This is a genomic window from Methylobacterium sp. Leaf100 (assembly GCF_001422845.1).
Lineage (GTDB): Bacteria > Pseudomonadota > Alphaproteobacteria > Rhizobiales > Beijerinckiaceae > Methylobacterium.
This window is the reverse complement of sequence record NZ_LMMW01000062.1, coordinates 1-55,388: the sequence shown is the minus strand read 5'-3', so window position 1 is coordinate 55,388 and position 55,388 is coordinate 1. Positions and strand designations below refer to the sequence as shown.

Genomic DNA, 55,388 nt, shown 5'->3' with positions numbered 1-55,388 from the left:
TCAACGATGGTTGAGATATTGACATCATGATGGACGAACGGCAAGCCGTCGCCGCCTTCGCGGCCCTTGGGCAGGAGCATCGCCTACGCATCGTGCGCCAGCTCGTCACCGCCGGCCCTGAAGGCATGGCGGCCGGCATGCTGGCCGAGGCGGTCGGCGTCTCGGGCACCAACCTGTCATTTCACCTGAAGGAGCTCAGCCATGCCGGGCTGGTCACCTCGCGGCGCGAGGGACGCTCGATCATCTACAGCGCCGCCTACCCGGACCTGTCCGAGCTCATCCAATTTCTGATGCGCGATTGCTGCCAAGGGCGACCCGAGGTCTGCGCCCCCGCCGTCGCCGCGCTCGCCGCCTGCTGCCTGCCCACCGGAGACACCGCTCATGCCTGACCGCGTCTACAACGTCCTGTTCCTCTGCACCGGTAACTCCGCTCGCTCGATCCTGGCGGAGGCCATGCTCAACAAGGAGGGCCAGGGTCGTTTCCGGGCCTTTTCCGCCGGCAGCCAGCCGAAGGCGGACGTGAACCCGCTCGCCGTTCAGGTTCTGCGCGAGACGGAGTACCCGACCGAGGGGCTGCGCTCGAAGTCGTGGGACGCGTTCGCCGGCCCCGACGCGCCGGTCATGGATTTCGTCTTCACGGTCTGTGACAACGCCGCCGGCGAGGCTTGCCCCTACTGGCCCGGCCAGCCGGTGACGGCGCACTGGGGCATCGAGGACCCTGCAGCCGTCGAAGGCAGCGACATGCAGCGCAAGGCGGCGTTCATCACCGCCCAACGCTACCTGAAGAACCGGATCGGAGCCTTCGTCGCTCTGCCGCTCGACAGCCTTAGTGGCGTGGCGCTCTCGTCCAAGGTGCGCGAGATCGGCCAGCGGGCCGGCGCCACCTCGCCCCGCCCGGAGGTCGCGTGATGGACGTCGTCATCTACCACAACCCGGATTGCGGCACGTCCCGCAACACCCTGGCCCTGATCCGCAACGCCGGCATCGAGCCGCATGTGGTCGAGTACCTCAAGACGCCACCGAACCGGATCCTGGTGCGCCAACTCGCCGACAGGGCTGGCGTCACCGTCCGCGCTCTGCTCCGCGAGAAGGTCACGCCCTACGCCGAACTCGGGCTCTCGGACCCGAGCCTGACGGACGACCAGCTTCTCGACGCCATCGCCGAGCACCCGATCCTGCTGAACCGCCCCCTGGTGGTGAGCCCGAAGGGCGTTGCCCTGTGCCGGCCCTCCGAGGCGGTCCTCGACCTCCTCCCGGCCCAGCAGGGCGAGTTCGTGAAGGAAGACGGCGAGCGCGTCGTCGACGAGCACGGGCGCCGCGTCGCCACCGCCTGATCCGCTCCACGTACACAAGAACAAGAAACGGTCCCGATGCTCGCCCTTGCCATCTTCGTGGTCACCCTCGTCTTCGTCATCTGGCAGCCGAAGGGGCTCGGCATCGGGTGGAGCGCCCTCATCGGGGCCGCCGTGGCGCTGGCCACCGGGGTCATCAGCCCCGGCGACATCCCGGTGGTCTGGCACATCGTCTGGGACGCGACCTTCACCTTCGTGGCGCTGATCATCATCTCGCTGCTCCTCGACGAAGCCGGCTTCTTCCATTGGGCGGCGCTCCACATCGCCCGCTGGGGCGGCGGCCGGGGACGCCTGCTCTTCCCGCTGCTCATCCTCCTGGGTGCAGCCATCGCGGCGGTGTTCGCCAATGACGGGGCGGCCCTCCTGCTCACCCCCATTGTGCTCGCCATCCTGCTCCGGCTGAACTTCAAGCCGGCGGCCGCGCTGGCCTTCATTGTTGCCTGCGGGTTCGTGGCAGACTCGACGAGCCTGCCGCTGGTGATCTCGAACCTCGTCAACATCGTCTCGGCGAACTTCTTCGACATCTCCTTTAGCCGCTACGCGGCCGTGATGGTGCCGGTGAACCTGGTCTCGTTGGCAGCGACCCTGGTGGTGCTGTGGCTGTTCTACCGGCGCGACCTTCCGGCCACGTACCCGGTAGCCGAGCTCGAAGCGCCGCGCCACGCGATCAAGGACCCGCTGGTCTTCCGGGCGGCCTTCCCGCTCCTCGGTCTGCTTCTGGTCGCCTACTTTGTGACCGCACCGTTCGGCGTGCCGGTCTCGGTGGTCACCTGTGCCGGCGCACTGATCCTCCTGGCGCTGGCCAACCGCAGCCGCGTCATCCCCATTCGCAAGGTCCTGACCGGCGCCCCCTGGCAGATCGTGCTGTTCAGCCTCGGCATGTACCTCGTGGTCTACGGCCTGAAGAATGCCGGGCTGACCGGCTACCTGGCGCAGGGGCTCGTATGGCTCTCGGGCTTTGGCCCGTTCGTCGCCACCATCGGGACCGGGTTCGCCGCCGCCATCCTGTCCTCGGTGATGAACAACATGCCGAGCGTGCTGGTGGGCGCGCTCTCAATCCAGCAGGCCCCGGACCTCTCGCCACTGACCCGGGAGCTCATGGTCTATGCCAACGTCATCGGCTGCGACCTCGGCCCGAAGTTCACGCCCATCGGGAGTTTGGCGACCCTGCTCTGGCTGCACGTCCTCGACATCAAGGGCCAGCGCATCACCTGGGGTCAGTACATGCGGGTCGGCCTCGTGATCACCCCTCCGGTGCTGCTCGTCACCCTGGCTGCCCTTGCAGTGTGGCTACCCGTTCTTGGGGCCCGGTAGCGGACCGATGACCCCGGTGCGCCGCTGGCCCGTGATCTCGGCCCTAGGCGTCGTCCAGATCCTGACCTGGGGCTCCTCGTTCTACCTGTTGTCGGTGCTGGCCACCCCGATGTCGAAGGACACGGGATGGCCCCTGGGTTGGGTCATCGGCGGCCTGTCCCTCGGCCTCCTCGTCGCGGGCTTGGTCTCGCCACGGGTCGGAGCGTTCATCGGGGAGCACGGCGGTAGGCCCGTTCTGGCCTTCGCGGCCGTGGTCCTTGCCTTGGGCCTCGGCGTCCTCGGCCTCGCGCCGAACCTGCCGACCTACCTGGTGGGCTGGCTCCTCGTCGGGCTCGGCATGGGCACCGGCCTGTACGATCCGGCCTTTGCCACGCTTGGTCGGCTCTACGGCGCCGAGGCAAGACCCGCCATCACGACCCTGACCCTGTGGGGCGGCTTCGCCAGCACGGTGTGCTGGCCGCTCTCGGCCTTCCTGATCGAACGGGTAGGCTGGCGCGGCACCTGCCTCGCCTATGCCGGGCTGCACCTGGCGGTCACGCTTCCCCTCGTCCTGCTCGTCATCCCGCACCCCCCTGCCCACGGGCCAGCACGTTCCGAGGGCCCGGTCTCGGCCGTCCGGCTCGATGCACGCGAGCGGCGTGCCTTCCTCCTCATGGCGGGGGTCCTGACCCTCGGCGGCACCGTAATGGCCATGGTCTCGGTGCACCTCATTACCCTTCTCCAGGCCCGTGGCGTGGCGCTGACCTCGGCCGTCGCATACGGCGCGCTGATCGGCCCGTCACAGGTGGGGGCGCGCATCGTCGAGATGGCCGGGAAGGGCCGGCATCACCCTCTATGGACCCTCACCGCGGCGATGGTCCTCGTCGCCATCGGGGTCGCGATGCTGGCGGCTGGTCTGCCCGTGGTGGGGCTGTCGCTGGTCCTCTACGGCGCCGGCAACGGGATCTATTCCATCGCCCGCGGGACGGTGCCCCTCGCGCTGTTCGGTCCCGAGCGCTACGCCCCGCTCGTTGGCCGGCTCGCCCGTCCGGGGCTGGTGGCGCAGGCGCTTGCGCCCTCCCTCGGGGCGGTCGTGCTGACGCAGGCGGGCGCCGATGCGACCTACGCCCTCTTGACCGTGCTCGCCCTCGCGAACGTCGCGCTCGCCGTATCCCTCTGGCGCGTCCGGTAGTCACCTCCCTTCCTCACCGCTCCGCGATGTGGCATCGTCCGTCCGTGACCTTCTGGCTCGCCCTTCGGCGGCTGCTTCCGCTCCTTGCGGTCCTCAGCCTCGCCCTTGCGCCGGTGACCGCATCCGCGGCCGCCGCGGGCATGCATGCGCCGATGGCCGCTCAGGGCCACGCCATGGCGATGCCCGACGAGGCCATGGACGACATGGCCGGGATGGCCATGGACGAGATGCCGTGCTGCCCCAAGGAGCGGCCGGACATGCCCGACTGCTCGAAGGGCTGCCCCCTGATGGCACTCTGCCTGGCGAAGGTCGCCACCGGCCTGCCCGGCGCCTTAGGGTTGCCGGGACGCGTCGCCGTCGTCGAGGGGACTGCGTGGGCCGTCACCGCCTCCTTCGACAGCGTCTCGCAAGGGCCACCCTCCGAGCCTCCCCGAGCCTGAACCCGATGCCGTCGGCGCCTGCGCCGGCACGGTGACGCGCGTCCGCGCGTGGCCATCCATCGCGTTCAGGAGACCCCACATCGTGACCAAGACATCGTTTTCGCGCGCCCTCACGGTTGCGCTGCTCGGCCTCGCCCTCACCGCCGCGGCCCGGGCCGACACCAAGGACTACGAGTTCCAGCTGGTGAAGGACGAAGCCAAGCAGGGCGAGGCCATCCTCGACGTCCGCCTCGTCGACAAGCGCACGTCCAAGCCCGTGCCGAACGCCGTCATCTTCGCCAAGCGCATCGATATGGCGCCCGACAGCATGGAGGAGATGACCTCCAAGATCGAGCAACTGCCCTCGCCGGAGCCGGGCCTCTACCGGTTCAAGGCGAAGCTGACGATGGCCGGCGGCTGGCGCCTCTCGCTCGGGGCCAAGGTCCAAGGCGAGACCGGCACCGTCGAGAACAAGCTGGTGTTCAAGGCCACCAAGTGAGCCGGACGGCATGGCTGGCCGGGACCCTCGCCGCGCTCGCGGCGGGGGGGCTGGGCTATGGCGCGGGGCATGAGGGCAGCCCCGTGCCGGCGCTCGTCCAGCAGGCGCGGACCGGGTTCGCCCATTGGCTGCCGGGTGCACGGCCGGCCTCCCCGATGCCCGCGCAGGCTCCGATCAAGGCGACGGGTTCGGTGGTCTACTACCGAGACCCGGACGGGAAGCCGGACTACGCCTCCGAACCCAAACAGACGGCGGACGGTCGCGACTACCGCGCCGTCCACGCCAGCGAGGACGTGCGCTTCGACGAACCCGAAGAGGCGGAAGCCATGCCTGACGCCGGCCACGGCGACATGGCCATGGCTCAGGCCAAGACGCCCGCGAGCGCCCGCAAGGTGCGCTTCTACCGCAACCCGATGGGCCTTCCGGACACTTCGCCGATTCCGAAAAAGGACTCGATGGGGATGGACTACCTCCCCGTCTACGAGGGCGAGGACACCGACGACGGCACCGTGACCCTCTCGCCCGGCAAGGTCCAGCGAACCGGCGTCCGGACGGAGGTCGCTGCACGGCGCGTCCTATCCATGCCGGTGCGGGCTCCTGGAACCATCGAGGAGGACGAGCGCCGGATCTCGGTCATCGCGATGCGCACCGACGCCTTCATTGAGAAGGTCGAGGCCGTCACCACCGGCGACCACGTCCACAAGGGCCAGCCGCTCATGCGCCTGTTCTCGCCCGAGATGAACGCGGCCGCCGCGCAGTACCTCACCGGCATCGGCTACGAGGGCGCCCGGCGCCGACTGGAGAACCTCGGCATCCCGCCCGAGGCCATCGACGAGATCGAGCGATCCCGAAAAGTGCCGGCGACCATCACGTGGTCGGCGCCACGCGACGGCGTCGTGGTCGAGCGCAACGTCTCCGACGGCATGCGCGCCAAGTCCGGCGACACCCTGTTCAAGCTCGTCGACCATACCCGGGTATGGGTGCTCGTCGACGTGACCGAACGCGACCTGGCGTCCGTGGCGGAGGGCCAAACGGCGACCGTGCGTGCCCGGACGTTTCCCGACCGGACCTTCACTGGCACGGTGACGCGGATCTATCCGCACCTCGCCATGGGGACCCGGACGGCCCGCCTGCGCATCGAGTTGCCGAACCTCAACGGCGACCTGCGGCCCGGGATGTACGGCGACGTCGAGATCGCGACCGGGAACGCCAAGCCCGTGGTCGCCGTCCCCGACGACGCCGTCATCGACACCGGAACCAGGCAGGTCGTCCTGCTCGACAAGGGCGAGGGCCGCTTCGAGCCGCGCCCGGTCAAGCTCGGTGCCCGCGGCGACGGCTACGTCGAAGTCCGGGAGGGCATCGCGGCAGGCGACCGGGTGGTGACCGCCGCCAACTTCCTCATCGACGCCGAGAGCAACCTCAAGGCGGCGCTGCAGGGTCTCTCCGAGCCGAAGGTAGAACCAGGTCCGCAGGCGGCGGCCGATGGGAGGGCGCCATGATCGCCCGGCTCATCGGCTGGTCGGCCCGGAATCTGGTTCTGGTGTTGATCGGGACGGTGTTCGCGGTGGGGGCCGGGCTCTACGCCCTGAGGACCCTGCCGCTCGACGCGATCCCGGACCTCTCGGACGTCCAGACCATCGTCTACACCGAGTACCCCGGGCAGGCGCCACAGGTCATCGAGGACCAGGTCACCTACCCGCTGACTACCGCCATGCTGACGGTGCCCCGGTCGAAGGTCGTGCGCGGCTTCTCGTTCTTCGGGGTCTCGTTCGTCTACGTCATCTTCGAGGACGGCACCGACCCATACTGGGCCCGGAGCCGGGTGCTCGAATACCTAAACACCGTGGCCAAGCGCCTGCCGGCGGGGGTGACCCCGACGCTGGGACCGGACGCGACCGGGGTCGGCTGGGTCTACCAGTACGTCGTGGTCGCCAAAGAGCGCACGCTGGCCGAGCTCCGCTCGCTCCAGGACTGGGTCGTGCGCTTCGGGGCCTCTCGTGCCGAAGGCGTGGCCGAGGTCGCAGGCGTCGGCGGCTTCGTCAAACAGTACAACGTGGTCGTCGACCCGAGCCGGTTGCGGGCGCAGGGCATCACCCTGGCGAAGCTCCGGGACGCGATCCGGGCGAGCAACGCCGACGTAGGCGGCCGCACCGTCGAGCTCTCCGAGTTCGAGTTCGTCGTCCGTGGCCGCGGGTACCTCAAGAGCATCGCCGACATCGAGAGCATCGTCCTGAAGACAGAGGCGGGCACGCCCCTGCGGGTGAAGGACGTCGCCCGGGTCGAGCTCGGTCCCGACGAGCGCCGCGGCATCACCGAGATGAACGGGGAGGGCGAGGTCGCCGGCGGCATCATCCTCCAGCGCTTCGGGGCCAACGCCCTCGACGTTATCGCGAGTGCCAAGGCGCGCCTCGCCGAGGTCGCCGCGAGCCTGCCCAAGGGCACCGAGATCCTGCCTGTCTACGACCGGTCGCACCTCATCGAGGCGGCCATCGAGACGCTCAAGGGGACCCTGATCGAGGAGAGCGCCATCGTCGCCCTCGTCTGCGTCGTGTTCCTGCTCCACGTCCGCAGTGCGCTGGTCGCGATCCTGATGCTGCCGGTCGGCATCCTAATGGCGTTCGCGGGCATGAAGGCGCTGGGCTTGGGCGCCAACATCATGAGCCTGGGCGGCATCGCCATCGCGGTCGGCGCCATGATCGACGCCGCCATCGTCATGATCGAGAACGCCCACAAGCACCTGGAGCGGGCGGACCCTGGCAAGCCCCGGGTCCAGGTCCTGATAGAGGCCGCCTCCGAGGTCGGTCCCTCGCTGTTCTTCTCGCTCCTCATCATCACGGTCAGCTTCCTGCCCATCTTCACCCTGGAAAGCCAGGAAGGGCGTCTGTTCGGGCCGCTGGCCTTCACCAAGACGTTCGCGATGGCGGCGGCGGCGGTGCTGTCGGTGACGCTGGTTCCGGCGCTGATGGTGCTGTTCGTGCGCGGCCGCATCGTGCCCGAGCACCGCAACCCGGTGAACCGGCTCCTGATCTGGTTCTACCGTCCCATCATCGCAGGGGTCCTGCGGGCGCGGGTGCTGACCATCCTGATCGCGCTGGGCGTTCTCGGCGCCTCGGTCTGGCCGGCCCTGCAACTCGGGTCCGAGTTCATGCCCGATCTCGACGAGGGCACCCTGATGTACATGCCGACCACCCTGCCGGGCATCTCGGTGACCAAGGCCGGCGAGCTTTTAGGGAGACAGGACACCATCCTGAAGAGCTTCCCGGAAGTCCTGTCCGTCTACGGCAAGGCCGGACGGGCCGCGACCGCGACGGACCCGGCGCCCTCCGAGATGTTCGAGACCATCGTCAACCTGAAGCCGAAGGCGGAGTGGCGCCCGGGCGTGACGCTGGCGAGCCTCAAAGCCGAGATGGATGCCGCGCTCCAGTTCCCCGGTGTCTCCAATGCCTGGACCCAGCCGATCCGCGCCCGCATCGACATGCTCGCCACCGGCATCCGGACCCCCGTCGGCATCAAGGTGCTCGGAACCGACCTCGCCGAGATGGAGAAGGTCGCCCGCCGGGTCGAGGCGGTGGTGAAGGCGGTGCCGGGCACGTCGAGCGCCTATGCCGAGCGCGTCCAGGGCGGGTACTTCCTCGACATCACGCCCGACCGGGAGGTTCTGGGCCGCTACGGCCTATCGGTCGGGGACGTGCAGGACGTGATCGCCATGGCGCTCGGCGGCGAGAGCGTCACCAACACGGTCGAGGGCCGCGAGCGCTACACCGTCAACGTGCGCTACCCGCGCGCCTTCCGGTCGAGCCCACAATCCATCGCGACCGAGGTGCAGGTGCCCATCGCGGGCGGAGGCACGGTCCCCTTGGGCGAAGTCGCCAAGGTGGCACTGACCCGGGGGCCGACCCAGATCCGGACCGAGAACGGGCAACTCGCGGTCTTCATCTACGTCGATGTCTCGGGACGGGACCTTGGCGGCTACGTGGCCGATGCACGGGCGGCTGTTACCGGCGAGGTGAGCCTGCCACCCGGGACCACCCTCCAGTGGAGCGGGCAGGTCGAGTACCTCGACCGCGCCACGGCCCGGCTCAAGATCGTGGTGCCCCTGACCCTCCTGACCGTGTTCCTGCTGCTCTACCTCAACTTTCGCCGGCTGACTGAAACCCTCATCGTGATGCTGTCGCTGCCCTTCGCACTGGTGGGCGGCGTCTGGCTGATGTGGTGGTTGGGCTTCAACCTATCGGTCGCCGTGGCCGTGGGCTTCATCGCGCTCGCCGGGGTCGCCGCCGAGACCGGGGTGATCATGCTGGTCTACCTCGACCATGCGCTGGCCGAGATCCGGACGGAGTGCGAGCGGGATGGGCGCGCCCTATCGCGAAATGACCTGAGGCGGGCGATCATGGTCGGCGCGGTCGAGCGGGTGCGGCCCAAGATGATGACCGTGGTCGCCATCATAGCCGGGCTGTTGCCCATCCTGTGGAGCACCGGCTCGGGCTCCGAGGTCATGCAGCGCATCGCGGTGCCGATGATCGGCGGCATGGTGTCGTCGACCGTCCTGACCCTCGTCGTGATCCCGGCGGTATACGGGCTGGTGAAGGGATGGGGACTGCCGAGATCCGACATGCAGCCGGAACCCGTCGAGGGGCACACGATGCCCTTGGCCGCGGAATGACAACGAGGACGAGACCATGCTGGTGGTCGACGACGAGCCGACGGTTAGGCATGTTGGTCTCCGACATTCTCGAAGACCTCGCCTAACCCGACATCGAGGGTCGCTCGCATCCGGTCGATGATCGAGGAGAGCCGGTAGGAGGCATGGGGCTCCGGCCAACCGATCCCGGGCTTACCTCCGAAGGGGCCCGGGGTGCTTCTCCGACGGCATCGTCTCGCGCACGTGGTGCCGGACCAAGGAGGGGCTGAACGGCTTCCCGATGAACGTCGCCCCATCGGGCAGGTCCCCGGGTTCAGGTCGCACATTGCCGGAGGCGACCACGATGGCGATGTGGGGCCACGTCACGGCCGTCCGCCGCGCCAGGTCGAAGCCGTTGTCCGGCCCGGGCATCTGCACGTCCGTGAACAGCAGCTGCACCTTGCCATGGTGCTCGTCGAGCACCCGCGTCGCCTGGGCGACGTCCATCGCCTCAAGAACCACGAAACCGGCATCCTCCAGGATGTCGGACACATCCATCAGGATGAGGGCGTCGTCGTCGACCACGAGGACATGGGGGGCATCGGCGGGGTCAGGCAGGGGCATGGATACCAAAGGCCGGCCTGGCCGGTAGGTTGCCGCATAACATAGGTTTCTTTTGCGCCATCGGAGCATGGTTGCCTAGCGCCGTTTCCGTAGGTCCCGTGGATGCGGGCCCCTAGTGGTTGAAATCTGACGCTTGGTACCCATTCGCGAGGTCAGCTTGGGGTGGGAAGCAGCTTGGCTGCTTTCAGTCGCGAGACGTTCTTAAGCGGACCTAGGATGACCCGCCGACTCCGGATGAACGGTCCAACCCATCGCATGGTCGAAGTTCGTTGAAGTCGGATGCCGACATCATCAGAGGCGATGCGACCGGCACGAAAGTGCTCTGCCTCGGGAGACAGCGTGATTCACGATTGCAAAGCCCCGGTCACGCGACATCTCGTGCTGGTCCGGCATGGCCAGAGCGTAGCCAACCGATCCGGCCTGTTCACGGGATTGCTGGACTCGCCCTTGACCGAGCAGGGCCGGATGGAAGCCGAGGCAGCCGGGCGGCGTTTGGCCGAGCGCAGCTGGCGCTTTTCCGCAGCCTTCACCTCGACGCTGACGCGGGCGATCGTGAGCGGCCGGCTTATTCTCGATGCGCTCGGGCAACCCGGATTGGTCCCCCAACGCTTCGCCGCGCTCGACGAGCGAGACTACGGCGACCTCAGCGGGCTCGACAAGATCGCCGCCGATGCGCGCTGGGGGGCGGAGCGGATCGAGACCTGGCGCCGCTCCTACGCCGAGGCGCCGCCGAACGGTGAGAGCCTGCGCGATACCGTCGCCCGCATCGTCCCATGCTACCTCCGAACCATCCAGCCGGCGGTTATGGGCGGAGACGTGCTCGTCGTCGCCCACGGCAATTGCCTGCGGGCGCTTGTCATGGCGCTTGAAGACCTGAGCCCCGCGGAGGTCGAGCACCTTGAACTCGCGACGGGCTCCGTCAGGATCTATGAGCTTGCTGCGGACACGACGATCAAGGCCCGCTGGATCGACGGGTGAATCCGCCTGTCGGCCCTCCACAATGGGTCTCCGCAAACTCTGAAGGGGTCCTGCTTTCATCTATTTCAGTGATGGCAAGCATCTAATCATTCCGTTGGAGTGAATGAACGGGCCCTGGGATCCTCCGGCATCACATCGGAGCCATCCATGTCCGCGCCCAGACTTTTCTCCCACCCTCGATCGATGCACGCCTTGGCCGGCACGAGAGCCATCCTTCCGGGACTGGGCCTCTGCATGGCGGTCACCGCCGCAGCGGTCGGCTTCGAGGCCGTCGAGGCGCATCTGTTCGGTCGCGCTTGGCTCGAAGCCCTGGTACTGGCGATCCTGCTCGGGAGCGCGATTCGCACCGCCTGGACCCCGTCGCAGCGTTTCTTTCCCGGCATCGCCTTCGGGGCCAAGACCGTGCTGGAGATCGCGGTCGTCCTGCTCGGGGCGTCGCTCAGCCTCGCGACGATCCTCGCCGCCGGACCGGGCCTGCTCTTCGGCATTGCGGGCGTCGTCGCGGTGGCGATCCTGTCGAGTTACGGCATCGGCCGAGCGCTCGGGCTGCATCCGCGCATGGCGATCCTCGTGGCCTGCGGGAACTCGATCTGCGGCAACTCGGCGATCGCGGCCACGGCACCGGTGATCGGCGCCGACGGCGAGGACGTCGCCGCCTCCATCGCCTTCACCGCGGTGCTGGGCGTGCTGGTGGTGCTCGGCCTACCGCTGCTGGTGCCGCTGCTCGGTCTGTCGCCGATGCAGTACGGCGTGCTCGCCGGCCTCACCGTCTACGCTGTTCCGCAAGTCCTCGCCGCCACCGCGCCGGTCGCGGCGCTCAGCGTCCAGGTCGGAACCCTGGTGAAGCTCGTCCGGGTGCTGATGCTAGGCCCGGTCGTCCTGATGCTCTCGCTCGGCGCAAGCCGGCTGCGCGAGGAGACCGACGAGGCCGCCCCCGGCGTCACCGCTGGCGACCGCCCTGCTCGCGCCGGCCTCGCGATCCACCGCTTGGTGCCGTGGTTCATCCTCGCCTTCCTGGCGCTCGCGGGCCTTCGCTCGGCCGGGCTGGTTCCGCAGGTCGCGCTCGCGCCGATGTCGGAGACCGCCAATCTGCTCACCGTGGTCTCGATGGCGGCGCTCGGCCTCGGGGTCGATGTGCGCAGCGTCGCCAAGGCCGGGGCGCGGGTGACCCTGGCGGTGGTCGCCTCGCTCGTCGCACTCGGCGCCGTCAGCCTCGGTCTGATCCGCGTGCTGGGCCTCGCTTGAACCGATCGGATGCGCCCGAGGCCCGGTCAGGCCCCGGCGAGGCAGGGCGAGACGAAGAGCTCCCCGCGATAGGCCCCGCGCAACGTGCGCACGGACACGATCAGCCAGAGTAGGGTCAGCAGGCCGACGAGGCCCGCTCCGAGCCAGGCGAACCCGCTGAGTGCCGTCACTTCGCCGATCCGCAGGGTGGCCAGGGCATAGACGCCGAGCGGGAAGATGTAGCCCCACCAGCCGAGGTTGAACGGAACGCCGGCGCGTAGGTAGCGCACGGTGACGGCGAGCGAGAGCAGAAACCACCAGGCGCCGTAGCCCCAGAGGATCAGCGCGCCGATCAGGCCCGTGATCCTGAGGATCTCGGGCGCGCCGGCAAAACCGCCTGCCGCGAGGATCGGGCCACCGGCCTGCCCCAGCACGAGCAGGCCGAGCGCCCCGGTTCCGAGCGGACCGAGGGAGAGCCAGCTCGATGCGGCCATCTCACGCGGTGGCAAGTTGTGCAGCGCCATGCGCAGCACCAGGATCGCCAGGATGCTCAGCGCCAGCGGGACCGAGACGCCCCAGAGCACGAAGCTCGTGACGATGACGGCGAGTTGTTGGCTCTCGCCGCTCAAGGCTGGAGCGAGCAGGCCACCGGAGACGGCGACGACCTCGGCTGTCACCACTGGCAGCAGCCATACGGCCGTCATCTGGTCGATGCGGTGCTCCTGACGGGTGAACATCAGGTAGGGGATCGCGACAGCACAGATCAGAGCGAGCGCCACGTCGAACCACCACAGTGGCAGTGCGATTCGGACGGTCTCTGCGCCGAGATAGGGCGGACCGAATATCAGCAGCCCGTTCAGCAGCGTCGCCAGTGCCATCGGGATCGCCCCGAAGAACATCGACACCGTCGAGTGTCCGAAGATCCGTCGGGCGCCATCGAAGTAGAAGATCCAGCGCGCGCCGTAGACTAGGCAGAAGGTGGCGAAAAGCACGACGGAGGCGAGCCAGAGCCCGAGCGGCACAGGGGCCAGCAGGGCATGCGTCTCCGGCAGACGGTCGAGGGCCAAGGCGACCACGCCAGTGCCCATCACCACGGTGAACCAGTTCGGCGTGAATTGTCGGATCACGTCCCGCGGATGCTGGAGGCGCGAGAGCGGCTTTAGGCCTGTGCTGATCGCCAGCAGACTGGATTCGGACACGGGGCGCTCTTGGGCTTCGGAGGGTCAACGCACCGGCTCTAGCACGACCCCGCATCGCGCGCCGCCGCGATAAACATCAACTCGCAAGCGGCGCTTAATCATCAAAACAATCGATTAAAACTAGCTAATCAAACCATTAGTATGAATGGTTGTCGGCCGCTACCTTCTTGTCATCACGAACCGACGTGACGACCCGACCAGAAGGATATCGACCATGACCCGTACGATCGCTGCCGTCGCCCTCGCCGCCTCCGCCCTCGTCGGCATGACGGGCCTCTCGCAGGCCCAGGGCCTCCGCGCTCCGCAGGTCCGCTTCATCACCAGCCCATCCGCACCGATCTACGGCGACGCCGATGGCGCCAACGCCAAGAACCCGGCACTCCCGGCCTACGCCCGTGGCCGCGGCCAGGAGACCGGCGGCCCGGCGCGGGAACTGATCGGTCGCTGACAGCGCCCCCTTGGCCGCCGGGCATCCGTCCGGCGGCACGTGAAGCCTTCGAACACCCGAATGACAGGGAGATCCATCATGACCCGACCCACCTTCGAGACCACTGACGAGGCCCGGCAGGGCGAGACCAGCGGTCATATGCGCTGGGTCCTGTTCTGGACGGTCGCCCTGACTGTCGCCGCCGTCGGCACCGCCTGGCTGACGATCATCTGATCCGGCCGCCCGCCATTGATCGGAGATCGGAAATCTTCGGATGATCGCAATCGGAGATCGTTCAGATCTCTAACGATCATTGGGTGGAATAATCATCTCGCTGTAGCATCTCGTTCACGGAGAGGACGCCTCTTTGCCGGGATGACATGGATCGACGACCCGAGTTTCCGGCGGCGAGACCGAACCGTCCCGACCGACGCCAATGCCGTCCGCCGACGGCGACACCGAGATCCAGCGACCGGCCGACGCGGCCCAACAAACGATTCCAGGGAGACATCATGCGCCATCTGCACGAACCGTTGAACCGCCGCCTCGTCCTGGGTGGCCTAGGGGTCGGCAGCCTCGCCGCCGCCATGCCGGCCTGGGCCGCGGGCTCGGTGAAGCTTCCGCTGCCCGGCGGCCCGGACGAGCGGGCGCTGACCACCGCCTTTCCGGGCAAGGCCGAGATGATCCTTCAACGCACCCATCCGCCGCTGCTGGAGACGCCGTTCTCGGTGTTCGACGAGGGCGTGTTCACCCCTAACGACCGCTTCTACGTCCGTTGGCACTGGGCCTCGATCCCGACCGAAGTCGATGCCGGCACCTTCCGTCTTAAGGTCCACGGCCACGTCGATAAGGAACTCTCGCTCTCGCTCGACGCCATCGCCGGCCTGCCGCGCTTCGAGATCGCCGCGGTGAACCAGTGCTCGGGCAATTCACGCGGGCTGTTCGAGCCGCGGGTGCCCGGCGCGCAATGGGCCAACGGCTCGATGGGCAACGCCCGCTGGACCGGGGTACGCCTCAAGGACGTGCTCGAACGCGCTGGGGTGAAGTCCGGCGCCGTGCAGGTGCGCTTCAACGGCCTCGACGAGCCCGTGGTCGACGACGCGCCGGACTTCAAGAAGTCGCTCGATCTCGACCACGCCAACAATGGTGAGGTGATGATCGCCTACGCGATGAACGGCGAGCAGCTCCCGCTGCTCAACGGTTTCCCGCTCCGCCTCGTGGTGCCGGGCTGGTATTCGACCTACTGGGTCAAGATGCTGTCCGACATCGAGGTGCTGGACAAGCCCGACGACGGGTACTGGATGAAGACCGCCTACCGCATCCCGGACGTGCCGGGCGCCAACATCAAGCCCGGCCAGACCGGCTTCAAGACGGTGCCGATCAACAGGATGGTGCCGCGCTCCTTCGTCACCAACCTGACCGACGGCGCCAAGGTGGCGGCCGGAACGCCGGTGGCCCTTCGCGGCATCGCTTTCGGCGGCGATTGCGGGGTAAAGGCGGTCGACTTCTCCGGAGACGGCGGGGCGACGTGGTTTCCGGCGCAACTCGGCGCGGACGAGGGCCCCTACAGCTTCCGCCGCTTCGACGGCAGCCTGCCGGCGCTGGCCGCCGGCACCCATGCGGTTAAGGTCCGCTGCACCAATACCAACGGCGTCGCCCAGGGCATGGACCAGGTCTGGAACGCCAACGGCTTCATGCAGAACGGCATAGAGACCGTGTCCTTCCAGGCCGCTTGAGGAGACCAGCCATGAACCCGATCCGCCCTGCGGCCCTCATCGCCGCGCTCGCCTTGTCTCCTCTGGTGGCGCTCGCCGCCCCGGCCCCCGAGCCGATGCGCTTCACCTCGCAATCCATTGCGATGCCGACCTCCGACCGGATCTTCCCCGACGGGCCGGGGGCCGAGGCCGTCAACAACAACTGCCTTGCCTGCCACTCGGCCGGGATGGTGCTGACCCAGCCCAAGCTCACCAAGGCGCAGTGGACCGAGACCGTGAACAAGATGGTTCACGTCTACAAGGCACCGGTCGATCAGGCCGACGTGCAGACCATCATCGATTACCTCACGGCGTTGAAGCCGACGCCCTGAACCCCCGATTCCCGAGGCCGCCGCGCTTTTTTCGCCGGCCTCGGGGAATAGACCGCGCCTTCCGGCGTCTCCTCAGGGCGATGCACGGCCGGCCCGGCCTTGCACGACGGATTTCCGATTTCGAACCAGCCCTCACGGCAGGCCCCGGCCGCCGAACGAGCGCGCATGCCCGAGAGACACGCTTCATGACCCATATCCGCACCAGCCTGCGCGCCCTCGTCGCCGGAGCCGCCTTGCTCCTCGCCCAGGGCCAGCCCGGGTTCGCCGCCGGTTTCGACGGGGCGATCAAGAACAACGCGCTGGCGCTGAACGCCGCCGGTACGGTCGCCGCTGTGTCGAACAGCGAAGAGAGCGCCGTCATCGTCTACGACGTCGCCAAGGGCACGGTGCTGCGCCGCCTCGACGGCTTCGTGACCCCGCGCAACATCGTGTTCGCGCCGGACGGCGCCCGCTTCTACGTCTCCGACAGCGGCACCGGCCGGATCACGGTCTACGAGACCGCCACCGGCAAGGAAGCCGGCGTTCTCGCCGCGGGCCCCGGCGCGTTCGGCACGGTGCTCTCGGCCGACGGGACCAAGCTCTACGTCAATAACGAGGCCGCGAGCACGCTGACCGTGTTCGACACCAGGACCATGCTCGCCGAGGCTGTGATCCCCGGCTTCGCGCAGCCGCGCCAGGGCGTGAAGTTGTCGCCGGACGGCAAGACCGTGTTCGTGACGAACTTCCTCGGCGACAAGATCACGTTGGTCGATACCGCCACCAACAAGATCACCGGCGAGATCGCCGGGTTCGACAAGCTGCGCGCCATCTCGATCACCAAGGACGGTAAGACGCTGTTTGCCGCCAACAGCGGCCGCAACACGATCGGCGTGGTCGATGTCGCCGCCCGTAAGGTCACGTCCGAGGTGGCGGTGGGCAAGGACCCCTACGGCGCCGCGCTGACCCCGGACGGGCGCTTCGTCTATTCGGGCAATCTCAAGGACAACTCCTTGTCGGTGATCGACACCGGCACCCTCAAGGTCGTCGCCACGGTGACCGGCCTGAACGAGCCGCGCCAGGCGATCGCGTTCTCGGCCGACAACGCCCACGCCTACGTCCTCAACCGCGACCTTAGCGTCGCCGTGGTGGACCGGGCGAAGAACGCGGTCATCTCGACCATGAAGCCCTGAGGCGTCGCGCGCCGGGTGCCTTCTCGGCTCCCGGCGCGTTCCCGATGTCGACACGTCACGAACGCAGGACAAAGACCCCATGCTCGGCCTGTTCCAGCGCAAGGACCGCCTCATCGTCCACGGAAAGGCGCCCTACAACGCCGAGCCGCCGCTCGATCGCCTGCGCGCGGCCTTCCTGACTGATCAGGCCGACTTCTACGTCCGCAGCCACGGTGACATCCCGGACCTCGACGCCGACAGCTACCGCCTGATTATCGACGGGATGGTCGCGACGTCGCTCGACCTCTCGCTCGCCGATCTCAAGGAACGCTTCGCGCCCGTCACCGTCACGGCGGTGATGCAATGCGCCGGCAACCGCCGGGCCGACATGCTGGCGGTGGCGCCGGTCTCCGGCGACCCGTGGGCGCCCGGCGCCATCGGCAACGCGGAATGGACCGGCGTGCGCCTCGCCGAGGTGCTGCGCGCGGCCGGCCTCGACGCGGGGGGCGCACGTCACGTCGCCTTCGAGAGCCACGACCGGATCGCCCATACGGACACGCGCTTCGGCGCCTCGATCCCGCTCGCCAAGGCTCTCGCCCCCGAGACGCTGCTCGCCTTCGCGATGAACGGCGAGCTTCTCGCCCCCGAGCACGGTCACCCGCTGCGTGTTGTGGTGCCGGGCTTTGCCGGCATCCGCAGCCCGAAATGGCTCGCCCGCATCACGGTGCAGGATCACCCCTCCAACAACCCGATGCAGGCCGACGACTACAAGCTGTTTCCGCCCGACGTGACCGCCGAGACCGCGGACCCCGCCCACGGCATCACCATCGAGGCGATGCCGCTCAACAGCGCGATCTGCGAGCCCGCCCGCGGCGCGGCGTTGAAGGCCGGCCGGCACGCGATCCGCGGCTACGCCATCGCCAGTGACCGCGCGGTCGCCCGCGTCGATGTCTCGACGGATGGCGGTCGCAGCTGGGCGCAGGCCCGGATCGACCGCGACGCCGACGCACCCTACGCCTGGACGTTCTGGGAGATCGAGCGCGAGCTGACGACCGGCGAGCACGAACTCGCGGTACGGGCCTGGGATTCCGCCGGCCAGACCCAGCCTGCGGCGCCGGACGACACCTGGAACTACAAGGGCTACCTCAGCGCCGCCTGGCACCGGGTGCGGGTAACGGTGGCCTGACCGTCACGCCCAGAGCAGGGCGGTGGCAGCGAGGCCCGAGATCGCGATGAGCAGGGCCGCAACCCCGACGGTGAGGATGCGCGGCATCATCGGGATCTCGGCATGAGCGAGTCGCGCCCGGATCGCTCGGTCCCGCCATGCGGCGCCGGCGAACGAGGCGAGCGCACAGGCGATCAGCGTGAGCGACAGCACCTTCAGTGGCCAGACCGCCAGCACCTCTCGCAGGAAGCGCTGCGCGGCCAGGCCGACGCCGAGGAAGGCGAGCCCGGTGCGAAGCCACGCCACGAAGGTGCGCTCGGCTGCCAGCACCGTGCGGTCCTCGGCGAGCCTGACCCGCGGGTCGTCGGGGGGAACGGGTTTCGCGGGCTCGCTCATTCGGCATCCGCCGTTGCGATCAAATCGAGCAGCGCGTCGGCGGCCCGGCTGCGGTAGCGCTCCTTGTGGCGCAGTACCCGGAACGGCCGGCTCGGCAGGGCGAACGCCGCCCGTACCAGGGTCCCGGCTCGAAGCGCTGCGGCGACCACGGTCTCGGACAGCACGGCGGCCCCGCCCCCGGCCTCGACGGCGGCGCGGACCGCCTCGTTCGAGGGCAATTCGAGTGTGACTTGGAGTTGAGCCGCAGCGAGGCCGGCCGCACCCAGCGCCGCCTCAAAGGCCGAGCGGGTTCCCGATCCCCCCTCGCGCAGCACCCAGTCGGCCCCGGCGAGGTCCTTGGGTTCAAGGGCGGTCGCTCCGGCGAAGGGATGGCCTGGGGCGACCACGAGGACGAGCTGGTCATGAGCAATGGTGGTGCTCGCGAGCGTCGGGTCGTCCAGCGCCCCCTCGACGAAGCCGAGTTCGGCCTGCCCGGCGCGGACCGCATCGGCAGCGTCGGTGGTGTTGCCCACCGCCAGCCGGATGGCGATCTCAGGGTAGGCCCGGCGGAAGGCGACAAGGTGGCGCGGCAGCCAGTCGCTGGCGATGGTCTGGCTGGCGTAGAGGGCCAGCGTCCCGCGTCGCATGCCGCTGAGGTCGGCGAGCACCAGCTCGGCGGCCTCGGCCCGGGCGAGCACCGCGCGGGCCTCGACGAGGAACACGCGTCCCGCCTCGGTCAGCTCGATCCCGCGGCCGACCCGATGGAACAGCTTGGTCGCGTGTCGTCCCTCGATATTGGCGATCGCCGTGCTGACCGCCGACTGCACGAGGTTCAGCGCCTCGGCAGCCCGGGTTACGTGCTGCCGCTCGGCCACCGCCACGAAGATGCGGAGTTGGTCGAGGGTCATGGTTGCCGCGGCGGAACCGGCAATCCACGGACCTGCGCGTCAACCGCCTGCGCGACGGTCAAAAGCCGCGCTTCGTCGGTGCGACCGGTGACGACGTAGGACATGCCGCCATCGACCCAGGAGAAGGCGGCGACGTCGCCCTCGCGGGCGAAGCGGAACACCGTGCGGCCATCCGCATCGCCTACGCGGCTGTAGAGCGTCAGCCGGGTGCCGTGATCGTCATCGTACATCAGCATCGCGGCGGATTCGGAACCCGCCGGCAGCAGCCGGCCCCCCATCAGGCGGAAGCCGTAGGCCGTGAGGTCGGGGGTGGTCACCGCCCGGCCGAGGCGCTTCGAGAGCCACGTCACGAGGTGTGGCTTCTCATCGGCGCGCACCTCCACTGGATGCACCGCCTCGACCACGTAGGTGCGGAAGGCCGCCACCGCGTCGTCGGTCGCCGGCTCGGTTCGCGCGAGCGTGACCGTGGGTACCTGCCGCGCGGCATGGCCGAACCAGCCGGCGGCACCGCCAACCGCGAGGCAGAGCACGGCCGCAGCCGCGACCGGAAGCCAGCGCCCGGTTATCGGGCGATGTCGCGAGCGGATGTTGGCCACCCGGAGCCGCGCCGGGATCGCCTCCTCGGCGATCGGCGCGAGGCGGGCACGCAAGCGCTCGCGCAGGGCGCGATCCGCCGAGACCTCGGCCGCCCGCGCGGGGTTTCCCCTGAGCCATGCCTCGACCAGTGCCTGCCGCTCCGGTTCGAGACGACCGTCGATCAGGCCGTGCAGGTCGTCCTCGCCGACCGGGCGTGGATCCCCGCTCATTTCACCCTCCTCAACAAGCCGGTTCGGCCCGTTTCCAGAAAACTTCGCATCCGCTCCCGGGCTCGGCTTAACCGCGACATCACCGTGCCCAGCGGTACTCCGAGCACCTGCGCCGCTTCCGCATAAGACAGATCCTCGACCGCGACGAGCAGTAGCACTGAGCGCTGCTCCTCGGGCAGGGCGTCGAGTCCGGTGAGCACGTCGCGTGCCCCCATAACGGCCTCGGGGTCGGCACCCGGATCGGGCACCTGCTCCAAAGCCTCAGCGCCGACATCGATGCCGCGCCGGCCCCGGCGTCGAACAGTGCCGAGGAACAGGTTGCGCTCGATCGTGAACAGCCAGGCTCGCAGGTCGCCGTCGCGGCGACGTCCGGACCAGCCGGACAACGCCCGCTCCAACGTGTCCTGGACGAGGTCATCCGCCGCTTCGCGGTCCCGCAACAGTGCGACTGCGTAGCGCCGCAACGCTGGGATCTGCGGTTCGATGAGGGCGGCGATCTCGTCCACGAGGCTTTACCGATCAGGGCTTGGCGATGTGCCATGCACCGTTGAGGAATCCGTCGCCGGTGATGTCGCCGGGCTTCGTATCCTTGGCGAAGGTGTAGAGCGGCTTGCCCTTGTAGGCCCACTGCATCGTGCCGTCGTCCCGCGTCACCATCGTCCAGTCGCCACTAGCAGCCGAGCCGGAGGCGGCCATCAGGGCCGGCCAGTTGGCGGCGCAGGGGCCGTTGCACATCGACTTGCCGCCCATGTCCTTGTCGAAGGTGTAGAGGGTCATGCTCTTGGCATCGACGAGCGCCGGCCCCTTGGCAGTCTCGGCCGTCATCGCAGGCGCAGCGGCCTGGGCGGCGGCGGCGGAGAAGGCGAAGGCCGCAAAGGCAGCGCGGATCAGCATGGTGTGCATGAGTGAGGTCTCCCGCGGTCGACCATGACCGCATCGGGAGAGATGCCGAACGGGCGCGTCTATTCCACTGACACACGAAAAAGATTGGTGACGTCAGCGTGACCGCCGACTCGTCCTCAACCACGGCATACGGCCGTCACCCAGGAGCAGTCAGAGGAATGATGCGGCGGCGTCACCACTCTGAAAGGCGGAGATCCGAGATCATGCCCTCGCACGGCGAGATCGACTGCAACGTCTGCTTTCGAGAGATACGTTGGCTTGCTCTTACGGCGTAGTTGGGTCGGAAGCGGACGGTATCAAGCGTCAGGTTTCGACCACTAGGCCTCGGGGTCGATATCCGACGTTTCAGGCCCTCCTCCACAGGGATCTCGGCGTGGATGCGACCATTGCGGGCAACAAAGGTGCGGGTTCTCCTTGGCTCGCCGCTCACCGCGGGGGAACGGGCGAGGATCCGAACGGGTTCTTCGGCTCTGCCGCATGAGGCGGTGAGTGTCCCGAGCCAGCAACCGTCAAGGGACCGATCCAGGAGTTCGGGCGCATGAACCAGTCCTCTCCGTCCGCCCGTGCCGGTATCATGGCGCGCCTCGGCAAGCGGGAGATCGGTCTGCCCGTGACGCTGTTTTGCGTCGCCGCCCTCATCCTCGGGTTTGGTCTCCTGGCCGACAAGGTCATGGAGGGCGGCACGATGGGGTTCGACACCCGCGTCGCCCACTTCTTCCGTCCACCCGGCGCGGCTGGTCCGATTGGACCGGATTGGCTGCACGAGATGGCCCGGGACGTGACCTCCCTGGGCAGCATGGTGGTCCTCTGCTTCCTCATCGCGGCTGTGGCAGGGTACCTGCTCCTGATCCGCAAGCAGGGGGCCGCGGTCCTGGTGGTGGGATCGATCCTGGGCGGGACGGTCATCAGCTTCGGGCTGAAACTCCTCTTCAACCGGCCCCGACCCGAGATCCCCGGCGGCATCCAGGTGTTCACCGCCAGCTTCCCTAGCAGCCACGCCATGCTCTCCGCCGTGACTTACCTGACACTCGGCGCCCTCATGACGCGCGTGGCGGCGGGCGCTCGCCTGAAGGCGTACTTCATGGGGCTGGCCGTCTTCCTCACGGTCGTCGTCGGGCTGAGCCGGGTCTATGTCGGGGTCCACTACGCGACCGACGTGCTGGCAGGCTGGTGCGTGGGGTCGGCCTGGGCGGTCCTGTGCTGGGTCGTGGCCCTCCAGCTTCAGCGACGCGGTCAAGTCGAGAAGCCCGACCATGTCGCGGGCGAGGCCGGCATCGAGGCATAGGACCCCATGCGCCGTTCTTCCTAAACGCATCCTCCGCCTGACTGAAGGGACGGACGCATCCCAGCATTCGTTCAATTAGCAGGACCGCATCGTCCATGCCTGCGGCCAGGCCGTTCGACCATTACGGGCACGACCGAAATGACGCCGTTAAGGGACCCGTAGGGCGGCCCGATCAAGCGGCGCTGGTGGTCTCGGCCCGCCCGGCTTGCCGACTGCCTCCCAAGCTATCAAGGCGGCCCCGAGGCTGATCCAGATATCGGCCATGTTGAAGGTGAACCAATGCACCTCCGCCGGGTGCAGGTCGAGGAAGTCCGTGACGCGGCCGTCCACCCATCGGTCGATGAGGTTTCCCAGTGCACCGCCGGTCATGATGGCGAAACCAACTCCTTCCGACGCTCCGGTCGCGCGGAATGCCAACCGGGCAACGTAGGCCGTCAGCATTCCCTGAAGCGCAAGAAGGACGACCAAGGACGTCGCGTCATGCGCCGGAAGCAGGCTGAAGCTGATGCCATGATTGAACGCGAGCCTGAGGTCGAGCATCGGCAGTACCGCGTGCACGGTTTCGTCGGAAAGCCTGTCGACCGCCAGCGCCTTGGTCCACAGGTCGGTGCCCGCCGCGGTCACAGCGATTACGACGAGGGCGCCGAACCCGGCCCTTTCCCGTATGAGACGCATCGGCTCAAGCCCGGAGCAGGCGAAGGGCGTTGGCCGTCACCAGGACGGTCGCCCCGGTATCCGCCAGGATGGCCGGCCATAGCCCAGTGATGCCTGCGAGCGTCGTCACCAGGAACACGGCCTTGAGCCCCAGCGAGATGGCCACGTTTTGGTGGATGTTGCCGAGCGTCGCCCGGGACAGCGCCACGAGGGCGGCCACGTCCGATACCCGGTCGTTGAGGATGGCCGCGTCAGCCGTCTCCAGTGCCGCGTCTGTGCCGCCGCCCATGGCAATGCCGACGCTGGCGGAGGCGAGCGCGGGGGCGTCGTTGATGCCGTCGCCGACCATAGCGACCGGGCCGACCTCCTTCAACGCGCCGATCTCGGCGAGCTTGTCGGCCGGCAGCAGGTCGGCCCGGACCGATAGTCCCAGGCCCTTGGCGATGGCCTCGCCGGTGCGCCGGTTGTCGCCGGTCAGCATCACGCATTCGACCCCAAGCCGGCGCAGGGCCGCGACGCCGGCGGCCGCATCCTGTCTGGGCTCGTCCCGGACCGCCACGACGCCGAGCGCCTCTCCGTCCCGAACCACGACGACGGCGGTCTTGCCGGCTTCCTCAAGGGCCTGCACCGTCGCTTCCGCTTCCGGCGAGAGGCTGGCCAGCGTCGCGGCGTGGCGCGGGGATGCCACCGCGACCGTGCGACCGGCGACCGTGGCCTGGACGGCCTTGCCGGGAACCGCACGGGCATCGCGTACGGGGCGCAGGGGGATGGCGTCGGCCTCCGTACGTTCGAGGATCGCACGAGCGATGGGGTGGCTCGATCCGGCCTCCACCGTCGCCGCGAGCCCGAGCAGGGTGCGATCCGTCATGTCCGGGGCAAATGGGAGGACGTCGGTGACCCTTGGACGCCCTGCCGTGAGCGTCCCCGTCTTGTCGAAGGCGACGGTGCGGACCCGGCCGATGGTCTCCAAAGCCGCGCCGCCCTTAACCAGGAGCCCGCGACGCGCCCCAGCGGCCAGCCCCGAGGCGATGGCAGCGGGGGTCGAGAGCACGAGGGCGCACGGACAGGCGATCAGTAGGAGCGCCAGCCCACGATAGATCCAGGTGCCCCAGTCGGCCCCTAGCAGGAGGGGTGGACCGAGGGCCGCCAGCGTGGCGAAGGCGAACGCCAGGGGGGTGTAGACGGCGCTGAAACGGTCGATGAACCGGGCGGTCGGAGACTTCGACGCCTGCGCTTCCTCCACCATGTGCAGGATGCGCGCGACGGTGTTGTCGGACGGCATCCGGGTCACCCTGACCTGCAGAGCGCCGTCCGCGTTGACGCTGCCGGCGTAGACCGCGTCCCCGATTTCCTTCGGTCGGGGCACGGACTCTCCCGTGATGGGGGACTCGTCGAGGCTAGACGAGCCGTCCGTGACCTCCCCGTCGGCGGGCACGCGGTCGCCGGGGCGGACCAGCACGGTCTGGCCGATCACCAGGGAAGCGGCCGGCACCTCGCGCACGACGCCGTCCTCCTCGATCAAACGCGCCGTCTTCGGCACCAGGCCCACGAGCGCCTTGATGCCGGCGCGGGATCGGCCGGCCGCGAAGCCTTCGAGCATCTCGCCGACGGTGAACAGCAGGACCACGACCGCGGCTTCCTCGGCGGCATGGATGGCCAGAGCTCCGACGGTCGCGACCGACATCAGCATCTCGATGGAGAACGGCGAGCCGTTGCGCGCGGCGGCGATGGCCCGGCGTCCGTAGAAGGCGAGCCCAAGGAGCGCGCCGGGCCAGTAGGCGTACTCACCGGCTAGGCCCGGTTGGACCTGATCGAGGAGGAAGCCGGCAGCGAACAGGCCGGCGATGGCCAGAGCCAGCAGGCCCTTGCGACTGCGCCAGACGGACGGCTCCGCCTCCTCGTCCTCAATGGCGGGGATGTCCGCTCCGGTGACGTGCGCACGGGCGAGGTCGGCGGCCGTGGGCAGGGTGGCGACGCCGTAGCCGAGACCAGTGATCCGCTCCTCCAGGTCCGCTCGGGGTGTGGCAGCCTCGTCGAGCACAAGGTCGAGGACCTGGGCCGTGTAGTTAACCCGCACGCCCCCGACGCCGGGCAGGCGCGTCACGGCCGTCTCGATCTTGGTCGCGCAGCTCGGGCAGTCCATGCCCTTAACGCGGTAGCGCAGTGCGGTACCGGCGGGGACCGCACCCATGGTTCCTGGCCCTGACATGGCAAGCTCCGTCGACCTGGGCCTCGTGCCGACGGGTCGGAGAACCTACATGCGCCCTGTAGCAACTACAGGGTCAAGGCCATGGCGCACACATCCTCCATGACCATCGGCGATTTGGCGGCGGCGACGAACACCAGCGTTGAGACAATCCGCTGGTACGAGAAGGTCAACCTTTTGCCGGCGCCGGCGCGGTCGGCGGGCAATTACCGCCTCTACGGTACCGAGCACCTGCGTCGTCTGGGCTTCATCAGACGTGGACGGGACCTTGGCTTCACGCTGGACCAGGTCAGGGAGCTTCTCGCTTTAGCCGACGACCGCAAGCGTTCCTGCACCGAAGTCGATACCATCGCCCGCGCGCACCTGGCGGAGGTCGAGCGCAAACTCTCCGACCTAACCCGGCTTGCCCACGAACTGCGCGACGTTATTGGTCAATGCGGATGCGGGTCGGTCGCCGACTGCCGCATCATCGAGGCGTTGTCCCCCCACGGGGAGCTGTCCTAAGGATGCCTGAGGTTCGTTGGGGTCAGGTGGAAATGCGGCTCCCCACCGATGTGGCAGAGGCAGTAAAGAAGGTACACGCAGGCCGGGACGCCCAGCATCACGAGCCAGAACGTATGCCGGGCCGCTTTACGGACATGCGTCCTGACGTGGCGTCTGCGACGCCCACCCTTAGCGCCCCAGTGAGCCGTGGCTCGACCTAACTTCTTACTCATCCGGCCCTCCTACTCGGCGGCCCGGAGGTGCGGTTGGACCGGCATGGGCCGATCCTTCCTTACGACGATCTTCCCTGCGAACTTGGCGTAGAGGGCCGGCAGGACGACGAGGGTCAGCAGGGTCGCCGAGATAAGGCCGCCGATGACGACGGTCGCCAGCGGACGCTGGATCTCGGCACCGGTCTCGGTCGCCAGCGCCATCGGCACGAACCCGAGGGACGCCACTAGGGCGGTCATTGCCACCGGACGAAGCCGGGTCATGGCGCCCTCCAGGATAGCCTCACGCTGCGGACGCCCATCGGCGATGAGCTGCTTGATGTAGGTCAGCATCACGAGGCCGTTGAGCACCGCCACCCCGGACAGGGCGATAAAGCCAACGGCCGCGGGCACCGAGAACGGCATGCCCCGCAGCCATAGGGCCGCGATGCCACCGGTGAGCGCCAGGGGCACGGCGCTGAACACCAGGAGAGCGTCCCGGGCCGAGTTCAGGGCCGAGAACAGCAGCAGGAAGATCAGGAAGAAGCAGACCGGCACCACCACCATCAGGCGCTGGCGCGCCGAGGCCAGGTTCTCAAACTGGCCACCCCAAGTGACGTAGTAGCCGGCCGGGAGCGAGACCCCAGACGCCACCTTGGCCTGGGCCTCGGCCACGAGCGAGCCGATGTCGCGGCCGCGCACGTTGGCAGTGACTACGACTCGGCGCCGGCCGTTCTCGCGCGAGATCTGGTTGGGGCCCTCTGTTACCGAGAAGCTGGCGACCTGCTTCAGCAGTACGGAGGATGCTCGACCGTTGAGCCCGGGAAGCAGCGGGATCGGGATGTTCTCTAGGGCCTCACGATCCTCTCGCACCTTGTCGTTCAGGCGCACCACGATGGGGAAGCGCCGGTCGCCCTCGAACACCATTCCGGCCTCGCGGCCGCCAATAGCCGCGCCGACGACCTCCTGGATGGCCGATGTGCTCAGGCCGAGGCGTGCGGCCTCGGTCTTGTTGATCTTGATTTCTAGGAACGGCAAGCCAGCAGTCTGCTCGACCTTGACGTCGTCGGCGCCCTCGGTCCCGCGCAGGATCGTAGCGACCTGGTTTGCGGCCTTGAGCATCGGCTCGAACTCCTCGCCGAACACCTTAACCGCAAGGTCGCCGCGGGTGCCGGCCAGCAGCTCATTGAAGCGAAGCTGGATCGGCTGGGAGAACTCGTAGACGTTGCCAGCGAGCGCCCCGAGGGCCTTTTCGATCTGCTCCTGCAACTCGGCCTTGGACAGGTCCGGGTCGGGCCATTCCTCCTGCGGCTTCAGGATGACGAAGGTGTCGGACGAGCTCGGCGGCATCGGGTCAGAGGCGACCTCCGCGGTGCCGGTCTTCGAGAAGACGTAGGCGACCTGGGGGAATCGGCTGATGGCCTGCTCCACCTTCAACTGCATCGCCTGCGACTGCGTCAGGGAGGTCGACGGGATGCGTTGGGCGTTTAGCGCGATGCTCTTCTCGTCAAGTTGCGGAATGAACTCCTGCCCCAGCCCCTTGAACAGGAAGCCGGCGCCGACAAGGAGTACGAGCGCGGCCGCGACGAACAGCATGGGCACGCGTAGGGCGGCCCCGAGGACCGGACGGTAGGCAGCCTTGATCGCCCGGACGAAGAGGTTGTCGGTCTCGGTGACCCGGCCAGTGATGACGATGGCGATCATCGCCGGCACGAAGGTGAGCGACAGGACGAAGGCCGCGACCAGAGCGATGATGACGGTGAGCGCCATCGGCTCGAACATCTTGCCCTCGACCCCGGTGAAAGTCAGGAGCGGCACGTAGACGAGGATGATGATGGCCTGCCCGTAGAGGCTCGGCTTGATCATCTCCTCGGCCGAGGCCCGTACGGTAGCGAGGCGCTCCTCCAGTTCGAGCTTGCGCCCGAGCTCCGCCTGTCTCTCGGCGAGGTGGCGCAGGGCGTTCTCGGTGATGATGACGGCCCCATCGACGATGAGGCCGAAGTCGAGGGCACCGAGGCTCATCAGGTTAGCGCTGATGCGGCCCTGGACCATGCCGGTCATGGTCATCAGCATCGCCACCGGGATGACCAGCGCCGTGACGATGGCTGCGCGGATGTTGCCCAGCAATAGGAACAGGACGACGACGACGAGGGCGGCGCCCTCGGCTAGGTTCTTCGCCACCGTCCGGATGGTGGCCTCGACGAGGACGGTGCGATTGAGGACCGTCTGGACCTCGATACCCGGCGGGAGCGTGCGCCGGATCTCGGTCATGCGTGCATCGACGGCGGCGGCCACGGTGCGGCTGTTCTCGCCGATGAGCATCAGTGCGGTGCCGATGACAACTTCCTGCCCGTCCTCGCTGCCCGAGCCGGTGCGCAGGTCGCGCCCGATACGGACCTCAGCGATGTCGGAGATACGCACCGGCACGCCGCCGCGCGTGGTCACGACGACCGAACCGATGTCCTCCATGGTCTCCAGGCGGCCAGCGGCGCGCACGACGTAGCCCTCGCCGTTGTCCTCCAGGTAGCGCGCACCCTGGTTGGCGTTGTTGGCTTCCAGCGCACGGCCGATGTCGGCGAATGACAGGTCGAGGGCGGTCAGCCTCATTGGATCGGGCTGGACATGGTACTGCTTCTCGAAGCCGCCGATGCCGTCGACGCCGGCCACGCCCCGCACGGTCTTCACCTGGGGACGGATGATCCAGTCCTGGACCGTGCGCAGATAGGCTGTGCGTTCGAGCTCTGTCCTCAGCCTCTGGCCCTCGGGGGTAAGATAGCTTTCGTCCGACTGCCAGCCGGGCTTACCGACGGGCGAGACCTTGCGCTCCCCGGGCTTCGCGTAGTGCACCGACCACATGTAGATCTCGCCGAGCCCGGTCGAGATTGGCCCCATGCGCGGCTCAACCCCGGACGGCATCGCCGCCTCAGCCTCCTGAAGGCGCTCAGCAACCTGTTGGCGGGCGAAGTAGATGTCCGTCGTCTCGGAGAAGACGGCAGTGACCTGGGAGAACCCGTTTCGTGAGAGCGAGCGGGTGTATTCCAGCCCCTTGATGCCCGCGAGTGCCGTCTCGACCTGATACGTGATGATTTTTTCGATATCGACCGGCGACAACGAGGGCGCCGTGGTGTTGATCTGGACTTGGTTGTTGGTGATGTCTGGCACCGCGTCGATGGGGAGCTTGGTCAGCGAGAACACACCGAACCCTGCCGCCAGCAGCGACAGAAGCACCACGAGCCAGCGCTGGTGGACAGAGAAGTCGAGGATCTTCGAGATCATGATGGCCGCCCTCAGTGCGCGTGGTCGGCTTCGGCCTTGCCGAGCTCGGCCTTCAGGACAAAGGAGTTGGCCACAGCGACCTCTTCCCCGGGATTGAGGCCGGTAAGGATCTCGAAGGCGTCATCGTCGGCCCTGCCGAGAGTCACGTCCCGGCGCTCGAAGCCCTCCGGGGTCCGCACGAAGGCGACCTTCTCGCCGCCGATGGTCTGGATGGCGGACTTGGGCAGCCGCACCTTGACCTTGTCCTGGGCGATCTCGACCTCGGTGGTGACGAAGGTGCCGGGCCGCCAGGCCATGTCCTTGTTCGGCAGGGCGACGATGACCCGAGCCGAGCGCGTCTCCGGGTTGAGGATGGGACTGACGAACACCACCTTGCCCTCGCCGCGGGCGGCGGCGTCGCCGACGATGGTCACCTTGGCACCCTCGCGGACCTTCGAGAGTTCGGTGGTCGGAACCGCGAGCTCGATCCACACCGAGGACAGGTCGGCGACCGTGTAGACGTCGGCCGGGTCGCCTTCCTTGCCCACGGCGGTGCCGACGTCGACCTTGCGCTCGACCACCCGCCCGGCGAGGGGTGACTTCAATTCGTAGCGGCGTAGGCTCGACAGGTTCGGCGTGGTCTCGTCCTTCCTGGCGGACGTCGCCACCTCGGCGGCGTTCAGGCCAAGGGCCGACAGCTTCTGGCGCGCGAGATCGACCCTGAGCGTCGCCTCCGAGTAGGCGGCCTTCGCGTTCAGGAATGCCGATTCCGCGGAGATCCGCTTGTCCCAGAGGGCCTGCTGGCGGTCGAAGTTCGTCTTCTCCAGGTCAGCCTTGACCGTCGCGGTGAGGAAGTCGCTCTTGGCCTCGGCGACCTCGCGGCTGTCGAGTACGGCCACGACCTCGCCCTTGGCGACCTCCTCGCCGAGGCGCTTGCGCATTTCGGACACGGTGCCGACGACCCGCACGGGAACGCGTGCGATCCGGTCGGCGTCCTGCGCGATGGTGCCGGGCACCAGCAAATGGCGCGAGAGAATCCCGCCCTCGACCATCGCCAGCTCGATGTCCTGCTCGGCGGCCTGCTCGGCCGTCATCTTGATCTTGCCCTCGCCCTCCTCGTCGTGGCCGTTCGCCTCGCCCTCGGCGTGCTTGTGGCCACCGGCTTCGGGCTTGGCCTCTCCCTCGGAGTGCTTGTGCTCGCCGGAAGGCTTGGGCTCGCCGTCGGCATGCTCGTGGCCATGGTCGCCGTGACCGTGCCCATCGTCGGCTGCGGGTGTCACCGGCCTGGTAACGGCCGCATTGGTTGGGGGCGTCGCCCGGGCGTTCGTGAGGCCGGCGGCCGCGAGGGCGCCCTGCACGACCTCGGACACACGGGGGAAGGCACCGCCGATGACGATGCCGATGGCCAGGAAAGCCACGGAAAGGAATGCACGCATGGGAATGGGCCGGGTTCCGACCGGGACGTCGCACGGCCGCTTAGGCGGCGGGAAACGGTCCCGTACTGGGTATTTCGCGAATTAGAGGCAGCCGTGACCCGTGTGGGGCCGGCCGGGACGCGCCACGGACGTGGCGGCGTCGCCTCAGGCGCGAGGCGGCCTGGGTTGGCGGTCGGGCGAGACCGATCCGATGGGTGTGGTCACGGTCGCGTAGGAGGCACGCCCCGTCCCGCGGGGCGGTAGGGCCGGCGTCCCGTCGACGCTGAGTGCCTGATGGCAGCCGCAGGTGGCATGGCAGGCGGGGCAGGCATCGGAGTGATCGACGGCGGCTGCCAGGGTTGGTGCGGACACGGACAGTTCGTGACCAACGGACCGGTGGGCCTCGGCGGAATGGATCGCGCCCGGGACGACGAGCGCCAGGACCAAGACGAGCGAGAGCACTCGCACGGTGGTCGCCCACCAGCCGCGCATCGTCTCGTAGGCCCTGATCCGAGGTCCCGTGGTCATGGTCGCCTTATGAACGATTCAGGGCCACCCGTACATGCCGGATGGCCCTTTGGCAGGGTCGAACCTTAATAGTCGTCGTGGTGATGGTGGTGGTGCCGGCGCTCGCCGTAGTACCGACGTTCCCCATAGCCTGAAACAGCCGTTCATGGAAGCGTGGATGAAGATATCCGGGACGCCGTGAAACAGGTTCACGAGATCCCGGATCGGCAGAACTCAGTGACGCTCGATGATCGTCGTGCGACGCTCGCCGCCGTGATGGTCATCGTGGTGGTCGTCATGGTGGTGATGCTCGCGCACGACCTCGCGGTGTTCATGGCGGTCCCCGTGATGCCCCTCGCCGTGGCGCTCACCATGACCGTCGCCATGGACCCTGACGCCGCCCGGGCCGACATCGATGTGCTGCGCAAGGGCCGCGACCGGCGAAAAGGCCAGGGTCACGATGGCGGCGATGGCTCCGAACTTGGTCTTCATGTTGAGGCTCCCTCTCTCGAATACTGCGCAGGAACGTACGGATCGAGAAAACCGATCCGAATGCTCCCGGTGAAATTCGGGAATATTTGGCAAGGGAGTTCGTGCGACGCGGGATCGTGTGCGCGAAACGACGATCCTGCAGGGCGGCACCCACGCGGGTTACGGCATGGAAGCGCAACAGCTCTTCGTGGTCGGGCGGAGACTGGAAGGACCACGGGAGGGGTGCCCGCCCCGGCACGAGGCCGAGGCGGGCGGTTCACGGCACCGAGGAGGGCACTACCGTACCGTGAAGCCGTCGGGCGGGAGCGGACCGGTCATCCCCCGCCAAGGGCGTAGCCTATGCCGACGGCAAGGAAGGCGAAGACGACCAGGAGGGGAAGCGTACGCATCGGTGCATCCTCCCGGCCTTCCGAGGTCAGCGTCGTCCGCTCACTTCTTGCCGTGGGAGTGACCGTGGGCGTGCCCATCCTTGTCGGAATGGACGGGCTTGCCGTCCTTGCCGACCTCGCGGGCCTCGCTCTCGCGCGGGTCGTCGCGATGGGCCGGGCCACCGGCCACGCCGCCGGTGTTCGGCACGGAGCGCTCGGGATTGTTCGCGTTCCCATGCCCGTCCTCGGCGGCGTAGGCGGGAGCCGAGAGGCCTGCTAGTAGGCCGAGGGTGAGAAGGGCGGCGATGGTACGCTTCATAATTCTGATCCCTGGGGTTCGGCAGCCGGTGCGGCCGCTTCGAGACCTGAGATAGCGACCCTGTTTTACACCCGGACGCCTGGTTCGTGACGAAGTGTGTCAGCGACCGGCGCGCGGCAGGGAGATCCGGACCCGAAGGCCGCCTCCCGACCGATTGGATAGGGCGATGCCGCCTCCCTCCGCCTCGACGATCCGGCGCGCGATGGTCAGGCCGAGGCCGGTGCCGCCGGTGTTGCGGTTCCGCGACGCTTCGAGGCGGGTGAACGGCTCGAAGGCGCGGGCGACCTCTTCAGGCGGGATGCCTGGACCATCGTCCTCGACGGTGAGCACCAGCTCTTCCGGCTCCACGTCGAGCGAAATAAAGGCGCGGGTCCCGTAACGCACGGCGTTGTCGACGACGTTGTCGAGCGCGCGTCGCAGCGCAACTGGGCGCACCGTCGCGAGTGCGCGGCCAGGGCCCGCATAGGCGACCTCGCGGCCAGCGTCCGAGGACGTGTCGGCGATGCTCATGAGGACGCTCGCGACGTTGGCAACCTGGCGCGGCTCCGGGTCCGCGTCGCCCCGAAGGTACGCCAGGGTCGAATCGACCATCGCCTGCATGTCGTCGAGGTCCGAGCCCATCGCCCGGATCTCGCCGCCCTCGGGCAGCCCGTCGAGGCGGAGGCGAAGCCGCGCGATGGGGGTGCGCAGGTCGTGGGAGACGGCCGCCAGGGCCTGGGTCCGTTCCGTCACCAGCCGATGGATGCGGTCCTGCATCGCGTTGAGGGCCCGGGCGATATCGCGGGTCTCGTCGGGGCCGGCTTCCCTCACGGGGACCACCTTTCCGTGCCCGATTTCGGCCGTAGCGCGGGTGAGGTCGCGCAACGGTCCCGCGATCCGGTGCATCAGAACGACGGCGGCGACACCGACGAGGATGGCCATCGCCGTCGCGAGGTAGGCCCACGATCCGAGCCGTGCGAGGCCGGGTGCATGGGCCGAGCGGAAGGTCAAAAAACTCCCGTCCGCCAGGGCGAGCGCACCGCCCAGGTCCTCCTGATGAAGGGCCTCGTGGCCACTGTCCATCGCGAGTGCGAGACCGGGTTCGAGGCTCGGCTCCGACGCGATCATCCGGGACCTGAGCGACCACATCGCCGGGTCGCCGGCCCTGTCAGGGAGCAGGGTCGAGGTCGGCGACCATCCCAGCTCGAAATGCGCGGACGACAGGGCCTTCGCCTCGGCGTCGCGTTCGGTCTGTGGGCGGCGGAGCACCGCCTCGCGCGCCAGGGTAAGCTGGTTGGCGACCTGCCGCGCGAACGCATCGTCCGCCGCGGCGGTCGCGGATTGCCGATAGAGAAGCAGTGCCCCGCCGTGGACGGCGAGGATGGCCAGGAGCAGGACTGCGACCGTTCGGGCTTCCAGGCTGCGGGCCAAGGGTGCCAGGCGTCTCAAGCGCGCTCAACCTTCGAGGCGAGCATGTAGCCGGCCCCGCGCACGGTCTTGATGACCGGAGGCAGGCCCTCGGGCGGTTCGAGCTTGCGCCGCAGGCGGCTCACCAGGGTGTCGACGCTGCGATCCGTGGGGGACCCGAGCCTGGCACGGGACAGTTCGAGGATCATCTCCCGGCCCAGCACGCGCCCCGGGTGTTCGAGGAAGACGAGGAGGAGGTCGTACTCGGCGCCGGAGAGGTCGACGGCCGCCCCCTCGGGATCGACGAGCGAGCGGCTGCGCATGTCGAGCCTCCAGCCTGAGAAGGAGAGCACCTCGGATACCGGGGACGAGGGCGACGAGGGTGCCATGGAGGCGCGGCGCAAGACGGCACGGACACGGGCCAGGAGCTCGGGCCGGCCGAAGGGCTTGGCCACGTAGTCGTCGGCCCCAAGTTCCAACCCAAGCACCCGGTCGGCCTCCTCGTTGCGGGCGCTGACCATGATCACCGGCACCGTGCTCCTCGCGCGCAACGCCCGGAGCAGGTCAAGGCCCGAGGCCCCGGGCAGCATCACGTCAAGCAGGACGAGGTCGACGCCACCGGCAGGCAGGAGGCGCCAGAATTCAATGGCGCTTCTGCAACCGGTGACACGATAGCCCGCCTCGCGGAGAAGGCGGGTGACCAGCAGACGCAGGCCGTCGTCATCCTCGACGAGGAGGACGTGTTCCGAACCATCGGAACCCGCGTTGCCCCCGTTTTCGTGGATCAACGATTCCTCCGTCCTGCAATGGGCGTCACCGTTCCGTCCGCGGGGGCATTCATACACCCGATGCCGGTCAAACGACGTGGGCGGGTGCGAGGATGCAGGCGGTGTCGCTGCTGGTCTCCACCTGCAGGGTGGTGTGGCCGATGCCGAACCGTTCCTTGATGCCGACGGCCGTTTTCATGAGGAACTCGTCGTCGGGCCGGCCGCCAGGCATTAGGAGATGGGCGGTAAGGCATGTCTCCGTGGTGCTCATCGCCCAGATATGCAGGTCGTGGAGTGACGCGACCCCCGGAAGTCCTTCGAGGTGGCTGCGGACGGCGTCGGGGTCGATGCCCGGCGGGACGGCGGCGAGGGATAGCGTGAGGCTGTCGCGCAGGAGGCCCCAGGTGCTCCAGACGATAATGAAGACGATGGCGAGGCTGACGACGGGATCGAGCCAGGTCCATCCGGTGTAGAGGATCACGAGGCCGGCAATGACCACCCCGGCCGAGACGGCGGCGTCGGCGACCATGTGCAGGAACGCGCCCTTGATATTGATGTCCCCCTTGGCACCAGAGGCGAACAGCCAGGCGGTGATGCCGTTCACCAGGATGCCGACCGCCGCGACGATCATCACGGTCTTGCCGGCGACCGGGGCGGGCTCGCCGAAGCGCTGGATCGCCTCCCAGGCGATGGCGCCAACGGCCACCAGCAGGAACACCGCGTTGAACAGGGCCGCCAGGATCGAGGAGCCCTTCATCCCGTAGGTGTACCGCGCGCTCGGGGCGCGCTTGGCCAGCACCGTCGCGATCCACGCCACGACGAGACCGAGCACGTCCGAGAGGTTGTGTCCGGCATCGGCCAGCAGGGCCATCGAGTTCGCCAGCACCCCATAAGTGGCCTCGATGGCGACGAAGCCCACATTGAGGGCGATGCCAATTGCGAACGCCTTCCCGAAGCTCGCCGGGGCGTGGGAATGCCCGGGATGGTCATGGGTCGCATGGGCCTCATGGTCATGCGACCCGTGGTCGTGACCGGCGTGTGCGTCGTTCGTCGTCATGGTCGTCCTGTAGCGGTCTTCGACATTCAACGGGTTTGACCGGGGCTCACTTGGCCGGTGCGGGGAGCGTCGCGACGGCGTCTCTCTGGTGCTCGGTCCAGGCCTGCTGAAGAATTTGGATTGAGGAAGTCACGAAGATCTCGGCCATCACCGCCGCCACGATCAGGTCGGGCCACGCCATGACGGCACCCTTTAACCTTAGAGCCGCGACGACGATCATGAGTAAAGGTCCGCCCTCCGCTAGGTAGGCTTGCACTCGATTTGCGCGCCGTGAATTTTGGGGAGGCTCCTACGTGGCGGGCAGGAGGCTTTTTTTGGAACGTCGGTCGCATCGCCGCAGCCGGCAGTTGGTGATGATGGTGAAGGGGGACGGCGACCGAGGTCTGTAAGTCGTCTGGATGTGCCCGCACGAATGGCGGAAGGGTATGGTGCTGCATCCTCGGCGGGGGCGGTTAAGGGCCAGTTTCAAAGAGCCGTGTGCCCACACTATGGAATCGTCAGAACCGCCTGTCGACGCCAACATACACCCTTTATTGACGTCGGCGGCTGACCTGGGCGCATACTGATGTAGCCAGGGTCATCGATCTCAGCCGCTTGTTCTGCCAGATCGTCCCGAGCCACTGTTTCTAGCAGCCGTCGATAAAATCAGATGTCACAGGGTTCGATCACTGGCTGGATGAAGCGCAAACCTGCGGTGTCTGCATGGCGGAGAGCGTCGCTGCCGGCATCACTTAGCACGGAGACGCCATTCTGTCCGCGCTGATACCGCTTTGGAGCAGCAGGCAGGTTGAAGGCACATCACCTTTCTCACCTGAAGGGATTCGAGATCAACCGCCCTACCGAGCAAGCCAACCGACACCGCCTATATCGAGTTGTTCAACGGCCGCCCACGGGGAGAATGTCTGAACGCCTAGTGGTTCCTGTCGTTGACGGATTAGCGCGAAAGCATCGACGAATGGTGGCGCCAATATAACAAAAATCAACCTCACACGACCTCAGATAGCTTAACGCCAAATAATTCGGTGTCAATCATTTACATCTCGATTAATTTTATCCAGATCAGAAGAGGAACAGAGCTAATCTAAAGTTATGTCGGTCTATATTTGCACTTTTTCCACCATATTGAGACAAGCCGTTCTAACCCTTGTTTGCCAACCTAACTACGTGCCCCCACCAGGGCGCCGCCGCCTGCGACTAGATGACAAGGTTAGCACCTCATAAAGAAAACAATAGATTTTTACACGTTACCTGACATAAGCTCTTTAGATGCATCTGATACATAGGGCGAAGTTTCATCCAGGTCATGGAGGCGCCGGAAAAGCATAACTAGGCCCAAATTCGGGCCAGGAGGACCCCTGGGCATGGGAAGTGAGCCCGCAGTGCAACGGCCGCGCGACCGCTTTACCGACGACCTGTTCAACCCCGACGGGCTAAGTTACGCCAATGTCGAAGAACAGATCAAAGCCGAGAAAGAGGCAGCCCGGCAGGCCGCAAAGGCTAGGAAGCTTGAGCGTGCACGCGAAGTCTACGCGCGCAATCGTCTGATCCGCCTCGCGGCGGCGGCGGCGGCCGACTGAAAAGAGCAAGCCCGGCAAGCTGTAAAGCTCGCCGGGCTTTTTCCATGCCTGCAGGGCGGCGGCATCGCCTGTCTTGTCACGACTTAGCGACCATCGAACGCTTCAACGGCCGGTTTATGAGCTGTCGAAATCACCCCCCCCTTGGGGTCCCTTCCTTGGGCGGCTTGCTCGATTCGTATTTCCCCGATGGTGTTCATGGGTAAGCCGTGGAGATTGATGGACCTCCCATGGGAGCCCTCAAGGATCATGGCATCATCCCATATTTATTTGCATACCCCGCCAAGGCTCCTGGATGACCGCCAGGGCATACCCGAACACCCTGGGTCTCAGAGTGAAGGCAGACTGAAACTCATGGGCGTGTCATGGGAGAAAACGGACTTCGTATGGGCAAGACATGGGAGGAGGTAGGGTAAGTCTCGCGTTAACCTCAGGCGTTAAGGCTAGGCCCCTGTGAACACTGGTTAAATGCCTAAGCTGGGGGCACGTTTCGAATGTGCGGGCTCGCAGAGGTGCCGGGCCGCGCACGGTCGACACCATGCGGATAAAATGCCCCCCCGAACCAATCGCCCCCCCCAGGGGCATGACTTCCCCTTGGACTTCCATTGGAGGACCAAGCCTGCCTTCATCGCCGCCGCCGGCGTCAGCCTGATAGGCCACCCCCGGGCCCTTGAGGCCCGGAACTCTATAATGACGAGCCTCGTCCGCGCCGCCCTCGCGGGCCAGGGCGGCTGGGTCTCATACTCGCGGTCAAAAAGGTTCTACGAGCCCCTGTCCCGGTACGAAGGGACCGCGTACACGTACGACCGGGTCAAGGCGGCGGTGCAGGAGCTCCTGGACCTCGGCTTGATCGAAGAAGAGCGTGCGCTCCCCGGGCCCGCCTCGCACGGCTGGCAGTCACGCATGCGGGCTACCGACCGGCTCATCGCCGCCTTCAACGACTGCCCTTTCGAGCATGTCGGGCCAAGGGAGGTCATCGAGCTCCGGGACGTCGACGGCGAGCGCATGGCGTACACTGACACGGACAACACCCGGCGCCTGCGCAAGGTCATGGAAGCCCGCAACGAGGCCGCCAGCGCCATCCGCATCGAGATGCCCGAGGGCGACGGATGGCTCCACACGCCGGGGCACGTCCGCGCCCGGTCCGAGAAGACCGGCGGCTGGGTTGGCCTTCGCCCCACGCCAGCGCCCATCATGGTCCGGATCTACGGCCGCGGCCGGTGGGACATGCACGGGCGCCTGTACGGCTGGTGGCAGCAGCTCCCCCAGGCCCGACGCATCGAGCTCCTCATCAATGGCGAGGTGGCGTTCGAGGAAGACTGGAGCGCCTGTCACCCTAGGCTCCTCTACGCCATGGCCGGGAAAGTCCCCGTCGGCGAAATCTACGACGTGGACGGGTACGACCCGAGGCACGTCAAAGCGGCGCTCCTCACCGTCATGAACACGAGGACGACCTACGGCGGCATCCTGTCTCTCATGAAGCGGGAAGAGGACAGCCCAGGCGAGTGGCCGCACTCCCTCGACTACACGAAGGGCTTGATGAAAGCGGTCACGCACCGGCACGAGCCCATCGCCCATTTCCTCGGGGCCGACATGGGGGTCCGCCTGATGCACATCGAGAGCGAGATGTGCGTCGAGGTCCTCAAGAAGTCCGAGAAGGAGAACATACCGGCGCTGCCGGTGCACGATTCTTTCGTGACGCAGGCCTCGAAGGGGCCCCGAGTGACCGCCATCATGGCCGACGTCATGGATGCGACGTGCGCCGAGATAAACCCCTGTCAGACCTCAAGAAAGAGGGGATTCACCCCACATATGGGAGCGCGGGGTGCGCGGGCGGTTGGTTCCGGGTGTTGCGTGGGTTCTTCCGCCTCCGCGTCTCCTGAGGTCGTCAAGACTGAGGCGGTCTCCGTTCCTGTCTCGCCCGTGGCTTCTCCTACCCCTCGGCCCTTGCGCTGGGACCCGGCGGAGAGGCTTGAGGCGATGATCGCGTACCAGATCAAGACCGAGAGGATCTTGATGTCTGAGGAGCGGTGTGAGGGGATTTTCGAGGCATGGGAGCGGCGAGAGGCTAACGCTCGTGCAATCGCGAAATCGGTATGTGCGTACGAGAACGAAGCCGGAATTCGTGCCTTCCCGACGCACATCGTCCCCGACCGTATCGGTCCCAAGACAGCCTCCCTCAAGCGGGGGCGTAGCCCGAGGAAAGCTGGTTCCACGGTCAGGGGCCGGAGGCCTCGGGGATGCCTCAGTGAGGTCAGGGCGTAGCCTTCAGGATAGCCTCAGGGATAGGGGCCGGAGGCCTTAGGAGAGCCTCGTAGGATAGGGGCGTAGCCTCTAGGGTCACCCTATACCTTGCGGGGGCCGGAGGCCTCAGGAGAGCTTCCCAAGCTGTCAGGGGGGTAGCCAACCGAGATGACATTTTCCTTGTCAGGACCGTAGGTTACGTCGCTTCTCCCCTTGTACAATTCGTCTGAATTCGCTATCTTTTAGCTGTCTCCGCATGGGACGGGCGTTGCACCTCAACCCCCGAAACCCCGTCCCCCGCACCACGGAGGACGGGGTTTCTCGTTGTGGCTTGCCAGGGTCGAGCGCACCCTATGAGCATGTCCGCCGGCATCCCCTTGAACCCATCCCTCCCTGCCTCGAAGGCGACCCGTCGTGATGCGGACCGGGCGAGGAAACGCGCCGCCCGTCAGGCCCTTCGCGAGGCAGGCGCGCCTGACCCTCGCCAACTCGATGCGGCTATCGTCGACGCCCTTCGGGACGTTCTCCTGGCCTGCGCCAACGCGGTCGGGAACCGACCGGGGGAGCCCCTGGTGGCTAGCGTCGTGGATGCCAGGGAGGTCCTCCGCCTCGCCCTACGGGGTCTCCGGGGACGCGATAGCGGTGGCGTGCCCCTTCAGACGGAGGCGATACGTGCGGCCTTGGTGGCTCGTCTCGCGCCCCCTCAAGACGGGTCAGGGGCGTAGCCCAAGGGCATCCCTATGCCCAAGGGATGATCCGCACTCCGTCCCTCACCCCTGCACGATTTCATGCAGGGGCATGCCCGTTGGCGGTTTCGATGCCCTGCGTACCCGGAGGCCTCGGAGGGCCTGGGATCGTCCGTTGCACGGCCCCGGGGCAGGATCCCATTCGTGCGCTGGTCCGCACTGCCTCGCCCTCCCTGACCCCTCCTAAGGGGGGGCGACGGGAGGGCATCCCTTCCCGAGAACCCCGCGACAAAGGGCCAGATAGGGGGGGGTGGAGTGGGTCCCTCCTGGAGGGTTCGAAAGCAGGAGTCGCGGGTCCGAAGGCTGGCCCGGCACACACCAGAAATTTTTGGGTACGCACCCCGCGTACCGCCTGGATGATCAGAGGGTTACGGGTGCGCACCGACGTCCGTCTCAGGTACGCAGAGATCCAGTTCGCAGCCGTGCGTACCTTGCGCGGCTACGACCGCAACGCGCGTACGCACTCGGACACCCAAATCTCCCAGATCGGAGCCGCCATCGAGCGCTTCGGGTTCACGCAGCCTCTCCTCGTGGACGAGCACGACGTGGTCATCGCTGGGCACGGGCGCCTCGCCGCGGCCATGCGCATCGGGATGGACGAGGTACCCGTGATCCGCGTCACCGGCCTGTCCGAGGCGAAGCGCGCGGCCCTGGTGCTGGCCGACAACCGGATCGCCCTCAACGCCGGATGGGACGAGACCATGCTCGCGAAGGAGCTCCAGTCCCTCCAGGAGAGCATCGACGCTGGCGAGCTTGAATTCGAGTTGGGTGACCTCGGGTTCGGGGAGCAGGAGCTCAGGGATTACGCGGAGATCCTGGCGCCGCCACCGGAGGCCGAGGAGGCCCGGGACATCCAGGTGACGGACTAGCCCAGCGTGTGCCGGGCGGGTGAGACATGGATGTTGGGTCCCCACCGGTTCACCATCGCCGGGGCCAGTGCCAACGACCTCAGGGCCGCGGACACCCTCATCCTGGCCTGGGAGAGGCAGAACAAGGGAGAGGCCTCCCTCGCCGGCGGAGGCGTGACCTTCAAGGCGAAGGCCACCTCGCTGGGCATCGAGTTCAAGCGCCAGGACACCAAGGCCCAGAAGGCCCGGATGAAGGCTGACTGACCATGGCCGCCGGGGTCTCAGGACGCGCACTGGCCAAGGTCCTCGGGATATCCGAGGGGGCTGTGCGCAAGCTCAAGGACACCCGCCTCGTGGGCGCCAAGCTCCCGGGCGGCCTGTTCGATCCGGACAAGGCTAAAGCCTTGTACTCGGCCAACGTCGACCGGGCCATGCAGCGGGAGCGGCCTGGTGCCCAGACGGCCGTCGCGGCCCATGCGTCCGACGCGGAGCCCTCGGCATCAATGCCGGCCCCCGCCGCAGCGGGTCCAGACGTGACCAAGGCCCGGGCGTTCTGGACGTTCGAGAAGGCGAAGCGCGAACAGATCAAGCGGAAGAAGGACGAGGCGTCGTCCATCGAGAGGGCCCCGACCCTGGCCCTCGTCACGACCCTTGCCCGCGCATTCCGGGACGGGCTGTTCGGGTTCATCGACCGGCACTACGCCGAGATGGCGGCCGAGCTCGGGGTCGACCCTCACGTGCTCTACGAGGTCCTGACCCGGTACCTCCGGAGATACGTCGAGACGTCCATCGACCGCATCAAGGTGGCGCTCAAGTGAGGCTCGCCACCTGCTCCCTAGCGGTGGCGGCCGGCGCCATTCGCCTCCTGGATCCCGATGCCGTCGTCTCCGTCTTCTCCCCGGGGTCGGACCCCCCAGGCCATGGCCTCGCGGCCTCACCTGCGACTGTGCTTCCGTGACGTCGAGGCCCCGTCCCCGGGGGCACGGGATGCGTTCACCGAGCTTCAGGTTGCCGTGTTCCTAGACTTCGTTGCCAGGTCTCACGGCAACCTCCTGATCTACTGTCACGACGGCCTGTCCCGATCTCCCGCGCTGGCCATCGTTGCCCTCGCGGCCCGGGGGCGGGATCCCGTCGAGGCGTGCGCCCTGGTTCGTGCCGCGGTGCCGGAGGCCTCCCCGAACCGCCTGGTGCTGGCATTGGCCGGACGGACCCTCGGTGTCGACCTGGTGGCGGCCGCCTCGGGTTTCACCTTCCGCCGCGGCCCCGTGGGCGCCCTCGGTCGCGAGACCGGCCTGCGCAGGGTTCTGAAGTGAACCTGGCCCTCACACAGCCCCTCGCCAGCGAGGACATCGACCTCTCTAGCCTTCTGGGCTTCGACGGGGCCGAGGCCGTCATCGAGGCCTGGTGCACCGGAGCCGCCCCGGACCCGCGCGAGACGGTGTGGGAATGGGCCGACCGCGACGGCAACGTGATCCTGCCAGCCATCTCGGCGGCCGAGGCCGGAGCCTACGACAGCAGCCGCACGCCGTACCTCAGGGAGATCCTGAGCAACCTGCCCCCATGAGCCCGGTCATGACGACCATCCTCATGAAGGGCTCGCAGATCGGGGCCAGCCAAGCGGGCTTGGTCTTCCTCCTCTACTGCATCGCCGTCGGTGGTGGCCCGACCCTCGTCGTGGCCCCGACCATCGCCATGGCCGAGCTCTACTCGAAGCAGCGCCTCGACCCGATCATCGACGGGTGCGCACCGGCCCGGGCCAAAATCCCCCCGAACCGCGGCAAGAACTCGGGCAACACGCTCCGGCTCAAGACCTTCCCGGACGGCATGGTGCGCCTGACGGGTGCCAACTCGGCGAACGCCCTCAAGTCGATGCCAGCGAAGAACGCCATCTACGAGGAACCCGACGAGTTCGTCCCCGACCTGAAGGGACAGGGCAACGCCGTCGAGATGACCCGGCGACGCCTGACGACCTATGGGCGCCGTGCCAAGGAGTTCGCGAACTGCACCCCGACGCTCTCGTCCCGGACCATCATCGAGCCTCTGTTCAAGGGGGGCGACCAGCGGCTCCACCGCATGCCGTGCCCGCATGGTTGTGGGCATCGGACCGTTTTCTCGAAGGAGCTATTCCGGTTCGAGAAGGGGGGAACACGAGGGCGCGCATTTCGTCTGCGAGAACCCCGAGTGCGGCAAGCCTATCATGGAGGCCCGGCACAAGACGGCTATGATGGGCGCCGGGGTATGGGTGCCCCAGGTGGAGAACGCCCCCGAGGGGATGCCCCGGTCCTACTACCTGCCGGCCTTCTACTCGCCCGTGGGATGGGAATGGGCCGCCATCGCCAAGAAGATCGAGCAGGCCGAGGGTAACTACGAGCTCTCCAAGTCGGTCTGGAACCAGATCTACGGCCTGCCTTGGAGCGACGTCACCGAGACCCCGAACGCCGAGACGATCTGGGCCCGCCGCTCGGGGTACGTCTCGCGTCAGGTCCCGGCCGGGGTCTACTTCCTGTGCGCCGGCATCGACGTCGGCATCGACCACATCGAGATCGGTGTCTGGGGGTTCGGGAAGAAGAACCGCCGCTGGCTCATCGAGCACGTGCGCCTGCGCGGCCGCTACACCGACCCGGAGCTATGGGCCCGGGCGAAGGCTTTCCTCTATCGCCGCTACCTGCACCCGTCCGGGGCCGTGCTGTCCATCCGCAGGGCGGGGGTGGATCGTGGCAAGTGGCCCGACGTCGTCATGCCCTGGGCCATGCGACAGGACCCGGACTGGATCACTGCGTCCCGCGGCTCGGAGAAGATCGACGCCCCCGTCCTGAAGGAGAGCAAGTGGAGGCTCCAGTCGGCGGACGGCACGTGGTCCTCCGAGGAGGGCGTCAAATACTGGACGCTGGGCGTCGGGCATCTGAAATTGGAGCTCATGGGGCAACTCAACCTGCCTCGCCCGGCGCCGGGCGAGGACACCCCCCCGGGATATGTCGAGCTTCCGCAGGACACCGATCTCGCCTTCGTCGAGCAGCTTGTCTCGGAGGAATACGTCGAGATCAAATTCAAGGTCCGGGGCCGGCCGAAGATGGCTTGGCGCCCGATTGGTGACGCCCGTCACGAGGCCCTGGATACCTGCAACATCGCGCGTGCGATGGCGGAGCTCATCGGGTGGTCGACCTGGTCCGATGTCGAATACGGCCGTGAGGACCGCGCCCTCGCGAAGGCCGCCGACGAGATGCGCCTCTTGATGGGGAACCTCGCCCGCGAGCGCCATGCGGCCGGCGATACCCGCCCGGTCGCCGAGGAGGACGTCATGAGCAACATCGTCAGACCCATGATCTACGGTGGCACCGAGGACGCCGAGCCGGCGGGGGCGGATGTGCGCATCCGGGTCATCCAACGCGCTCCGAAGGCGGATGAGCCCCCCCTCAGATTCCGATTTCACCCAATCCCGAGCCCGCGAAGGAAGAGGATCCATTCGCCGGCATCGCATCCTCATGGGGAGGCTGGAGCGAGGAGGAGGGCTCCGGCGGGGGTGCCGGAATTGTCGGTTGCACGCCCGACAGCGACCCATTGCCCATGCCCGCAATGACGCGGACCGCACGGGACCAGGATGGCGACCTCTGACAGATGGCCTTCATCGTGAAAGGAGTGGGTCGGTCGAGGTGGATGGGGAGTGCTTCGGTCACGTGAAGCCGGGCAGCCTTGGCGATCAAGTTCACGCTGTCCACGAGCGCCGCTCGGATGTCGGCAGGGCCGAGCTCGTCCTTCTCGGGTGGGTCGGTTTTGACGGTGATCTGGAACATGCCGGCATCGTCCGACCCCGCCGTGAAACCGACGAGCCATCCCCAAAATCGGGTGCCCGCGGCCCCTTGGATTTTCGATGCATTGTCTAGGAGTAACGGGTAGGTGCGCCCCTTATCGCCTGAGCAATCCTCGGACACGTCCGCGGTCATCGTAGCCCAGGGAAACGGTAACTCTGGCGTGACGATCGCCTTGCCAGGGCGATCTGGAGCTGAATCTATGAGGGCCTGGACGCAGGGGGATCGACGATGAGCCGGCAGACCGACAACCTCCACCACGGCATGCATGGCGGGATGCTGGCTGTCGGCGTCGCTCTCGTGGCGGGCCAGCGTGCGCGTCGTGAAGCGCAGGCATGGGCTCAGGCAGACGCGGATGCCGAGACCGCGGTCCATCGCTTGGGGCAGGCTCTCCTCGCGTCCCGCCGTCGGGAAGCCGAGCTCTCCCGAGATCTCGCCGCGGCTCAGGCGGAAATCCGCGCCCTCCGCCTCGCCCGCCGGCTGTAAGAAATCTGACGTAGGGGGGGTTGTGCCTTTCCCCTGCGGACCGAATCTGGACCATTTGCGGACCACGAAAAAAGGGCCCGCCGGATGACCGGCGGGCCCTTTCGCATTCGGGGAGAGGGGGTGTCAGGCCACCTTTCTACGGCGGCCACGCTCCAGAGCGAGGCTGACCAAATTGGCGATCTCAATGTCCTCAGGATGGTCGGAAAGCGGACGCGTCCACGTCCATTTTGCGGATGTGTCCGCATTTGGCGCGGATGTGTCCGCAACGGGTGCCGGGGTCGTCTCACGACGGGCGTCCCGGGTGAGGGAGGGCAGGCCCTCGATGAGGTCGCCTGAAACGTGAGCCTCCGCCTCGTGCGGGAGGGCGGCAGCCAGCGTCACGAGCTCGGCATGCGACAGGCCCCGAGCCCATGCCAGGATGGGCTCGGGGAGGGTGGACGTGTCCGCCGCTGGCCCCCCGGCGACGAGGTGCCGGGCGTAGGAAACGAGAGGCACGCCAACCTGGTGGCGGGGAGCGGGGCCCCATGCCGGGGACGGGGCAACCGCGGGCGCGGGGGCATCGAGGTACGCCGCGGCCGCATCGGTGGCGGGCAGGACGGGGGTCGTGACACCCGTTGCGGACCGGACCGCACGGAGGACCCAGCGGCCACTCTCGAAGATGAGGGCGAAGACGGTGGCGATGGCGGCTGCGGCGAGGGCGGCGATACGGGCGAGGAAGCTCATGGGCGGTGGTCCTGTGCTGGGGGGTGACGATCTCGATTGTCCGGGTCGCCTCGCAATCGACAAATCAGGCCGGCGCGAAGAGGCTCTCGACGACCGCCCGCGGCAGCTGCTTATGGTGGACGCGGAGAAGCCGGAGAGCGTGACTCGCCTGCGCCACGTCGAGCTCCGGCAAGGCGGCGAGGACGTGCCCATCGAGCGTCGTGCTCTTGCTCCAGCCGATGTCATTTTGGACCATGGCCCGGTCTTGATCGTCCGCGGTGATCAGTCGGACAGCTGCCAGGGCGGCCTCCCGAACCGCGGGCAGGGCGGCCAGATTCTGCTCGGGTGGATGCAGCAGGGCGACCTTGTCCTCGGACCTCAGCACGTTTGCCGCGGCGCGCTTGACCATCGCCAGAAGTCGCATTGCATCCGCGACGTCGAGGTCCGGACGCTGGAGGAGCCCCTGCGCCTCGTCGACGTCAATCCGGCGTGCCCAGGACCATCCGCGCTCCTTGAGTGACCGCGTCGCCTCGTCCCGTGCCCGTGCAACGAGATCGGCGATCCGTTGCGCCTCCGCGGCCGCCGCTGCGGCCCGGGTCGCCTCCCTGGCGGCGACCCGGGCCGGGATGCCGTCGATTGCGATTTGGACGGCGTCCATGTCGTGATCGGGCGCCTGCCAGAACGAAACGTCTCGCCCCTCACACGTGATGCCGAGTGCTGAGAAATCAGTCACGCCCGCGGCCATCGCTTCTTGGCATTCAGGCGTCCGGACGGCTCGGCTGCGGTACCGCAGGCCAACACGCGTGTAGTGCAGCTGCCCGGACTGCCACTCCAGTCCCCACCAAGCGGGCGGCTGCACGTAAGGGGGGGGCGGCGTCGTATGGGCCATGAGCGATCCTCGAATCTGCGGATCTGAGTAATGTAGCAATCCTATTTCGTATCACAACCGAAACCCATCAGGGTCTTTCGACAACACCGGACCACGATTTCGACAACGATTTGAACAACAGCCTGTTGTTGAAACTGTTGTTCAAATGGCAAGAAGCCTGAAACTATCGCTCTGGTTGTATAACATCAAAGGCATAATTTGGGAGACCCTGGAAATTCTCGTATGGGTTGCGATATAATATTCTCGGCGGATTCGCGGAGGATGGGATGGATGGTCGAGTTGACGGAGGGGGACGTCCGAACGTTGCTTCGCGGGGCATGCCGCCGGGCCGGCTCGCAGGACGCTTGGGCACGTCGGACGGGGCTCTCGCCGCAGCACGTGTCAGACGTGCTACTGGGGCGGAGGGAGCCGGCTGGGCAGGTACTGAGAGCTCTAGGGCTCTCGCGACGGGTGAGGTACGTCGAGACGGCCTCAGAGGGCCCAAGCGATTTTGCCGGATCCCAAGATCGAGGTGCGAGGAGTACCTCGATCTCGGGATGACCTACCGCCAGATCGCCGCGCGCGAGGGGTGGGATGAGAAGACCATCGCCACCCACTGCCGCGGCCTCGGGCTCACATCTCAGCCGCGCCAGCCGGTTGTCACGCTGCCAGACGTCGAGAGCGCGCGTGAGGGCCGGGAGACTGTCCGAGAGGTCGCGGACCGGCTCGGCGTGACGATCCAAGCAGTGCATCAGTGCGCGTACCGTCACGGCACGAGGATCCCCCGTCGCCCCTCCCGGATCACATATGAAGTGATGCGAGAGATCGTCCTCTCTCGTGCCCCGATTTCGCATGCTGCCGAGGGTCTGGGTGTCACGCGCGAAACGCTCTACCGCCGCGCCGGGCAACTTGGTCTGCCCGGCGACCGCCGCGGCCGGACGCTGCTCCGCCGCCGGGAGGGGGGGGTCTGATGTGCGATCTCATCGAGAACCTGCAGGGACTCGGGTTCGCCCAAGTCCGGGCCCGCCTGACGCAGGCACGGGCCGCCGCGCGGGCCCTGATCGACGACCCAGAGATCCCGGAGATCCGGCGCGAGCATCTCGCGGTTGCGCTGGATGACGCAGATGCCCGCCTGCTCGACATGGCCCGCAACATCCTGTTCCACCTCGCCGGCGAGATCGAGGCCGCGGGCGAGCCCGTCGAGGAACGCGTTGACCTGGACGCAAACAGGTCACCCGAGGAGCGTGCGGTGGTCGTGGGGATCCTCGACGATCTCCTTGCCGAGGATGGCCCGTCCCCCGATCCGGTCGCGTCCGGGATGCCTCGGCCTCTGCCGCCGCCGCCGCTTCCGCCGGGAGCCCGGGGCGCACCCACCAGAATCTAGACGCCGCATTTCGAGGCCTGGGCGCCCGGCTAGGGGCGCATTTCCCGCAGCCCTTTCACCGACAGGACCACGCATCATGCGTATCAAGACCTTCGACCACCGGCCCGTGCAGGCCATCATTCGCGGCTCGCTCGACCGCTGCTTCGACAACCGCTCGAACGAGTACCGGGCCGCCGTCATCATGGAAGGCTTGTTTGAAGCCGGCTTCGAGATCGTCCCGAAAGCCAGGCCTGCGGCCGCTGCGTTCAATTCTCTTGGGGCGATGCCCGTGAAGGTGGTCGTATTCGAGGAGCCCGACGACGTTTCTGAGGCCCCAACCCTTGCCCCCAGGGATGTCCACACCCTGCCGGGCGGCCGCAAGGCCTCTGTCATGACGCTCAACGAGAAGCGCATCCTCCAGGCTATTGCCCAGGAGAGCTGGGCAAGGCTCTCGACCCGCGAGTTCGAGACGTACAAGCAGTGCCTCAGTGATTGGTCGGAGGGCGAAGCATCGGGTCCCCGCAGCGGCTACCACGAGGCGCTCGCTCTCATCCGTGCCGGTGAGACGTCCGCGGTCGCCATCGCTGCGGCCCTGGGGGGTGACGGGCGGACGGGTGAGGAGGGGGACGTTTGGGCACTCTACGATGCCCGTCACCGCACCCGGGCACGCTACGATTACAAGGCCGACCCCGACCTGCAGCGGCCCATCAACGCCGCCCAGGGTTAGTCATCTATGACCCTGGGCGCTCGCATTTGAGCGCCCAGGGAGCCGCCTTGGTTCAGAGCTTGATCGTAAAACTGGCATGCTCTGAAGCGGAACGCAAACGCACATGCCCAAGACTAATATGTATCCGTATGTTTACGACCCGAGTTACACAAAATACATTTCCAGATATTGGACGCCACCAAGGGTTCAGAAGAAAGCGGAGTGGCAAAACGCTTGCCGAAACGCGTTCTCGGGCCTCGATATCGCGGACCGCGAGTTCGTCCGTGCATCTGCTTTTATATTATCTGATAAAGACGATTCTTGGACCAAGGGTCGCCTGAGACATCGATTCAATCGTCTGCGAGTACGTATAACTACATTGAGAAGTGAATTTGTACGTTTGTATCCTATGACATTCTACCATGGTATACAGAACTGTCCATGGCGGGAGCGGCATTCACTGACACGCCCGCTGGAAGGGCCGGAGCGGCGCCTGAATTTAATTTGCAGGCTCGCACTCCCCGGTTTGTCGAGATGGCTCGGCCGGCCTCTGCGGTACGTCATTGAAAGCGGCAGGCATCACATGCCCGGCGACGCGTGTGTGTGGCCCGACATCATTTGCATCGTCCCCGGCCCGGGGTTCCTTACCGTCATTGTCCGCCGGGGCCTGCATCACCCCCCGCCGTCGAGCACGATCTATCCGATGTCGGCCGTCGGTCCCCAGGAGGGCAGTGACGGCGTATGGCTCGCAAGGGGTTCCTGGATCTCGAAACGACATCGCGACCGGCCGCCGACGGAGGGCTGGTTTGCCTGGTCATACGTGCCCGGTCCGAGCGGTGAAATCGAATTTCTCGTGCAGGGCGGCAGTGCGAAAGTGGCGCTCCGTCGATTTTGGGCGATCTACGATGCGACTGTGGTCGTGCCCACCTGGCATGGCAAGACGCCAGCGGACAGGCACCTGGCCTGGCTCCCTCCCGAGCCAGCCCCCCTCGACCTGACCGCCGAGGACGAGGAGGCCCTGGAGGGGCTAGAGGGCATCTGTGTGTAGCTGTCACCGTGTGAGGACGCGTTCCTCCGGCTGCGTGTCACTCGCGGCCATGCGTTCGAGGATCTGGCTGAGGGTCACCGGGCGGTACGACCACACGTCGACCCCGACATCCTGTGACTGGGTCGTGCCGGGCAAGAGCCCATGCGTGTGCCCGAAGAGGTGGAGCGACCCCCGATAGGCACGCGGCCACGAACGCATGGGGTAGTGGCAGAGCACGACGTGGCGGTCCTCGACGGAGATCTCCCTGATCCCGTCGTGCTGCTCCGCCCAACCGAGCTTGCGATTCTTGCGGTCATGATTCCCGGCGATGAGGATCTTGCGGCCGTTCAATCTCCGGAAAATCTTGCCGGCATACTCGGGCGTCGAGAGCGCGAAATCGCCGAGATGGTAGACCGTGTCCCCGGGCTGGACGGTCGAGTTCCAGGCCTCGATGAGCATCGCATCGTGCTCCTCTATACTGGCGAACCCAGGGCGCAGACCATGAAGAATTGAGGCATGCCCGAAATGGGTGTCCGCAGTGATGAAGTTGGCCATGACGGCCTCCATAAAATGGAGGCCGGCGCGCGCGCTCAGGTCCTCCTCAGGTGACGGGAAGGGGGGCGAATGCCCGGGTTTTTCGCGACATGGGGGAGGCCTCGGGGGCGGGGTGAATCTGGACGATCGCAGCTCGCCGAGAGGTGGGCAAGCGCGACGTTTGCGCAGGGTAAAGAAATCCCTGGCCTCAATTTGGGATCGACTCCCGGCCTCGTTTGTTCTTCATTCGTTCTCATGAGCGAATCGATGGAGACAGTCGTGGACGAGATGGAACGCGCCTATCTGGATGCCTGCGACGGTGACGCGCGGGATGCCCTGCGCCGGGCCCTGGGCGATGCCCTCCAGGAGCTCGCGGCCGTGGACCGACAGGTCAGCCGGGGTTTCGTGCGGGCGGGCAAGCCAGCGGATCTCGCCCGCAAGCTGGGACCTGAACGACGCGCCCGGCAGGGTCAGGGGGCGGTTGGCTGAGCCCTCCCGGGGCCTCGCTTCGTGCGTTCCCTCGTGACCGGTGCCGGCAGCGCGGCCAGCGCGGCCCGCTCGTTCTCGTAGGCCTCCAGCACCGCATCGACCCACAGGGCCATGCCCTCCGACTTGAGGGGTATCCGTTGGCTCCGGTCGTAGTGAAGGCGCGTGACGGCGGAGCGGCGGTCGCGCTCGTCCTCGGTCACTCCGGCCTCGTGGTCCAGGATCGCGGACGCGGCCCCGCCCAGGCGATGGTCCGAGAGGAACGTCGTGATCGCCCGGCGGACGTCATGCAGCGTCCAAGGCCGGATGCCGTGGATCCCGAAATAATCGACCAGCGGCCGCGCGGTGACCGTCGACCCCGTCACCTTCTTCCCCCGCAGCCGGTAGAGGAGCGCGTTCAGGGCACCCTGGCCGACATGGCCGTCCCCCCGGATCGACGGGAAAAGCCAGCGATTCGTCTCACGGTCGGGATCCTCGGCAAGCACCCGGTCGATCACGTACCAGGCGCCCGGGGGGAGGGGGAGCACAAACGGGCGATCTTCCTTCATGACCCCGGCGCTCCATGTCACGGCGCGCCAACCCGGTCCCGGCACGCCGGCGTCCTCGGGGATGGGGGCAACGTCCAACCGTGCGGTCTCCGCGACGGCGCCCGTGCGCTGGCCCGTGAGGACAGTGAACCACAGCATCGCTAGAGTGCCCGGCGCGGTCGCGTGTTCCGTCTGACCGAGTGTCCGGTATCTCTCCGCGACGGCCAGGGTCCGGGCGAGCTCGTCGATCTCGGGCGCGTGCCTGCGCTTGCCCGGCTTGTATCGGATCGTCCACTGGTCTCGCCAGAGCGGCCACTTCTCAGTCGCCTTCGCCATGCCGGACACGCCGCTATGGTTCGACCAGGCCCAGTCGAGCATCTCCCGTCCCTGGCGTACGGCCCGGGCGGCCGCGCTGCGCGAGTTCGCGGCGATGATCTCGTTCCGGATACCCTGCAGGTCGGTGGCCGTGACCTCACGGACGGGGCGGCGGGCGATCCGGTCGAATGCCTTGTGGCGCAGGTACGAAGCGTATGCGGGGAAGTACCCAGGGTCGAGGTCCGGCCGCTTCTCCTCAAGGAACAGATCGACGAGGTCCCGCCATTCCCACGGGCCGTGCCGCCGCCGGTCCTCGTCGCTCTGCCGTTCTACCTCCACCGGCCAAGCCGCGTCCGCCGAGGTCTCGTGGTCGCCGCCGGTCGTGACCATGGCATGCGCGTAGACGGCGACGTCCTGCCGGGGGTCCCGCCCATCCTTCACGTCCAGCCGGGCCCGGGCGGCCGCCTCACGCGCCGCGGCGACCGAGACGGAAGCCATGTCCCCGAGGCGGAGGGTCGACATGCGGAGCTTGAGGATCCAGTTGCCGGCCGCCGGCGTCACGCGGAGCACGAGCCCCGGGAAGGCGTCGTCGCAGAAGTCGATCCCGCGGCCGGGGACGGTCCCGCTATCGATCATCCGGCGCGCCTTCTTCAGGTGCTCCGCCGTCAGCCGCGCCCGCTCCCGTGCGTATGTCCCCCGCGATGCCGCCATGTCCGTCTCCGTGGATACCGCATGGATACCGCACGTCCGAAACGCGGCCGCAAGAGTCCCCGGGAACGGTCCACCGGGAAAAGCCATGCAGGATTAACGGTTTGCGCGGGAAGCGCCGGGGAGGTGGCGAGGCGGAAAGCCCGGGGGATCGTCCTTCCAAGCTGAATACCCGGGTTCGATTCCCGGTACCCGCTCCACTCCCTTCGCGTTTGACACCAATCACTTAGCCCACTGGGCATCCCCGTTCGCGGGACTATCTCACGGGCCCAGCTCACATAGCCGTGATGTTTCGGGACTTGAGACGGGGAGGGGACGCGGCGCAGAGCGCACCCGACGACGATCTGCGCCGAGGCACCTGGCGAAATCCGGGTTTCGGCTTTCTACGGCAGCTCTGTGGGCGAAATGGAAGCCCCTCAGGTCGCTCGTCTTCGGCACCGGCAGCCCAGAGCGCGCTCACCGCCCATGAACAGTCGGAGGCGCACCTCACCTCACCGTGCCCCTCGACGCCGTAGCCGGGCCGTGGTTCCTAAGGGAACCGGCCGTCGTAGAGCTGGGCTCGGGAGGGGACATGCTGATTGGCCGCGCCATCGCCGCCACGCTCGGCTGCGCGCTTTGGATTGCGCCCGCGCAGGCACGCATCGTCGGCATCGACATCACCACGGTCGAACCATTCGCCGAGGGAGCGGAATTCGGAACCGCCGGCGCCTACGAGCGTCTCGTCGGGACCGCCCGAGGCGAACTCGATCCGGCAGATCCATCGAACGCCGGCATCGTCGACATCGCGCTCGCGCCGCGGAACGCCCGAGGAATTGTCGAGTACAGAACCGACCTCTTCATCCTGCGTCCCAAGGATCCCGCCCGCGGCAGCGGCACGCTGCTGTTCGAGGTGCTGAACCGCGGCCGCAAGTTCCTGTTCAACTGGGTCTTGGATGCCCCCGCCCAGGCGGTGCAGGCCGTCAACGATCCACGCACCGCCGCCGATGCGGGGACCGGCCTGGTTCTCCGGCGGGGCGATACCATCGTCTGGTCCGGCTGGGAGGCGGACGCCCTGCGCCAGCAAGGCGGCATGGCCATCGACGTCCCCGTCGCCACGCGCAACGGCAAACCCATCGTCGAGACCGTCCGCGACGAGCTCGTCAGCGCGACGCGCGGGCCGGCCGAGGCCCCGTTCTACCTCACGTTCAGGACGGCCAGCTCGGACAAGACGCACGCGCAGCTCACCGTCCGCCGCCGGGAGAGCGATCCGCCCCGACCGGTGCCGGCCGAGGCCTGGCACTACGTCACGCCGCGTCAGCTCGAGCTACTTCCGAAGGGTACGAAGCCGCTCCCGGGATCCATCTACCAGTTCACCTACACGGCCACGGAACCGAAGGTGCTCGGCATCGGCTTCGCCGCCACCCGCGACGTGGTCGCCTACCTGCGCGGCGCCCCCGAAGGCGGAGTTGCCACGGCCGCCGGCGCGATCCGCCACGCCGTCGCCCTCGGCGTTTCGCAGAGCGGGCGCTACCTGCGCGATTTCATCCATCAAGGCTTCAACCGCGACGAGGCCGGCCGCCGGGTCTTCGACGGCGTGCTGTCGCACATCGCGGGAGTCGGCGGCATCTTTCTCAATGCCCGCTTCGGCCAGCCCTCGCGCACCAACACGCAACACGAGGACCACTTCTACCCGGAGAACGCTTTCCCGTTCTCCGCCGCTCAGCAGCACGACCCTGTCACGGGACGAACCGGCGCGCTCCCACGCGGCGACGGCTTCGATCCCCTCCTGATCGAGGTGAACACCGGCACCGAGTACTGGCAGAAGGGTGCCTCGCTGCTGACGACAGATCCCCTCGGCCGCACCGACGTGCCCCTGCCGGACACGGCGCGTGCCTTTCTGGTCTCGAGCGGCTTTCATTACGGCCGCGCCGGTCTGGCCTCGACCAAGGGAGCGTGCACCAACCCGCGCAGCACCCTCAACCCGGCCCCGGCGGTCCGAGCGCTCCTCGTAGCCCTCGAGGACTGGGTCACGTCCGGCAAGACCCCGCCGGACAGCCGCGTCCCCCGTTTGTCGGACGGCACCCTGGTCGAGGCCGCCGGCATCGGCTTTCCGTTCCTCGTCGGAGTGCCTGTTCCGACGGCGCCGAACGCCCTCGCGCGGTTCGACACCTATGTCGATCCGCGGCCCGAGAGCGGGCCGCAGTACCGGCCCCTCGTCCCGCGCGTCGATGCGGACGGAAACGATGTGGCAGGCATCCGCCTTCCCGCCGTGGCGGCGCCGCGCGCGACCTTTACGGGCTGGAACCTCTATGCCGATCCGTTTCCAGCGGGTGTCCTCTGTGACCGCGAAGGCAGCCAGCTCCCCTTCGCACGCACCCGGGCGGAGCGGGTGGCGACCGGGGATCCGCGCCCCTCGATCGAAGAGCGCTACGCCGATCCGGACGCCTACGTCGCGGCCGTCACGAAATCCGTCGACGCCCTCGTGTCGGATCGCCTCTTGCTTCGAGAGGACGGCGATCGCCTGATCGCAGCGGCACGGCAGGAAGCAGTGCCCTAGCCGGTCGAGGCCGAGCCCCACTGCAGCGGTGGCGGCCCGCAGAGCTCGCCACGACTGAACGGTCGGGCAGATCTCGACTTGGTTGAGGCCGGCCATTCTCAGGCTGGGACGGCAGGCTTCCAGGCTTGCCACCGCCCCAAGAGGGTTGACCTCCCAGCCTTCGACCGAGTCGTTGATCCGCCTGAACTAGAGGCTGTTATGAACCGGCCGCGAGTTGAGCGGCCTGTTTGAGCATGAGGCAGACGAAGGCGACGATGTGGAGATCTGCGAGCGTGCTGGGATAGCGCTCG

57 protein-coding genes and 1 pseudogene are annotated in these 55,388 nt (G+C 67.4%); 35 read left to right on the top strand and 23 right to left on the bottom strand.

Features of this window, described 5'->3' with window-relative positions:
• The first annotated feature begins 29 nt into the window (after positions 1–29).
• The 9 genes from ASF25_RS20285 to ASF25_RS20245 all read left to right on the top strand — a co-directional run bounded on the left by ASF25_RS20285 (position 30) and on the right by ASF25_RS20245 (position 9,418).
• Positions 30–389, top strand: a complete 360-nt coding sequence (locus ASF25_RS20285) for a metalloregulator ArsR/SmtB family transcription factor (protein ID WP_026176011.1) — start codon at positions 30–32, stop codon at positions 387–389.
• A complete protein-coding gene (locus ASF25_RS20280) occupies positions 382–909 on the top strand; it encodes an arsenate reductase ArsC (RefSeq protein WP_018044314.1) in 528 nt (175 codons plus the stop codon). Before ASF25_RS20285 ends, ASF25_RS20280 begins: the two co-directional genes overlap by 8 nt.
• Positions 909–1,334: an arsenate reductase (glutaredoxin) gene (arsC, locus tag ASF25_RS20275; protein WP_018044313.1), complete on the top strand. Its 426-nt coding sequence runs from the start codon at positions 909–911 to the stop codon at positions 1,332–1,334. The genes ASF25_RS20280 and arsC overlap by 1 nt, the downstream gene beginning before the upstream one ends.
• A gap of 36 nt (positions 1,335–1,370) precedes the next feature.
• Positions 1,371–2,666, top strand: coding sequence for an arsenic transporter (locus ASF25_RS20270; protein ID WP_056306599.1), 1,296 nt, complete (start codon positions 1,371–1,373; stop codon positions 2,664–2,666).
• A 7-nt stretch (positions 2,667–2,673) separates the two neighbouring features.
• The gene (locus tag ASF25_RS20265; protein ID WP_056172881.1) at positions 2,674–3,837 is read left to right on the top strand and encodes an MFS transporter; all 1,164 of its coding nucleotides are present in this window, start codon (positions 2,674–2,676) and stop codon (positions 3,835–3,837) included.
• Positions 3,838–3,881: 44 nt separating this feature from the next.
• Positions 3,882–4,277, top strand: coding sequence for a hypothetical protein (locus tag ASF25_RS20260; RefSeq protein WP_018044310.1), 396 nt, complete (start codon positions 3,882–3,884; stop codon positions 4,275–4,277).
• Between the two features lie 82 nt (positions 4,278–4,359).
• Positions 4,360–4,755: a FixH family protein gene (locus ASF25_RS20255; protein ID WP_018044309.1), complete on the top strand. Its 396-nt coding sequence runs from the start codon at positions 4,360–4,362 to the stop codon at positions 4,753–4,755.
• Positions 4,752–6,254, top strand: a complete 1,503-nt coding sequence (locus ASF25_RS20250) for an efflux RND transporter periplasmic adaptor subunit (RefSeq protein WP_018044308.1) — start codon at positions 4,752–4,754, stop codon at positions 6,252–6,254. The genes ASF25_RS20255 and ASF25_RS20250 overlap by 4 nt, the downstream gene beginning before the upstream one ends.
• Entirely contained in the window at positions 6,251–9,418 is a 3,168-nt protein-coding gene (locus ASF25_RS20245; protein ID WP_018044307.1) for a CusA/CzcA family heavy metal efflux RND transporter, read from the top strand. Before ASF25_RS20250 ends, ASF25_RS20245 begins: the two co-directional genes overlap by 4 nt.
• Before the next feature lie 171 nt (positions 9,419–9,589).
• Here the strand turns inward: ASF25_RS20245 and ASF25_RS20240 are convergent, their stop codons facing one another.
• Positions 9,590–10,000, bottom strand: coding sequence for a response regulator (locus ASF25_RS20240; RefSeq protein ID WP_051074325.1), 411 nt, complete (start codon positions 9,998–10,000; stop codon positions 9,590–9,592).
• Between the two features lie 339 nt (positions 10,001–10,339).
• Between ASF25_RS20240 and ASF25_RS20235 the strand changes: the two genes are divergently transcribed.
• Together ASF25_RS20235 and ASF25_RS20230 are read left to right on the top strand one after the other, a co-directional pair.
• The gene (locus tag ASF25_RS20235; protein ID WP_018044305.1) at positions 10,340–10,978 is read left to right on the top strand and encodes a 2,3-bisphosphoglycerate-dependent phosphoglycerate mutase; all 639 of its coding nucleotides are present in this window, start codon (positions 10,340–10,342) and stop codon (positions 10,976–10,978) included.
• Between the two features lie 183 nt (positions 10,979–11,161).
• Positions 11,162–12,223 (top strand): putative sulfate exporter family transporter, encoded by a 1,062-nt coding sequence (locus ASF25_RS20230; RefSeq protein ID WP_056306598.1) that lies wholly within the window; start codon positions 11,162–11,164, stop codon positions 12,221–12,223.
• Positions 12,224–12,249: 26 nt separating this feature from the next.
• On the opposite strand, the gene ASF25_RS20225 is transcribed toward ASF25_RS20230, so the two are convergent.
• Positions 12,250–13,401, bottom strand: coding sequence for a TDT family transporter (locus ASF25_RS20225; RefSeq protein ID WP_018044303.1), 1,152 nt, complete (start codon positions 13,399–13,401; stop codon positions 12,250–12,252).
• Positions 13,402–13,615: 214 nt separating this feature from the next.
• Here ASF25_RS20225 and ASF25_RS20220 point away from each other — a divergent pair, with 214 nt between their 5' ends.
• The 6 genes from ASF25_RS20220 to ASF25_RS20200 all read left to right on the top strand — a co-directional run bounded on the left by ASF25_RS20220 (position 13,616) and on the right by ASF25_RS20200 (position 18,248).
• Positions 13,616–13,849: a hypothetical protein gene (locus tag ASF25_RS20220; protein ID WP_018044302.1), complete on the top strand. Its 234-nt coding sequence runs from the start codon at positions 13,616–13,618 to the stop codon at positions 13,847–13,849.
• A gap of 78 nt (positions 13,850–13,927) precedes the next feature.
• Entirely contained in the window at positions 13,928–14,062 is a 135-nt protein-coding gene (locus ASF25_RS23950) for a hypothetical protein (RefSeq protein ID WP_018044301.1), read from the top strand.
• 278 nt (positions 14,063–14,340) lie between these two features.
• Positions 14,341–15,564, top strand: coding sequence for a molybdopterin-dependent oxidoreductase (locus ASF25_RS20215; protein WP_018044300.1), 1,224 nt, complete (start codon positions 14,341–14,343; stop codon positions 15,562–15,564).
• Positions 15,565–15,575: 11 nt separating this feature from the next.
• The gene (locus ASF25_RS20210) at positions 15,576–15,914 is read left to right on the top strand and encodes a cytochrome c (RefSeq protein ID WP_018044299.1); all 339 of its coding nucleotides are present in this window, start codon (positions 15,576–15,578) and stop codon (positions 15,912–15,914) included.
• A 185-nt stretch (positions 15,915–16,099) separates the two neighbouring features.
• Entirely contained in the window at positions 16,100–17,083 is a 984-nt protein-coding gene (locus tag ASF25_RS20205) for a beta-propeller fold lactonase family protein (RefSeq protein ID WP_018044298.1), read from the top strand.
• Positions 17,084–17,162: 79 nt separating this feature from the next.
• Positions 17,163–18,248 (top strand): sulfite oxidase, encoded by a 1,086-nt coding sequence (locus tag ASF25_RS20200; RefSeq protein ID WP_018044297.1) that lies wholly within the window; start codon positions 17,163–17,165, stop codon positions 18,246–18,248.
• Positions 18,249–18,251: 3 nt separating this feature from the next.
• Here the strand turns inward: ASF25_RS20200 and ASF25_RS20195 are convergent, their stop codons facing one another.
• The 5 genes from ASF25_RS20195 to ASF25_RS20175 are packed head-to-tail and all read right to left on the bottom strand — an operon-like array spanning position 18,252 to position 21,219.
• Positions 18,252–18,623, bottom strand: a complete 372-nt coding sequence (locus ASF25_RS20195) for a DUF202 domain-containing protein (RefSeq protein ID WP_018044296.1) — start codon at positions 18,621–18,623, stop codon at positions 18,252–18,254.
• Entirely contained in the window at positions 18,620–19,510 is an 891-nt protein-coding gene (locus ASF25_RS20190; protein WP_018044295.1) for a LysR family transcriptional regulator, read from the bottom strand. The genes ASF25_RS20195 and ASF25_RS20190 overlap by 4 nt, the downstream gene beginning before the upstream one ends.
• Positions 19,507–20,316 carry an anti-sigma factor gene (locus ASF25_RS20185; protein ID WP_018044294.1) on the bottom strand — a complete coding sequence of 270 codons (810 nt, stop codon included), beginning with the start codon at positions 20,314–20,316 and terminating at the stop codon, positions 19,507–19,509. Before ASF25_RS20185 ends, ASF25_RS20190 begins: the two co-directional genes overlap by 4 nt.
• Positions 20,313–20,822: an RNA polymerase sigma factor gene (locus tag ASF25_RS20180; protein WP_018044293.1), complete on the bottom strand. Its 510-nt coding sequence runs from the start codon at positions 20,820–20,822 to the stop codon at positions 20,313–20,315. Before ASF25_RS20180 ends, ASF25_RS20185 begins: the two co-directional genes overlap by 4 nt.
• Positions 20,823–20,835: 13 nt before the next feature.
• Complete coding sequence (locus tag ASF25_RS20175) at positions 20,836–21,219, bottom strand: hypothetical protein (protein WP_018044292.1); 384 nt, start codon at positions 21,217–21,219, stop codon at positions 20,836–20,838.
• Between the two features lie 538 nt (positions 21,220–21,757).
• On the opposite strand from ASF25_RS20175, the gene ASF25_RS20170 reads away from it, so the two are divergent.
• Positions 21,758–22,504, top strand: a complete 747-nt coding sequence (locus ASF25_RS20170) for a phosphatase PAP2 family protein (RefSeq protein ID WP_018044291.1) — start codon at positions 21,758–21,760, stop codon at positions 22,502–22,504.
• 147 nt (positions 22,505–22,651) lie between these two features.
• Here the strand turns inward: ASF25_RS20170 and lspA are convergent, their stop codons facing one another.
• A complete protein-coding gene (gene lspA / locus ASF25_RS20165) occupies positions 22,652–23,179 on the bottom strand; it encodes a signal peptidase II (protein ID WP_018044290.1) in 528 nt (175 codons plus the stop codon).
• A gap of 4 nt (positions 23,180–23,183) precedes the next feature.
• Positions 23,184–25,349, bottom strand: a complete 2,166-nt coding sequence (locus ASF25_RS20160; protein ID WP_056306597.1) for a heavy metal translocating P-type ATPase — start codon at positions 25,347–25,349, stop codon at positions 23,184–23,186.
• A gap of 117 nt (positions 25,350–25,466) precedes the next feature.
• Here ASF25_RS20160 and ASF25_RS20155 point away from each other — a divergent pair, with 117 nt between their 5' ends.
• Complete coding sequence (locus tag ASF25_RS20155; RefSeq protein ID WP_026176009.1) at positions 25,467–25,868, top strand: helix-turn-helix domain-containing protein; 402 nt, start codon at positions 25,467–25,469, stop codon at positions 25,866–25,868.
• 221 nt (positions 25,869–26,089) lie between these two features.
• Here ASF25_RS20155 and ASF25_RS20150 read toward each other — a convergent pair whose 3' ends face one another.
• The 9 genes from ASF25_RS20150 to ASF25_RS23315 all read right to left on the bottom strand — a co-directional run bounded on the left by ASF25_RS20150 (position 26,090) and on the right by ASF25_RS23315 (position 35,842).
• Complete coding sequence (locus ASF25_RS20150) at positions 26,090–29,332, bottom strand: CusA/CzcA family heavy metal efflux RND transporter (protein ID WP_018044287.1); 3,243 nt, start codon at positions 29,330–29,332, stop codon at positions 26,090–26,092.
• A gap of 11 nt (positions 29,333–29,343) precedes the next feature.
• Positions 29,344–30,747: an efflux RND transporter periplasmic adaptor subunit gene (locus tag ASF25_RS20145; RefSeq protein WP_018044286.1), complete on the bottom strand. Its 1,404-nt coding sequence runs from the start codon at positions 30,745–30,747 to the stop codon at positions 29,344–29,346.
• Positions 30,748–30,891: 144 nt separating this feature from the next.
• Positions 30,892–31,254: a hypothetical protein gene (locus tag ASF25_RS20140; RefSeq protein ID WP_238254234.1), complete on the bottom strand. Its 363-nt coding sequence runs from the start codon at positions 31,252–31,254 to the stop codon at positions 30,892–30,894.
• A gap of 213 nt (positions 31,255–31,467) precedes the next feature.
• Positions 31,468–31,725 (bottom strand): hypothetical protein, encoded by a 258-nt coding sequence (locus ASF25_RS20135; protein ID WP_018044283.1) that lies wholly within the window; start codon positions 31,723–31,725, stop codon positions 31,468–31,470.
• A 429-nt stretch (positions 31,726–32,154) separates the two neighbouring features.
• Entirely contained in the window at positions 32,155–32,412 is a 258-nt protein-coding gene (locus ASF25_RS20130) for a hypothetical protein (RefSeq protein ID WP_018044282.1), read from the bottom strand.
• A gap of 99 nt (positions 32,413–32,511) precedes the next feature.
• Entirely contained in the window at positions 32,512–33,840 is a 1,329-nt protein-coding gene (locus ASF25_RS20125; protein WP_026176008.1) for an ATP-binding protein, read from the bottom strand.
• On the bottom strand, positions 33,837–34,586 hold the full coding sequence (locus tag ASF25_RS20120; RefSeq protein WP_018044280.1) for a response regulator transcription factor: 750 nt from the start codon (positions 34,584–34,586) through the stop codon (positions 33,837–33,839). The genes ASF25_RS20125 and ASF25_RS20120 overlap by 4 nt, the downstream gene beginning before the upstream one ends.
• 67 nt (positions 34,587–34,653) lie before the next feature.
• Positions 34,654–35,622: a cation diffusion facilitator family transporter gene (locus ASF25_RS20115; RefSeq protein WP_018044279.1), complete on the bottom strand. Its 969-nt coding sequence runs from the start codon at positions 35,620–35,622 to the stop codon at positions 34,654–34,656.
• A gap of 46 nt (positions 35,623–35,668) precedes the next feature.
• Positions 35,669–35,842, bottom strand: a complete 174-nt coding sequence (locus ASF25_RS23315; RefSeq protein WP_018044278.1) for a hypothetical protein — start codon at positions 35,840–35,842, stop codon at positions 35,669–35,671.
• A 1,141-nt stretch (positions 35,843–36,983) separates the two neighbouring features.
• Between ASF25_RS23315 and ASF25_RS22345 the strand changes: the two genes are divergently transcribed.
• The 10 genes from ASF25_RS22345 (at position 36,984) to ASF25_RS20065 (ending at position 45,326) form a co-directional block, all read left to right on the top strand.
• Entirely contained in the window at positions 36,984–37,199 is a 216-nt protein-coding gene (locus ASF25_RS22345) for a hypothetical protein (RefSeq protein WP_082479311.1), read from the top strand.
• A gap of 591 nt (positions 37,200–37,790) precedes the next feature.
• Entirely contained in the window at positions 37,791–39,461 is a 1,671-nt protein-coding gene (locus tag ASF25_RS20110) for a hypothetical protein (protein WP_238254266.1), read from the top strand.
• Positions 39,462–40,560: 1,099 nt separating this feature from the next.
• A complete protein-coding gene (locus ASF25_RS23130) occupies positions 40,561–41,055 on the top strand; it encodes a ParB/Srx family N-terminal domain-containing protein (RefSeq protein WP_056306595.1) in 495 nt (164 codons plus the stop codon).
• Positions 41,056–41,085: 30 nt separating this feature from the next.
• The gene (locus ASF25_RS20095) at positions 41,086–41,298 is read left to right on the top strand and encodes a hypothetical protein (RefSeq protein WP_056306594.1); all 213 of its coding nucleotides are present in this window, start codon (positions 41,086–41,088) and stop codon (positions 41,296–41,298) included.
• Positions 41,299–41,360: 62 nt separating this feature from the next.
• Positions 41,361–41,852 carry a hypothetical protein gene (locus ASF25_RS23310; RefSeq protein ID WP_210168835.1) on the top strand — a complete coding sequence of 164 codons (492 nt, stop codon included), beginning with the start codon at positions 41,361–41,363 and terminating at the stop codon, positions 41,850–41,852.
• Positions 41,853–41,954: 102 nt separating this feature from the next.
• Complete coding sequence (locus tag ASF25_RS20085) at positions 41,955–42,347, top strand: hypothetical protein (protein WP_056306592.1); 393 nt, start codon at positions 41,955–41,957, stop codon at positions 42,345–42,347.
• Positions 42,344–42,598, top strand: coding sequence for a hypothetical protein (locus ASF25_RS23015; RefSeq protein ID WP_056306591.1), 255 nt, complete (start codon positions 42,344–42,346; stop codon positions 42,596–42,598). The genes ASF25_RS20085 and ASF25_RS23015 overlap by 4 nt, the downstream gene beginning before the upstream one ends.
• A gap of 8 nt (positions 42,599–42,606) precedes the next feature.
• On the top strand, positions 42,607–43,398 hold the full coding sequence (locus tag ASF25_RS23830; RefSeq protein ID WP_162239285.1) for a phage terminase large subunit family protein: 792 nt from the start codon (positions 42,607–42,609) through the stop codon (positions 43,396–43,398).
• Positions 43,307–44,611 carry a terminase gpA endonuclease subunit gene (locus ASF25_RS20070; RefSeq protein ID WP_200927326.1) on the top strand — a complete coding sequence of 435 codons (1,305 nt, stop codon included), beginning with the start codon at positions 43,307–43,309 and terminating at the stop codon, positions 44,609–44,611. Before ASF25_RS23830 ends, ASF25_RS20070 begins: the two co-directional genes overlap by 92 nt.
• Before the next feature lie 460 nt (positions 44,612–45,071).
• A complete protein-coding gene (locus tag ASF25_RS20065; RefSeq protein WP_056306588.1) occupies positions 45,072–45,326 on the top strand; it encodes a hypothetical protein in 255 nt (84 codons plus the stop codon).
• A gap of 123 nt (positions 45,327–45,449) precedes the next feature.
• Here the strand turns inward: ASF25_RS20065 and ASF25_RS20060 are convergent, their stop codons facing one another.
• Both ASF25_RS20060 and ASF25_RS20055 read right to left on the bottom strand, forming a co-directional pair.
• Entirely contained in the window at positions 45,450–46,049 is a 600-nt protein-coding gene (locus ASF25_RS20060) for a hypothetical protein (RefSeq protein ID WP_056306587.1), read from the bottom strand.
• Between the two features lie 64 nt (positions 46,050–46,113).
• Positions 46,114–46,686 carry a hypothetical protein gene (locus ASF25_RS20055; RefSeq protein ID WP_244473117.1) on the bottom strand — a complete coding sequence of 191 codons (573 nt, stop codon included), beginning with the start codon at positions 46,684–46,686 and terminating at the stop codon, positions 46,114–46,116.
• Between the two features lie 767 nt (positions 46,687–47,453).
• Here ASF25_RS20055 and ASF25_RS20050 point away from each other — a divergent pair.
• The 4 genes from ASF25_RS20050 (at position 47,454) to ASF25_RS20035 (ending at position 50,013) form a co-directional block, all read left to right on the top strand.
• A complete protein-coding gene (locus ASF25_RS20050; RefSeq protein WP_056306585.1) occupies positions 47,454–47,867 on the top strand; it encodes a hypothetical protein in 414 nt (137 codons plus the stop codon).
• Positions 47,867–48,280, top strand: coding sequence for a hypothetical protein (locus ASF25_RS20045; RefSeq protein ID WP_056306584.1), 414 nt, complete (start codon positions 47,867–47,869; stop codon positions 48,278–48,280). Before ASF25_RS20050 ends, ASF25_RS20045 begins: the two co-directional genes overlap by 1 nt.
• 76 nt (positions 48,281–48,356) lie before the next feature.
• Positions 48,357–48,986, top strand: a complete 630-nt coding sequence (locus tag ASF25_RS20040) for a hypothetical protein (protein WP_018044273.1) — start codon at positions 48,357–48,359, stop codon at positions 48,984–48,986.
• Between the two features lie 562 nt (positions 48,987–49,548).
• Entirely contained in the window at positions 49,549–50,013 is a 465-nt protein-coding gene (locus tag ASF25_RS20035; protein ID WP_018044272.1) for a hypothetical protein, read from the top strand.
• 3 nt (positions 50,014–50,016) lie between these two features.
• Here the strand turns inward: ASF25_RS20035 and ASF25_RS20030 are convergent, their stop codons facing one another.
• Positions 50,017–50,559, bottom strand: a complete 543-nt coding sequence (locus ASF25_RS20030; protein WP_018044271.1) for a metallophosphoesterase family protein — start codon at positions 50,557–50,559, stop codon at positions 50,017–50,019.
• Positions 50,560–50,793: 234 nt separating this feature from the next.
• Between ASF25_RS20030 and ASF25_RS20025 the strand changes: the two genes are divergently transcribed.
• The gene (locus tag ASF25_RS20025) at positions 50,794–51,015 is read left to right on the top strand and encodes a hypothetical protein (RefSeq protein ID WP_238206022.1); all 222 of its coding nucleotides are present in this window, start codon (positions 50,794–50,796) and stop codon (positions 51,013–51,015) included.
• Here ASF25_RS20025 and ASF25_RS20020 read toward each other — a convergent pair.
• On the bottom strand, positions 50,997–52,565 hold the full coding sequence (locus tag ASF25_RS20020; protein ID WP_056306583.1) for an integrase arm-type DNA-binding domain-containing protein: 1,569 nt from the start codon (positions 52,563–52,565) through the stop codon (positions 50,997–50,999). The genes ASF25_RS20025 and ASF25_RS20020 overlap by 19 nt on opposite strands.
• A 568-nt stretch (positions 52,566–53,133) precedes the next feature.
• Here ASF25_RS20020 and ASF25_RS20015 point away from each other — a divergent pair.
• Positions 53,134–55,098 (top strand): alpha/beta hydrolase domain-containing protein, encoded by a 1,965-nt coding sequence (locus ASF25_RS20015; RefSeq protein ID WP_056306582.1) that lies wholly within the window; start codon positions 53,134–53,136, stop codon positions 55,096–55,098.
• Positions 55,099–55,294: 196 nt separating this feature from the next.
• Here ASF25_RS20015 and ASF25_RS23825 read toward each other — a convergent pair.
• Positions 55,295–55,388: pseudogene (locus ASF25_RS23825) on the bottom strand (IS5/IS1182 family transposase); the annotation flags it as partial.

Bases quoted from the DNA above. Each gene is read 5' to 3' on its own strand.
- ASF25_RS20150 (WP_018044287.1), bottom strand. From the start codon at position 29,332: ATGATCTCGAAGATCCTCGACTTCTCTGTCCACCAGCGCTGGCTCGTG.
- ASF25_RS20215 (WP_018044300.1), top strand. From the start codon at position 14,341: ATGCGCCATCTGCACGAACCGTTGAACCGCCGCCTCGTCCTGGGTGGC.
- ASF25_RS23830 (WP_162239285.1), top strand. From the start codon at position 42,607: ATGACGACCATCCTCATGAAGGGCTCGCAGATCGGGGCCAGCCAAGCG.
- ASF25_RS20015 (WP_056306582.1), top strand. From the start codon at position 53,134: ATGCTGATTGGCCGCGCCATCGCCGCCACGCTCGGCTGCGCGCTTTGG.
- ASF25_RS20060 (WP_056306587.1), bottom strand. From the start codon at position 46,049: ATGAGCTTCCTCGCCCGTATCGCCGCCCTCGCCGCAGCCGCCATCGCC.
- ASF25_RS20200 (WP_018044297.1), top strand. From the start codon at position 17,163: ATGCTCGGCCTGTTCCAGCGCAAGGACCGCCTCATCGTCCACGGAAAG.
- ASF25_RS20095 (WP_056306594.1), top strand. From the start codon at position 41,086: ATGTTGGGTCCCCACCGGTTCACCATCGCCGGGGCCAGTGCCAACGAC.
- ASF25_RS20190 (WP_018044295.1), bottom strand. From the start codon at position 19,510: ATGACCCTCGACCAACTCCGCATCTTCGTGGCGGTGGCCGAGCGGCAG.
- ASF25_RS20025 (WP_238206022.1), top strand. From the start codon at position 50,794: ATGGAGACAGTCGTGGACGAGATGGAACGCGCCTATCTGGATGCCTGC.
- ASF25_RS20070 (WP_200927326.1), top strand. From the start codon at position 43,307: ATGCCCCGGTCCTACTACCTGCCGGCCTTCTACTCGCCCGTGGGATGG.
- ASF25_RS20185 (WP_018044294.1), bottom strand. From the start codon at position 20,316: ATGAGCGGGGATCCACGCCCGGTCGGCGAGGACGACCTGCACGGCCTG.
- ASF25_RS20240 (WP_051074325.1), bottom strand. From the start codon at position 10,000: ATGCCCCTGCCTGACCCCGCCGATGCCCCCCATGTCCTCGTGGTCGAC.
- ASF25_RS20210 (WP_018044299.1), top strand. From the start codon at position 15,576: ATGAACCCGATCCGCCCTGCGGCCCTCATCGCCGCGCTCGCCTTGTCT.
- ASF25_RS20220 (WP_018044302.1), top strand. From the start codon at position 13,616: ATGACCCGTACGATCGCTGCCGTCGCCCTCGCCGCCTCCGCCCTCGTC.
- ASF25_RS20205 (WP_018044298.1), top strand. From the start codon at position 16,100: ATGACCCATATCCGCACCAGCCTGCGCGCCCTCGTCGCCGGAGCCGCC.
- ASF25_RS20065 (WP_056306588.1), top strand. From the start codon at position 45,072: ATGAGCCGGCAGACCGACAACCTCCACCACGGCATGCATGGCGGGATG.
- ASF25_RS20135 (WP_018044283.1), bottom strand. From the start codon at position 31,725: ATGAAGACCAAGTTCGGAGCCATCGCCGCCATCGTGACCCTGGCCTTT.
- ASF25_RS20130 (WP_018044282.1), bottom strand. From the start codon at position 32,412: ATGAAGCGTACCATCGCCGCCCTTCTCACCCTCGGCCTACTAGCAGGC.
- ASF25_RS20040 (WP_018044273.1), top strand. From the start codon at position 48,357: ATGCGTATCAAGACCTTCGACCACCGGCCCGTGCAGGCCATCATTCGC.
- ASF25_RS20195 (WP_018044296.1), bottom strand. From the start codon at position 18,623: ATGAGCGAGCCCGCGAAACCCGTTCCCCCCGACGACCCGCGGGTCAGG.
- ASF25_RS20115 (WP_018044279.1), bottom strand. From the start codon at position 35,622: ATGACGACGAACGACGCACACGCCGGTCACGACCACGGGTCGCATGAC.
- ASF25_RS20140 (WP_238254234.1), bottom strand. From the start codon at position 31,254: ATGACCACGGGACCTCGGATCAGGGCCTACGAGACGATGCGCGGCTGG.
- ASF25_RS20045 (WP_056306584.1), top strand. From the start codon at position 47,867: ATGTGCGATCTCATCGAGAACCTGCAGGGACTCGGGTTCGCCCAAGTC.
- ASF25_RS20245 (WP_018044307.1), top strand. From the start codon at position 6,251: ATGATCGCCCGGCTCATCGGCTGGTCGGCCCGGAATCTGGTTCTGGTG.
- ASF25_RS20155 (WP_026176009.1), top strand. From the start codon at position 25,467: ATGACCATCGGCGATTTGGCGGCGGCGACGAACACCAGCGTTGAGACA.
- ASF25_RS20280 (WP_018044314.1), top strand. From the start codon at position 382: ATGCCTGACCGCGTCTACAACGTCCTGTTCCTCTGCACCGGTAACTCC.
- ASF25_RS20170 (WP_018044291.1), top strand. From the start codon at position 21,758: ATGAACCAGTCCTCTCCGTCCGCCCGTGCCGGTATCATGGCGCGCCTC.
- ASF25_RS20030 (WP_018044271.1), bottom strand. From the start codon at position 50,559: ATGGAGGCCGTCATGGCCAACTTCATCACTGCGGACACCCATTTCGGG.
- ASF25_RS20270 (WP_056306599.1), top strand. From the start codon at position 1,371: ATGCTCGCCCTTGCCATCTTCGTGGTCACCCTCGTCTTCGTCATCTGG.
- ASF25_RS23315 (WP_018044278.1), bottom strand. From the start codon at position 35,842: ATGATCGTCGTCGCGGCTCTAAGGTTAAAGGGTGCCGTCATGGCGTGG.
- ASF25_RS20085 (WP_056306592.1), top strand. From the start codon at position 41,955: ATGGCCTCGCGGCCTCACCTGCGACTGTGCTTCCGTGACGTCGAGGCC.
- ASF25_RS20055 (WP_244473117.1), bottom strand. From the start codon at position 46,686: ATGGACGCCGTCCAAATCGCAATCGACGGCATCCCGGCCCGGGTCGCC.
- ASF25_RS20035 (WP_018044272.1), top strand. From the start codon at position 49,549: ATGCCCGGCGACGCGTGTGTGTGGCCCGACATCATTTGCATCGTCCCC.
- ASF25_RS23950 (WP_018044301.1), top strand. From the start codon at position 13,928: ATGACCCGACCCACCTTCGAGACCACTGACGAGGCCCGGCAGGGCGAG.
- lspA (WP_018044290.1), bottom strand. From the start codon at position 23,179: ATGCGTCTCATACGGGAAAGGGCCGGGTTCGGCGCCCTCGTCGTAATC.
- ASF25_RS20175 (WP_018044292.1), bottom strand. From the start codon at position 21,219: ATGCACACCATGCTGATCCGCGCTGCCTTTGCGGCCTTCGCCTTCTCC.
- ASF25_RS20050 (WP_056306585.1), top strand. From the start codon at position 47,454: ATGACCTACCGCCAGATCGCCGCGCGCGAGGGGTGGGATGAGAAGACC.
- ASF25_RS20145 (WP_018044286.1), bottom strand. From the start codon at position 30,747: ATGCGTGCATTCCTTTCCGTGGCTTTCCTGGCCATCGGCATCGTCATC.
- arsC (WP_018044313.1), top strand. From the start codon at position 909: ATGGACGTCGTCATCTACCACAACCCGGATTGCGGCACGTCCCGCAAC.
- ASF25_RS20265 (WP_056172881.1), top strand. From the start codon at position 2,674: ATGACCCCGGTGCGCCGCTGGCCCGTGATCTCGGCCCTAGGCGTCGTC.
- ASF25_RS20160 (WP_056306597.1), bottom strand. From the start codon at position 25,349: ATGGGTGCGGTCCCCGCCGGTACCGCACTGCGCTACCGCGTTAAGGGC.
- ASF25_RS20230 (WP_056306598.1), top strand. From the start codon at position 11,162: ATGCACGCCTTGGCCGGCACGAGAGCCATCCTTCCGGGACTGGGCCTC.
- ASF25_RS20020 (WP_056306583.1), bottom strand. From the start codon at position 52,565: ATGGCGGCATCGCGGGGGACATACGCACGGGAGCGGGCGCGGCTGACG.
- ASF25_RS22345 (WP_082479311.1), top strand. From the start codon at position 36,984: ATGGGAAGTGAGCCCGCAGTGCAACGGCCGCGCGACCGCTTTACCGAC.
- ASF25_RS20285 (WP_026176011.1), top strand. From the start codon at position 30: ATGGACGAACGGCAAGCCGTCGCCGCCTTCGCGGCCCTTGGGCAGGAG.